Consider the following 57671-nt stretch of genomic DNA (forward strand, 5'->3'; position numbering starts at 1 on the left):
CCGGAACTGGACGGGCTGCAGCCCGGTGAACGGGACGATCCACTCCGGGCGAGCTGCCGAGATCACCTGCACCCCAACATGATCCACCATGGACCGGTAGCCGAGTTACGAGACGTCCCTTAGGCTGAGTCGCACCGATGCCGTGTCAGACGAAGAGTATGATCGACTGGTTTTCCAGGCGGCGGTACTCAGTCCGCTATCAGGCTTCTAGAGTTTTCGGGAACGCGGGTCCGTGGAACGGTGGCCGGGTTTCCAGCCATCGTCGGGCGGACCGGCGCAGCCGTTGACCTCGGCGATGTGGTCCCCGGCTGGGTGGATGTTTCGGACCTGCCGGACGAGCCCTCGGACTGGCCGCCGGTTGACCGTCGCGGTCTCTGTCACCCTTGCGCGCTTGTGGTGTTGAGGCCGGTGAGTGGTGTGGTCGGCAGGGCGATCCAGCCCTCGGTGGCGGCAGTGACCAGGTCAGCGGCGCCGGGGCGGGTGGCGTGTCCGATGGCGGCTGCACGTGCGGTGAGGGCGGCGACGACGGCGTCCGCCGCGTGGTCGCTGCGCCGGCACACCGCCTCGAAGTCGCCGAGTAGCAGCCACGGCGTCGCGGCCGTCAGCCGGTCCATCAGGTCGTTGAGTGCCCCGTTGTTGCGCCGCCCCTTGTATCCCTGGTGCGGCAGGCCCCACTGCTTCAGCGATGCCGCCGGGTAGACCTCGACGAGGGTCCCGCCGCCGCTGCGGTCCACGGGTTGCCCGGCTGCGGTGAGCCGCGCCAAGAGGCTGGCGCACCGCATAGCCGTGTGGGCGATCCGGTCCGCGGCCACGCTCAACGGGGGACGGCCCATCACCTGATGGGTCACCAGGTCGGTGCGACGCCAGGCCAGGCTCCGGCGCCAGTCGCGCCCGATCAGGTCGGTGGGGGTGACCAGGTCGCCACGCTGGTGGGCGACGACGAATTCCACGAACGGCTGCGGCCACCCCAGGGGGCAGTCGATCCCCACCTTGTCGGCCGCCGACGCGGCCCGCAGAAGCTCGTCGTCGCCGGCTCCGATGACCAGTTCCTCCAGGACGGCGGTGGTGCCGGTCCATCGAATCCAGGCCACGGCGGTGTCGGCGTCTCCCGCCGCAAGGTCGATCCCCACCGTCAACATCCGCCCAACCTACCGGGCGGGACGGGTGCCCATCCGTCTTCTCCGTCGGTCGGCGACCGGTCGTCTCGCCGATGGCGGTCGGGGCGAGCGGGTCGGCATTGCACGCGGTTCGCTCACAATCTGTGTCGGTGTGGAGGATGGGCGGTGGATTCTTCGTTGATGATGATTGCGGCCGTGGCGATCTTCCTGACCGATGTGGATCCTCGTGCCCGCGTGAAGGGGTCGCGCGACGGCCTGGGGGCGCAGGCGGCCTGGTCGGCGGCGGGTCGGCCGCTCATCGGCAATCTCACCACCGTCACGGACTCCCTTGCCGGATTCACCACCCTGCTCGTCGGGTTGCGGCTGGCCGAGCTCGCCGGTGCCGACGAGTCGGAGAGCCCGACGGACGCCTTTCTGATCTGGGAGCAGATGGCGGCGTACGTGCGGCACCTGCGCGGTCACCGGGGGTTCTTCGGCCGGCAGCGGATCGCGGCGCGGGCGGCGAAGGCGGGCAGTACCGGCGGCAAGGTGCACCTGTCGGCGCATCCGGAGTACCAGATTCTCAGCAACCAGCGAACTGACGGGCTGCTGGGTAACTACACCGCCCCGGCGCGGGCGTCGGGACTCGTCGCCCCGGGAAGCCCGACGCGACTCACCCCGGAGGCGGCGGCCTTCGTCGACGCCGTCCACCTCCCGCGACTCGAAGCCGGCTGGGGCAGGGATGCCCGCCACCTTCTCCGGGAGCTGCGGCGGGACCGGGTGCTGTTCGATCTGGGTGCGACCGAGAAGCGGGAGTCGGTGGCGGCCGTCTTAGACCCGGTGTTGTCGCAGCGGGAGGTCGACTTCTACCGCCACCACCTGGTCGAGGGCGGACCGGCCGATCCGACCGAGGGGCGGCAGCGCAGGTTCGCGCTGCTCCTCGAAGCCAGACCCGCCGACTCCGTCTGGCCCTCCCGGCCGTACCTGACCGCGATCGCCGAGGACGCCGAGACGCGCGGGTGGGGCGACGTCGCCGACCTGGTACGCCGGGTCATCGCCTGCGAGTCGGTCCTCGCGCCGGCCTCCCTGACCTTCAGCTACCTGCTCAGCCGCAACGGCGCACACCTGCACGGGGTGGCGGCCGACCTGCGGGCGACCTGCGGTGCGCGCCTCGACTCGGTCGACCCCCTCGCGGCCTCCGTGCTGCCCGGCCCGGAGTGGGCCCGCATCACCGAGGCCCTCCTCGGCGGCGACTACCCGCAGCTGGTCAGGGTGTTGGCCGAGCGTAACGGCACGGTGATGCGGGAACGCGGTGGGGCGCTCGCCTGGTTGGAGGTGACCGCTCAGGACCAGCTGCGGGTCCGGTTCCGCGACGAACCCGCCGACCTGCCCGCCGGTGACCGCATCCCGGAGCTGTGGTGGTACCCGTACTTCATCCCGTCACTGGGGTCCGTGCTGGCGGCGATCGGGAAGGGCGAGGCGTGAGCAGGATTCCCCGGGAGGTACTCACCGAGGCGCTCCGGGCGCAGATCAACGGTCGTGAGGTGCTGGCCGCCGTCTTCTGCACCTTCCGCTTCGATCCCGGCTTCTTCGAGCGGGAGATCCTGCCGGCCCTCTTCGACGTCCACCTGCACCAGGACCGGCAGATCCGGCGGGCCCAGCTCGAGGAGGCGCTGCGCCCACTCGCCGGCCGGGTCGCCGTCTACTACGACCCGCGCGCGCTCGTCACCGGTGACGGAACGGCCTGCCTGGACGTGGGGCGGATCCCGGTCCGGCCCCGGACCGGCTACTTCCATCCCAAGAACGCGTTCATCCTGGTGCGGGACACCTCGACGCAGGAACGCGCCCTGGTGGTGCTCACCGCCTCGGCGAACCTGACCCAGGCGGGCTGGTGGGAGAACGTCGAGTGCGCCCACCTGGAGGAGATCGCCGAGTCCGGCCGCTCGCGGACCGCACCGGAGGTGCAGCGGTTCCTCCGGCACCTGCGGAACCTGGGGAAGCACTTCGGCAGCCACCCGGCGGTCGACGACATCCTCGGCCTGCTCCGCACCGTGCGACCGCTCCAGCACCGCACGGCGAACGGCCGGATGTACCCGCACTTCCTCCACAACGGGCAGCAGGGTACAGAGTCGTTGGTCGACCAGCTCGACGCCGTCGCCGGCGAGTGGCTGCGCCACGCCGACCTGGAGGTGCTCTCCCCGTACCTCGACGAGGCGGACGCCTCGGCGCCACTCGAAGCCCTGATCGACCGTTTCCAGCCGAACAGGTGGCGGGTGCTGCTCCCCGAGGAGAACGGCCAGGCCCGGTGCCGCCGGACGCTCTACGACTGGGTGCTGGAGCGCGGCGGCCAGTGGGGGCGGCTGCCCAAGGGAGTCCTGGCCCGGGGCGGCAGACAGGCGGGTCAACCGGCGCAGGCGGCGCAACGGACGGTGCACGCGAAGGTGTACCGCTTCTTCACCGATGACTGGGAGGTCACCCTCGTCGGGTCGTTCAACCTCACCAACCCGGCCCACTCACGCGGCGGCAACGTCGAGAGCGGGGTGCTGTCCGAGGTGACCGGGGATCAGCGGCCGGGGTTCTGGCTGGAGGCGATCGAGGAGCCGCCGTCGTTCACGGAACCGGTCGGCGAGGACGACGGCGTCGACCAGGGCTACCTGCCGGTGCTGGCGCGGTACGACTGGGCGTCCGGGCAGGCGGAACTCCTGTGGGACGGTCCGGGCGACAGCCCGCCCGTCCAGGTGTACGACCGGGGGGTGCACCTCTTCGAGGTGGGCCCGCTGCAGCGGGCCGTCTGGACGGCGCTGACCGGCCACGACGCGGCGACCCTGCGGGAGCGGCTCCGCGAGACCAGCTTCCTCACCGCCGTCGCGAGCGACCGGCGCGGAATCGTCCTCGTCCACGAGAGCGGGATGGCACACCGCCCGTCGATCCCGCTCGACCTGAGCCCGGCCGACATCCTGCGCTACTGGTCGATGCTCACCCCGGAGCAGCGCAACGCCTATGTGGGGCTGCGTGGTGAGGCGCTGCGCGGGCCGGGGGAGGGGCTGGCGCCGGAGTCACCCCCGGAAACCGTCTTCGATCGGTTCGCCGGGATCTTCCACGGCTTCGCGGCACTGGGCCGTACGGTGCGCGACGCCCTCGACCACGACCGGGGCGAACTCGACCCCCGGCGAGTGGAGGCGGCCCGGTTCCGGATGTTCGGCGCCAAGTACGACTCGCTGCCCGTCCTCGTCGAGCGGACGGCCGACGAGACGGCGGGCGACCCGCTGGAGCGGTACCTCATGGTGCTCTGCGCGCGACAGCTCACCGACCGCGTCCGCCGCCACCATCCCGACTTCTGGGCGTCGGACCCGGTCGGGGTCGCCCGTCTGGAGCAGGGGCTCACCGTGCAGTCCGTCCTGCGGGAGCAGCTGATCGCCCGCAACGACGCCGAGATGACCGAGTTCCTGGACTGGTACGAGCCCCGGTTCCTCGACGAGCAGGCGGTGACCACCGCATGATGCTCACCGTCGGCACCGCCGCGCAACTCCTCGACTTCAACCGGATGATCCACAACCCGCAGCTGGCGAAAGACCAACTCCACGGGGCCGTCGCCCTGCACAACATCCTGCACCGCCACCGGATCGCCTACCTCGCCGACGAGGTCGGCATGGGCAAGACCTACGTGGCGCTCGGCGTGGTCGCCCTGCTCCGCCACTTCACCCCGGACCTGCGGGTGCTCGTCATCGCACCACGGGAGAACATCCAACAGAAGTGGCAGCGGGAACAGGGCCTCTTCACCAAGAACAACGTGCGCCTCGACGACCTGCGGGTACGGATGCCGGGTGGGCTGCCGGCCCGATCGCTCGTGCACTGCCGGAGCCTGATCGAACTGCTGGAGGAGACGGCGGTCGGCCCGGACCGTGACTTCTTCGTCCGGCTCCCCAGCTTCAGCCTGCCGATGCGCCGCGACCCCGAGCAGCGCCGCAACCTGCGTGACCGGCTGCGGGTGCAGGTGCCGTGGCTCCCCGAGGACCTGGTCGACCTGCGGGCCGGCGCGGAGCGGGTGAAGGACCGCTTCGCCCAGGCGATCAACGCCGCCCTGCCCCACTTCGACCTCGTGATCGTCGACGAGGCGCACAACCTCAAACACGGCTGGGGCCCCCAGGCCTCCTCCCGGAACCGGGTACTGGCCACCGTGCTCGGCCGCGACCACCCCGACGTGGAACCCGGCCTGCGCCACACGTACGGCCCGCGCGCCGGCAAGGTACTGCTGCTCTCCGCGACACCGGTGGACGACGACTACCGGCAGCTGTGGAACCAGCTCGACGTCTTCGGACTGGCCGAACCCTTCCGGCTCCTGCGGGACCCGGAGGCCGGCGAGCAGCAACGGCGGGAGGTGGCCGGGGAGTTCCTGATCCGCCGGGTGACCTCGCTGGAGGTGGCCGGGCGGCGACTGACCAAGAACCTCTACCGGCGGGAGTGGCGCGGCGGGGGAGTCACCGAGCACGACCAGCCGATCCGGATCACCGACGACCGGCAGCGACTGACCGTGGCACTGGTCCAGAAGAAGGTCAGTGAACTGATCGACGACGAGCGGTTCGGCACCCGGTTCCAGGTCGGCATGCTGGCGTCCTTCGAATCGTTCCTGGAGACCAGCGCCGCGAAGAAACCGACCGCGACCGGCGATCCCGACGACCCCGCCGACGACGCCGTCGATGGCAACTTCGACGACGCCGGGCAGGCCGCCGACGCGGCCGAACGGCAGGGCATCGACGTGCCGATGCTCAACGACCTGGCCCGCGACCACCACCAGCGGTTCGGCCGGGAACTGCCGCACCCCAAGATGGACGCCCTCGTCCGGACCCTCGCCACCTCCTGGCGCGACGGCCGCAAGGGGCTGGTCTTCGTCCGCCGGGTCGCCTCCGTCGCCGAACTCAAGCGCAAACTCGACGACGAGTACAGCGACTGGCTCGTCGACCGGCTCCGCACCCGGCTGCACGAACGGCACCGACCGGCGTTGGATAAGGCCGTCACCGAGTTCCGCCGACTCCGGTCCCTGCGCGACTCGACCGCCCCCACCCTGGGGGAGCAGGTGCGGGAGGACGACGACACCGGCGGCCACGACACCTTCTTCGCCTGGTTCTTCCGGGGCGCCGGACCCACCGGCATCGTCAGCGGCGCCACCGTCCAGAGCCGGTTCCGCAACCAGGGCGGCGCGCTCGGCACCTTCTTCGACGACAACCACGTCATGGCGCTGCTCGACGCCGAACCAGGACAGGTCGCCGACGCCCTGGCCCGCGCCCTCGGCCAGGAACGGGACAAGGTCGACCGGCTCATCCGCGAGCAGTCCCGCCACTACCTCACCGAGGCGAAGCAGGCGACCCGCGCCGCCAGGTTCGAGGCCGTCCAGGCCGCCGCCCTCGACCTGCTCGCCCACCGCGAGGGGCCCCACCAGGTACGCGCCGAGACGATCTGGCGGGAGCTGTACTACCCGGAGAAGCGCCGCGCCGTCTCGGCGGAAGCCGACCCGGACCTGCTGGAGACCAGGACCTTCTTCACCGAACTCCGCCGACGCAAGCGGCTCCGTGAGCTGATCTGGCCGGAGCCCACCGCCGAGGACCCGGGCGAGTCGTTCCGCCAGCAGCACCTGCGCGCGCAGGTCCTCTCCGCCGCCGCCCGCCTCGGGCAGGCCTTCCTCGACCTGTACGCCGTGATCACCGACCACCTGCCGACGCTGGACCCCGCCGCCGCGATCGACCGACCGGGGGTGGCGATCACCGCCTACCTAGACGAACTCGACAGCCAGGCAGCCGCCGCACCCGGCACCCGACCGTGGACGGGCCTGGACGAACTCGCCGCCCTGGCCGAACACCACGACCTCATCCTCGACACCAACCTGCCCGACGCCCGGCGGGTCGACCCGCGCGAGGCACGCGCCCTCGTCAGTCGACTCCTCACCGCCCAGGAACCCGTCGCCGGGATGTCCGGCCGGGTCAACAAGCGCCAGGTGCAGCAGTTCCGACTGCCTGGATACCCCCTCGTGCTGATCTGCACCGACCTCCTGCAGGAGGGGGAGGACCTGCACACCTTCTGCTCCCGCGTCTACCACTACGGCCTGGCCTGGACCCCGTCGGCGATCGAGCAGCGGATCGGACGGATCGACCGGGTCCGCTCCGAGAGCGAACGCCGGCTGACCGCCCTGGACGGCCCGGCGCACGGCGACGACCTGCTCCAGGTGTACTACCCCCACCTCGCCGACACCGTGGAACGCCTCCAGGCCCGCCGCGTACTCCGCAGGATGAACGACTTCCTCCGACTGATGCACGAAGGCCTGATCATGCCGACCACGGGCGACGGCTACCTCGACGTCAACCGGGAGGCGCTGCTCGACCAGGAGGTCCCCCCACCGCCGACCGAACCGCTCTCCACCGCCTTCCCCGTGCGCCCCGCACACCTCGACGGCCAGGACCGGCCCCTGGCGGTGGACGAGACACTCGCCGCCGAGCAGCTCGAACGCTTCAACACGGTGGCCCGCAGGACTCTGCCGCACCTCGCGGTCGACTGGGAGCGGAACCAGCCCGGTGACGGCACCCTCCTCGGCACGGCGGTACTCGACGGCGGTCGGCACCAGCCGTTCAGCCTGCAAATGGAACGGGAGCAGGCGCACCTCCTCGTCCGGTGCGTGAGCCCCATCGGGCGCATCGGCACCGAGGATCAGTGGGAGGAGTTGGCCAGGTCGTCGGCGGAGATCCCGGTGCGGCTCGGCACCATCGAGGCCCGCGGCGGCAGCTACGACGTCACCGTCGAGGAAGACGTCCTGCTCACCACCCCGACCTCCGACCCGCCCCGGATCGCCGCCCTGATCCGGCGGGTCACCACCCTCGCCGACGCCCTCGAACGGGAACACCTCCCCGACCGCGATCGACTGCTCACCGAGTTCAGGACGGAGTTGGAGCGGGATGTTCGGCATACGCGATGACTGGCGGAAGCTCTGCCAGGCCGACGACCTACGTCCCAGGGGGCGGCGGGTGAAGGTCTCCTTCGCCAACGGACGATCGCACGCGGTCCACGTCCACGACGGCCCCGACGGATACCTGTTCACCGCCGTCGTCGCCGACGCCGAGGTCGTGCAGGAGTGGGACCGCCTCTACCGCGAAGCGTGGGAGCGGAACCGCCACACCAGGCTGGTGGGCTTCCGGATCGACGCCGACGGCCGACTGGTCGCCCACGGATGGACCCCGAAGGACGGCCTCACCGCCGACGTCTTCCAAACCGTCGTTCGCGCGGTCGCCCGTGAGGCGGACCGGTACGAGTTCCACCTGACCGGCACAGACCGGCGTTGACATGCTCTCCGTGAGGATCGGAGCTCGCACCGTGTCGTTCTCTGTCACCCTGCGGGCGCGGAGCGCAGCATCAGATGGAGCCGGGTGACTGGAGGACGGTTGATGGAGAATCCGGAGGTGGCGGACTCACCGACCTGTGGAACTTGTGGGAAGGCGTTTGATGATCGGCATGGTGCTGGTAGTCCCGATCGGGGAGAGGCTCTTGGTAAGAGGGTCGAGTACGTCGTAGTCGGTAGGCGTGGTGGGCTCGCGGAAGTTCGAGAGAAGGGCTCCGACTCGGTGGTTTGTAGGACTGACGCCAGCATGTTGGCATTCAATCTGCAGGTCGAGGAGTCCACCTTGCTGGGTCGCCGCTACAGCTGCTGGTTGGTGCCCGCTGAGTATGGCGTTATCAGGAGTGACTTTCGACTGAACGCCGAATAGCTCGGCGCGGCGGTCGAGCCTCTCCGCAGGGATGAGGAAGGTCGGACTCAAGATAGGTGGGTCTACTCAATTGTTTATCGACATCTACTTCATGGGTAACCTCCATTGTGAAGTAGATCGGGATGACGTAGAGGATGCACTCCAGGTGCTTGACGCATTCGAGGCTGTGCGTGCCGGTGTGAGTGACATGGGAAGCATTGTCGATCTTGAAGCCGATCTTTCCGTTTTTCGAGAGGAGGCGCTGGCTGGCGCACCAGTCAGCGGCAACTGGGTTGGCAGCAGGTGATCGCGCGACTCCTTTACTCGGGTAGTTTATGCTTCACGTGACCTGGACGAACGTGCGCGTGCATGTCGCTGGGCCACCGGACTACTGGGGGTCAAGGGGTCGTCGGTTCGAATCCGGCCGTCCCGACCAGGTAAAACGGAGATCAACTCCGGGTCGGAAGCGAAGTTCTGGGAGCACGCGGGGTGTCCCCCGGGAGGTCTGGCTCAGTCCAGTCGGGACGGAAAGATCACCGCCGAGCGTTGTGTTCGGCGTGTTCGCCATTTCTGGCAGATGGCGCGCTCGGGCGTGTTGTCGTGAACTGGGTTACATATTCCGGTTGACCCCGAAGGTGAATGTGGTCGTCAGCGGGGCCGGTGAGGTTCACTGTTGACTGCGCTGTCGAGGGAAGTTGCCGCTCGCGAACGGTACCCCCACGACACCAGCGCTGACCTGCACGAGCCCGTAGGACCACGCCCACCGCCGCGACGACCAGGCCGGCATCGCGTCAGGCGCCCATCGGGTAGCCCGGGAGTCGCCGGGAGGGCCGGTCGATGTCGAGGGGGCCATGCACCATGAAAGAGCGTGGACCGACCTGTGGTGGGATCGGTCCGCGCCCTCGTGGTGAGGCGGAACGGTGTCGATCTCCTGGAGTCGTGGAGGGCTCCCAGCGCATGCGGCACGCCATGCTCCGTCGGTCTGCGGTAGTCGGCCAGTCGGGTGATGCCGAGCTGCTGGCCCTGTAGGTCCTCCGCCCTGGATGGTCACACCGTGATGCCCGCCGATGTCCCACCCGCCCCGCCGTCCGCTGCGCCCGGTGTTCGAGCCTGGACGAGCCAGCGCCGATACCTCGTCAGCGGTGATCGGAAACCACAGTGGGGCGAGTTCGTAACCCGAGAGGCGCTACCCCTTAAGGCAAATTCGGACTATTGGTATCATCCTGCACGTATTGACTGTGACCCTTGCCTCATCATCGACTAGTCTCTATTTTTAGTGGAAAGCGCTTTCCCGTGCCATGTTGCTATGTCTGAGAGGTGACATCGGATGAGACGTAATGTCTCCAGGCGGTGGCTGGCCTGCAGTGCCACTGTGGTCGCAGGTGCCGTCGCCGTGTTGGCGCTGCAGATTCCCAGCGCCTCGGCCGCCACCAACCTGAGCCTCGGTGCCGGTGCCGACGGCTCCAGCAAGGCCAGTGGTACCAGCTACGGCAACGTCATCGACGGCAACGCCAGCACCTACTGGTCGCCGAGCGGCTCAACCGGCACGGTCTCGGTCAAGTGGAGCAGTGCCACCACGGTGTCCTCGGCCGTCATCAAGCAGGCCTCGGGCGGCGGTTCGATCAGCGGCTGGCAGCTCAAAAACCACGACACGGGCTCCGTCCTGGCCAGCGGCAGCAGCGCCCCGAGCACCATCAACTTCTCCTCGGCCTCGCTGAAGAAGATCTCCTTCGTCATCACCAGCGCGTCCGGCACTCCTCGGATCGCCGAACTCGAGACGTACTCCAGCGGCGGATCGAACCCGACCCCGACCACTGGCCCCACCAGCGGCCCGACGCCCGGCCCGACCGGCAACCCGGGCACGCCGACCGGTGCCTGGCCGTCGTCGACCGGCTCGGTGAGCATCTCGGGCACGGTCAACGTCCCCAGCTTCCTCGACGGCGGGATGAAGACCTACTGCTGCATCGGTGACGGTGGGCAGGGCGAGTCGCAGGACCCGATGTTCAAGATCGCCAACGGTGGCACGCTGCAGAACGTCATCCTCGGTTCCCCCGCAGGTGACGGCGTGCACTGCGAAGGCACCTGCACCCTGCGCAACGTGTGGTGGAACGACATCGGTGAGGACGCCGCCACCTTCAAACAGACCAACGGCGGTACCTCCTACGTCATCGGTGGCGGCGCGCGCAACGGCAGCGACAAGACCTTCCAGCACAACGGCAACGGCACGGTCAACATCTCCGGCTTCTACCTCAAGGGGTCCGGCAAGCTGTACCGCGGCTGCGGCAACTGCACCACCTCGCACACCCGCCACGCGCGTATCGACAACGTCCTCGTCGACGACATCGACATGCTCGCAGGCATCAACAGCAACTGGAACGACACCGCGACGATCACCCGTGTGGTCGTGATCGGCTCGGCCACCATCTGTGGCAAGTACAAGGGTGTGCCCAAGGGCAGCGGCGACCCCGACTACCTCGGTGAGGGCTGGAACGACGCCAACTGCAAGGTCAACAGAAGTGATGTGACCTTCCGGTAGTTCCGGTAGGCACTGGACACGCCTGTTCACGAAGGGGCACCCGCCTGGCGGCGGGTGCCCCTTCAGGGTCTGCTGCACCGGTGGTCTCCACATCCACACCCCGGCCACGTGCTGGCCGCTGCTGTCTCGGCGGCGGGGGATCAGGCTGCTGCCGTGGCATTCTCCCAAGCGGCTTGGCGATGGGCGGACGGGGCTGAAGCGCTTCATCCTGTCTGCGCCAGCCCTGCCTTGCCCGTGGCGAGACAGCCGGATCAGCAATGGAACTCGACCACAAGACCACCGATTACGACGATGACGATTTCGTCGGTCGATGTCAGGAACCCCTGGGAGAGCACCCGAAGCGCGGGCCAGAGCATGACGATGGTTCCCCTTCTGGGTCGATGCCGGCTCAAAGATGGATCGGATTGGTCCAGGCGCGCTGTCCGGCGGAGTCCTCGACCGTGACTCGACACCAACCACGCTTGAACATCGTCAGGGGCAGAGAACACTCCTGGAGAGCCTCGCCGTGAATCACCTGGGCACCGGGGTTGCCTCCCGTGACCAGTACCTTGCTGACGGGCGAGCAGGTGACCGTGACGAATCCCGCGTCGACCTGGACGTCGTGCAGCTCGGGGCCGGTGCTTGAGTAGTAGTGGCCGGCCTTGAGCGCGGCGAGCAGCGGTTCGGGGGCGAGGGACTCCGCACGTACCTGAACCCAGGCCGCGCAGCCCGGCGGATCTTGGGGCTGGAAGTGCGCGTCGTCGGCCGCGTACGCGGTGAGCCGGTGCCCCCGATTGAGGAGGACGTCGGTCAGATGCCAGCTGTCACCGCGGTCCTCGCGAGCCGCGAGTGCGTTGTAGACCTCGACGGCGTGCGCGGCATCCAGGCTCTCCGCGTCGACGGCAGTGAGCAGTGAGGCTGCCGGGTGGGCCATGCCGACGAATGCGCCGGCTGCTCGTGCCCGGCGTGCCAGCTGGGCTGCATCCTCGGTGGGTTCGGGCGGTGGGAAGTCCAGTGGCAGCCCGACGGCGAGGATGTGCCACTCCGAGGAGAACTCCGTCCGCGGCGGGTGCAGCTCCGCGCCCAACAGTGTGGTGAAACCGGGGGAGCGCAGCTCACGGGTGTCTGCGAGCGGAAAGCCGTACTTGGCTCGGAAGTGGTCGGTGATGGCGAGGAAGTCGTAGCCGGCCTCCTGGTAGCGACGGCTGACCTCCTCGGGCGGCAGCGCCCCGTCGGAAAGGTTCGAGTGGGTGTGGAGATTCCCTCTCCAGAAGCGGCCGGGCCGGCGGAAGGTCAGGTTGATCACGGGCGGCACCGGTCGGTCACGTGTCCTCGTTCCATCCAACGGGAATGGGGTCATGGCTGGTCGTGTTTGGCCTCGGTCGGACAGTCAAGGGCGTATGTTTCCTGTACGAGTGATAGGGGCGTGATGGTGACGAGGACCGGTTGGATTCTGGCAGGTGTGGGATTTGCGCTCTGGGCTCTGTCGCCTTTGCTCTGGGTTGGGGGAATCCTCGATCTGGATGTGAGTCTCTTCCTCGGTTCTACCGCTTTGCTTCCCTGGGCCACGTACTCAAGCATCAAGCGCTCCAGTGATCGTGAAAGCCCACACCTCGGCGGTGGCCGTCAGCGATCAGAGCCGGAGCGCACCTGACGTGACAGCCACCGGCCGGGTGGTCGCCCGTGAGGTTCCCCCGGTAGCTCGGAGGCTTTCGATCATGCTCTGATGGAGCTGAAGGGAGTCATCCGTGGCAGCACCGAAGAAGTACCCCGATGAGCTGCGTGAACGTGCGGTGCGGTTGTATCGGGAGTCGGACCCCAAGCCCGTGATCCGCCAGCTGGCGCGGCAGCTTGGGGTGCATCACGAAGCGTTGCGCAACTGGATCCGCCAGGACGAAGCCGACCACGGCCGGCATGATGATCGGCCGACCAGTGGGGAGTTGGAGGAGTTGCGGCGGCTGCGGCGGGAGAACGCCGAGCTGAAGCGGGCGAATGAGATCTTGAAGGTCGCCTCGGCTTTTTTCGCCTCGGAACTCGACCCGACCCGGCGACGGTCATGACGCTCGTCGACGAGCTGCGCGACCGCTTCGGGGTCGAGCCCGTCCTCCGGGTCATCGGCGTGGCCGCCTCCACCTACTACGGCTGGCTCACCCAGGCCGCGAACCCGTCCGTCCGGCGGCGCGAGGACGCCGAACTGGCGGTGGAGATCGCGGAGATCCACGACGTCTCCGGTGGCACCTACGGCAGCCCGAGAGTGCACGCCATGTTGCGTCGCCAAGGCCACCGGGTCGGCCGCAAGCGGGTGGAGCGGTTGATGCGCACCGCCGGCCTGCAGGGCGCGTTCCTGCGCAAGAAGTGGCGCATCCCGTCGACCCGGTCGGACCCGAAGGCGACACCGGCACCGGACCTGGTCAACCGGCAGTTCACGGCAGCGGCGCCGAACCGGCTGTGGGTCGCTGACGCCACCCGGATCCCCTGCGGTGAGGGCGTGTTCTGGCTCGCCGCGGTGCGGGACGTGTTCTCCAACCGGATCGTGGGCTGGCGGTGCTCCGACCGCTGCGACACCGACCTGATCCTCGGTGCCCTGGAATACGGCATCTGGTCGCGCGATGTCCGCGACGGCCACCTGATCCACCACTCGGACAGGGGGTCGAACTACACGTCGTTCCGCTTCGCGCAACGCCTGGCCGACAACGGGATCCTGCCGTCGATGGGGTCGGTCGGCGACTCGTACGACAACGCCCTGATGGAGAACTTCTGGTCGACGCTGAAGATCGAACTGGTCTACCGCAACTCGTGGCGCACCCGGAACGAGGCGGAGAACGCGATCTTCGCCTACATCGACGGCTGGTACAACACCCGCCGCATCCAGAAAGACCTCGGCTGGCGATCCCCAGACGAGTACGAAACCGCCTGGCACACCCACCAGGCACAACCAGACGAGACGGCTATCGTTCAGCCTGAGCCCACCGGCGCCAGGTAACCAACCCTCCGGCAAACCGGGGGAACCTCACCCGTGACGGCGGAGGCACCTGGTGGCACGGAACGTACCCCGGACACGGGATGAGGATCACCCGCCCATGACCCTGCAGCTGCGCGATTACCACGGCCACCCGTACGACCTGGTCACCGCCGAGAAAGCCGGGCGAAGGTTCGACGAGCAGATCGAGGCGATCATGCCGCACGGCGGGTGCGGACAGACCTTCACCATGGGTCCCGCCGACCAGCCGACGCTGCGCATCGCCATCGACACCAGCACCACCCGAGACCTGATCATCGAGTACGCCACCACCGGACGACGCCCCAGCGGCGTGTCCTGGACCGGCGAAGATGCTCCTGGCCCGTACGACTGAAGTTCTCAGGAGAAGTTCGTCGGATAGACCCGGCGCTTGGTGCCGGTGCCCTGCGCGGCGGCTGCCTGCCGCTGTACCGCTGGGATCTGGGCGGCCATGGGCGGCGGCGCTACCTTCGTCAACGGCCCGGGGACGGCCAACGGCTCGACCACCTGGATCTGCCCCGGCGCGATCGCGTCCGTGGTCTGGAAGTTGTTGCTGTCACCACTCTTGTCCTGTCGCCACCGGTCGTTGCCGGTGACACTCGCCTCCGGCACGTCGAAGCTGAGCACGAGACCGCCGAAGTCGGTCACGTCGAAGAGGGCGGGTTCGTGCTCCTTCATCCCCATGGCCCACTCGGTGTGCTGGCGGGCGTAGGAGAGCGCCACGTCGAAGCTGAGCGTGACAGTGTGCCAACCCTGGTCCTTGGACTCCGCGGCGACGATGTGTTTCTCCCACCGCTTGCAACCGATGGCACCACCGGCCTTGCTGGGGTCGAGTCCCACGACGCAGATGCTGGTCGGCCCGGAGTAGAAGTTGTCCCGGTTGGTGCCCTGGTAGAACCGGAGCATCCCCGGAGGTACGGGTCCCGGTGCCGGGTTCGCCAGCCGCCACAGGTGTTCCTGTCGCGTGTTGAACGCCTGGAGGGCGACCGGGTCGTTCACGTTCACGGGGAGCTGGTGGAGGCAGACGGCCAGCCGGTAGAGGATCAGCTTGTCGGCGATGACGCCGAGCGCCGCACCGGCGTACTTGGCCGAGAGGACGATCATGTTGGCGGCCGGTAGGTAGTCGCTGCCGACCTGGGTGTCGAAGAGCCCGACGCGCAGCGGCGTGGGCTGGCCGGCGTTGACTGACGCCACGGCGTCGGCGACCACCTGGTAAGTCGTGCACAGTTGGGTGAGGCGCGTGGTCAACGCCGGGTGCGCCGGTGGGGTTGCCTGGTTGTCCTGGGCGGCGCCGGGGGTCGGTTGCATAGCCGCGACCCTAGGCGTACGGATCACGCTCTGTCCTGACTCAGTCGCCAACGAGACGGCCGAGGTGGCGCCGGGCACCACGAGCAAGGGCGTCCGCCGTACGCGCAGGGCTACGCCGACCGGTCCGTACGCGGAGCCGGATGACGTGGCTGCTGCGGTGGCGTTCCTCGCCGGTCCGGGCGGGCGTTACATCACCGGGGCGACGGTCGACGTCGACGGCGGCTTCACCATCTGACCGTGGCCGGGTGGGGCGATCATGAGAAGCGGTCGGCGATGCTGGTCAGCTTGGCGACGTAGGCGGGCCAGTCGCGGTCCGGGTTAGTCGCGATCCGGGGCAGTCTTGCCTCACGTTCGGTGAGCCCGTCGAGCTTCCAGAGCAGGGCCTCGCGGGCCGACCGGAGGTAGTCGTGCAGCACAGCGTTCGTGTCGCCGGGGTCAGCCATGTCCGTCAGTCTTCCTGATGTGCCGCGCGCGTGGTGTGCCACCGGCGGTGGTCGACGTCGACTTCACGTTCGGGGGCGGCGAAGGACGTTCAGGGCTTACCCGTCCAGCTGTCGTGCGACGGTGCCGGGACGCCGGGGCAGGTCGGCGGTACGAGTCGGCGTGTCACTCGTCCGGGCCGCCAGGACGGCGAGCGCGGCCAGACTGACGAGCACTGACAGGACGGCGACCGGCCCACCCGACCCGAGCGCGGGCAGGATCGCCGGGAAGATGCCGTCGAACAGGCTGGTCGGGTCGTCGTACCGGCTGGCGATGGTGACGGCGGAACCGGCCGCGACCAGTCCGGCCACCCCGCAGACCGCGAGAGGAAGGGCACGGCGGGCGGGTGGCCGCAGCAACGCCCACAGCGCCGCGCCGTACAGGACGGTGACGGCGGCGACGTGGAAGGTCCAGCCCGGGAATCGGTGTAGCGGTATGTCGATGGTGCCGTAGCCGGCCCACGGCAGCCAGAGGACTGCCGCCAGGTTGCCGAGAGCACCGACGGCGATGGTGATCCGGACGGCCATTCTCGTCTCCCATCCTGCGGGTGTGCCGGCGTAGCGGGCGCTTCCGCCCCACCGCGCCGGTGACCGGTCACGAGGTCTGGAGCGAGACGCCCAAGGCGGCGGTCACCGCGGGTACCTCGGTGAACAGGGTGTACCCCTCCGGGACGTCCGGCGTCAATGGGGTGTCACCGCCGCCGGCCTGACAGCAGCGGCCATGTCCGCGCTGGTGGTGGTCACTGGGGCGGTGGACGGTCAGGTGATGGGGTGGTTCAGGTGGTAGTGGTCCCACCAGCTTGGTCGGTGCCTGCGGACGACGCCTGCGGTACGGGTCAGCAGCAGATGGCTGCCGTTCTGGACGAGTGCCGCGTCTTCGTGCCGGCCGGTCAGGATGCGGGTCACCGTCGCCACCATGTTGGGGATGCCCTTGTCGACGAGGTCGTCGGTGTGCATGTCGAAGCTGATGTCGACGTACTGCTCGGGCTCCCACTCCCAGTGGGTGTCGTCGTCTTCGGCGTCGTAGTAACCGTGGCGGCCCGAGGTGATGCTGATCAGGTACCCGTCTTCGTCGTAGCGGTCGACGGTGAGGAGACGGGTTCCGGCTGGAGAGGTGGTCTCGACGGCGTGGGAGCCGACGAGCTCTGCCACCTGGTGTAGGGGGATGTCGCCTGCCAGGGTCAGTCGGTAGCCGAAGCTCACGGTGTCGGTTCTACTCGTCTCGGCACAACCTGGTGCTGTTGATCGAGCTTGCCCTACTTCCTCGGCTGCCAAGATGTCCTGTGGCCCGTGCGGTCGGCCGCCTCGCCCGAATCTCAGCTTTGACTTATATAAGTGGCAGCCGGTACGGTTCCTGGTCATGCACAGGGGGTCTGCGTCGGTACGGGCTGAGAGGGCTCGCCGGAGCCACACCGTCGAGCCCACGGCGCTGAGCGAGGTCGACGCCTGGCTGAACCGGCTCCGCCACTTCTGGGGACAGTCTCGACGCCCTGGGAACCGAGCTGGCCCGGGCAGCCGTGCAACTCGGACTCCGGCCGCCGAGGAGCCCGCCTGGCCGGCCGGATCAGGGCTCGACGCCGGCGAGCCCTGATCCGTCAGCCAGGCGAGCGTGACACAGCCCCGGCCCACCCATCCTGGAAAGGAATTCGCGCCGTGAAGTACACCAACTCGATCGAGATCGCCCTGCCGCGGGAGAAAGTGGTCCAGCTGCTCGCCGACCCGACACACCTGCCGAAGTGGCTGCGCGGCATGGTGCTGCACGAGCCCGTGAACGGGACACACGGACAGGTCGGCACCACGTCCCGGGTGGTGATGCAGTCCGGGAAGAGCACCATGGAGCTCACCGAGACGATCACCCGCCGGGACCCGGCGGACCTGCACGGGATCCCCACCGACGTCGTCGTCCACTTCGACCGGGAGACCGTCGGCGCGGGCATGTGGAGCGCCGTACGCGATCGGCTGACCGAAGCCGGTCCGGAGACGACGCTCTGGGTGAGTGACAGCGAGTTCCGGTTCAGCAGCCTGCCGATGAAGCTGGTGGGGCTCCTCATGCCCGGCGCGTTCCGCAAGCAGTCACAACAGCACATGCAGGACTTCAAGGCCTTCGCCGAACAGGGAAGGGACGTCCGCGAAGCCGACGGCTGACCCGTGGGCGGTCAGCCGTCGGCGGCGGCCGGTGGGTCACTCGGCGGTGTGCGCGAGGATGGCGTCGGTCAACTCCTCGTGGACCTCGGGCGGCAGGGTGTGTCCCATGCCCGCCACGACCATCAGCCGCGCACCCGGGATCCGCTCGGCGATGACCGCGCCGTGTCCCGGCTTGACCGGCTCGTGGCTGCCCTCGACGACGAGCGTGGGCACCCTTACCTGATCGAGCACCCCGACCGGCTCGAAGTCCGGGTCAGCCATCGCTGCCAACCGGTGGTTCGCCGACGCCGACAGGTCGCGGGCCCGGTCGTAGATCCGCTCCTGGAGCCGACGCGTCGCGTCCTCGTCGAACGGCAGCCCGGTGCCGTGGAGTACGCGTTGCTCGGCGACCATGCCGTCGACCAGCGCCCGCCGACCCTCCGGCGGCGGGGCGGACATCAGTGTGCGGTAGTGGTCCACGAACTCCGGGGCCGGTTCCGGCAGGCTCCCCTGCGGCTGTGGCTGCCCGGTCAGGGCCCGCACGATCACCTGACCCTCACCGCCGCCGAGGGGGGAGGAGGCGATGACGGTCAGGGACCGTACCCGCTCCGGCCGCTCGACCGCGACGAGCTGGCCGAGGAGCCCGCCCGCCGAATGGCCGACCAGGTGGGCGCTCTGCACCCCGTGGATGTCCAGGACGCGGTACACGTCGTCCTTGACGTCGTTCCACGAGTACGGTTGCGCGGCGAAGTCGACGGTGTCCGACCGGCCGGTGTCGCGGTGGTCGTACCGGATGACCCGACGGCCCCCGGCGGCCAGGCGACCCACGAACTCGTCAGGCCACAGGACGCCCTGCGACATCGACCCCATGATCAACAGGATCGGCGGGTCCGTCTCGGCACCGAACTCCTCGCTCCAAAGGTTCACGTTCTGCATGCTCACAGCATGTCGCCCTCCCCGCCGGGTGCCTTCTGTAGAACTACCAGTCGCGCCAGGTCAGTACGGGAGCCGATGCCCAACTTCGGATACATCTTGTACAGGTGATATTCGACAGTACGCGGGCTGAGGAAGAGCCGGGCCGCGATCTGTCTACTCGACAACCCGTCGGCTACCAGCCCCGCGATCCGCAACTCCTGCGGCGTCAGCGCGTCCAACACCGCCGGGGGAGGGGCCTGCCCACTCTCACCCGCCGCCCGCAACTCCTCCCGCGCTCGCCGCCCCCACGGCACCGCACCAGCCCGCTCGAACGTCTCCGCCGCCCGCCGCAGGTGGGCCCGCGCCTCACCCGGCCGCTGCCCACGACGCAGCCGTTCCCCCAACAACAATGCCGTCCTGGCCGCCTCGAACGGATTGGTGTGCAACAGCAGCGCCTCACCGAGGGCGTCCTCGCACGAGTCGACCAGACCCCGGCAGCGGGCCAGCAGAGCCCGGGACTCGGGCGTCCGGGCGTGCGCCGACCACCGCCGGTACCCGTCGAGCGCTGCCCGCGCGCCCGCCCCGTCGCCAGCGCCCACCGCCGCCTCCACACGATCCGGCGTCGTCCGCCACACCACGCTCGGATGCCCCGCCCCCGGACCCGCCGCGGCGAGGGCCGTGAACCGGTCGTGCGCCGCCGCGTGACGGCCCAGGCACAGGTCGAGCAACCCCAGCGCGTACGCGGCCACCCCCGCCCGCAGCCCCACCCGGTGGGGGATGGCGATCGCCGACGCCTCCCGGGCCTGCCGCCGACACGACTCCTCGTCGCCACGGAGCGCCGCCACCACCGCCAGGTTCGCCAGGTGCGCTGCCACCGTGTTCTCGTACCCGGCCTCCCGGGCCAGCGCCAGCCCCTCCTCGGAGATGGCCTGACTACGGGCCAACTGCCCGCTGATGCGCTCGGCCGTTGCCACGAACTCCAACACCACGGGCAGCTGCCCGGTCATCCCCGACATCCGGGCCACCCGACCGGCCCGGGTCGCCATTTCCGTCGCCAGGTCCGACTCGCCCAGCTGGCTGGCCGCCGCCGCAGCCCACAGGTACCCCGCCGCGTCCCTGCCCTCGTCGACCCCCGCCAACGCCCGCCGCAGCAGGCCCGGCCCGGCGACGTCACCGTCCACCGTCAGACCGATCCCGGCCACCGTGTCCCGCAGGAAACCTTCCGGGTAAGCCGCGACCCTCCGGCCGACCGCCACGATCGTCGCCGTGTCACCGACGTAGGAGGCCGCCTCCGCAGCGTCGGCAAGCATGTCCAGGCTGTCGCCGGCCGCGAGGATCCGGACCGCCTCGGCGGCGTCACCCGAGTTCAACTCGAACCGACCCCGCAGGTGCGCGATCTCCACGGCCAGGGCGGGGTCCCCACCGGCCTCTTCCCGCGCCTCGGCCAGCAACGACTCCGCCTGCCCCGACCGGCCGCCGAGCCACGCCGCGACGGCCGCGTCCTTCAACCGGGCGGCCCGCACGTACGGGTCGGGGGTCAACCCGGCGGCCCTGGCGAGGGCGGAGGCAGCGGTGCCGTACCCACCTCGGTCACGCGCCCGCTCCGCAACGGCCACCAACGCGGCGGCGACCTCCTCGTCCTCGCCCAGGGAGGCACCGGCCAGATGCCAGGCACGCCGGTCACCCTCGGTCACCTCCGCCAGGACGGCATGCACCCGGCGGACGTCGGCGGGGGCGGCCGACTCGTACACCGCAGACCGGGCGAGCGGATGCCGGAACTGCACGGTCGGACCGGACACCCCGGCCAGCCCGCTGCCCTCCAACTCGGCCAACGCCACCCGACCGGCCTGCTCGTCGGGCCGTACCCTCTCCTCGGCGAACAACCGGTCGGCCGCGCGTAGGACCGGACCGACGTCACCCTCCACCGCCGCGACCAGGGCGACCAACCGGCCTTCGGCGGACAACGCGGCCACCCGGTCACCGAAGAGTCGACCACCACCGGGCAGCGGGTCGGGCAGCGGTTCCCGGCCGCCCAGCTGCGCGGGCGTCAACCGGTCACCGATCTCACGCAGAGCCAGCGGGTTCGCCCGGGTCAGCGCCACCAACTCCCGGACCACCGGGTCGGGCACCGCACCGTGGCGGGACCTGAACAGCTCGACCCCCACCGACTCGGGTAGGCCACCCACCTCCACCGTCAGCGGGACCCCCCTGACCGGTAGGTCCCCGCGCACGGCGAACACCATCGCGATCCGCTCCGTACCCAACCGCCTGGCCGCGAAGAGCAGCGCGTCGGCCGACGCCATGTCGACCCACTGCAGGTCGTCGACCACCACGACCAGCCCGTCCGGCACGGCGGCCTCGACCAACAGCGACAGCACACCGGCACCCAGCAGGAACCGGTCCCCGACCCCACCGGCGGTGAACCCCAGAGCGGCACGCACCGCGTCGGACTGCGGCTCGGGCAACGCGTCGACAAGATCGGCCACCGGCCGCAGCACCTGGTGCAGCGCCGCGAACGCGAGGTCGGACTCCGACTCGACGCCGGTGGCCCGGAGCACGCGCATCGCGCCGCCCCGCGAGGCCACCGCGTCGAGCAGCGCCGTCTTGCCCGCGCCCGCCTCACCCCGCACCACCACAGCGCCGCCGGAACCGTCCCGAGCCCGGGCGACCACCCCGTCGAGTACGCCCACTTCCGTTGATCTGCCGTAGAGCACGGACACCCACTGTACGCAGGGGACTTCTCCGCAGACGGGAGTGACCACGTCGTCGGGGCCTGGCCGACCCTCGACCGTCAGCGCAGGTGCGTGCGTTCGTCGACCGGTGTGGGTCGGCTCGGTGAGGAAGACGCGACGACGATGTCCATCACAGGATCGTCTGGGACCACGCGACTCCTGGCAGTCCCCACCGCCCCTCAGCCCCGGGTCGGGAGCTCGACGGTACGGCTGAGTTCTCTCAGATCGAGCCCCCGGTGTTCTGGACCATCTCGCGGGTCAGCCGTCCCCGATCGAGGAGGGTCCTGGCTTCGGCGTCCAGGTCGTCTTCGGCCCTGAGGTACGAGCTCATCGTCTGCTGGAGTTCGGCGCTGCACGGTGGCCACGGGTGGCGGAGGTCGACACCACGCCGAGGCCGGGCCGGCCGGGCTGGTCGAGGTCGGCGTGGTCGGCGGTGTGCGGCCGAGACGGCGTCGCCCCGGCCGCACACCCCGTCAGATGTTGTTGATACGCATCACGGTGGCGGCGGTGTCACCACGCGCGGCGCGGTCTCCGGCTGCTGCTGCCTCTCCCGGGGTGGCGCCACGGGACATCGCCCTGGCCACGGCCTCGTTGCGTTGCTGTTCGATCTTTCTGCTGCGCCTCTTCATGAACCGGCTCCATATAGACATGTGTCGGACTTTCCCACCCGCTGGCTGTGGCAAACGGGTAGTTGTCGCCCGCACCGATAGTGCCGTGGTTCTCCTGGTTGCAATGTCCGCGTCCGGTCGCCTGCTCCCGCTTGTCACGTGGCCGGGTGGTCTCCCTCAGGCGGCCTCGGCGACGCCCGCCGGCAGCGCCGGGCCGAGCAGCAGGCCACCGTCGAGCACCAGCTCGGTGCCGGTCACGAACGATGCCTCCGGTGAGGTGAGGTAGAGCAGTGCCGCGCTCACGTCCGCCGGGACGCCGAGGCGGGGGATCGCGAACGGCGCAGGGTCGTAGAAGTCCGAGATGGGCGGCTCGCCGGGGGCGGCCGGTTCGTGGATCAGCTTGGTCGAGATGACACCGGGGTGGATGGCGTTCACCCGGATGTTGTCGCGTCCCAACTCGAGGGCGGCGCTCGACGTCAGGCCCCTGACCGCCCACTTGCTGGCGACGTACGAGGCGTAGAGGGCGGTTCCCCCGTACCCCATTGTGGATCCGATGTTGACGATGGAGCCGCCGCCGGCCCGCCGCATCGCCGGGGTGACGGTCTTGATGCCGAGGAACTGGCCGGTCACGTTGATCGCGAAGGTGCGGTCCCAGCGGGCCTGGTCGGTGGCTTCGATCGTGGTGGCGCAGTTCTGGACGCCCGCGTTGTTGACCAGGATCGTCAGCGTGCCGAAGGCCTGCTCGGTGGCGGTGACGGCGGCGGTCCAGTCGTCCTCGCTGGTGACGTCGAGGTGGACCGCGAGGGCGCGTTCGCCCAGCTCCGCGGCGAGCCGGGTGGCCTTGCTCAGGCCACCCGCCGTGCTGCCGACGACGACGTTCGCGCCTTCGGCGTGGTAGGCCCGTACGTGGCTCTCGCCGAGTCCGCCGGTACCCCCGGTGATCAGGGCGGTCTGGTGGGTGAAGCGTGTCATTTCTACCCCTTCGGCTGGCTGGCTGGCTGGCAGGTGAGCTGACCGACTCACCTCGCCACCGGAAGCTACCGGCCCGGGCAGAGGTGAGTCAAGTGACTCACCTCGCCAGCGGGCATACTGGGACCCATGAGCACCGAACCCTCGGCGTACCACCGACGCGTGGCAGCGGAGAAGCGCGCGGCCATCCTCACGGCCGCGACCGGTCTGTTCCTGACCTCCGGCTACGACAGCACCTCGCTGGCCAGGATCGCGGAGGCATCGGGGGTGTCGAAGGCGACCCTCTTCAAACAGTTCCCCACGAAGGCGGCACTCTTCGACGCCATCGTGACCGAATCCTGGAGGGTCGAGGACCCCGGCGGCCCGGACCCGTCCGTCGAGGACCTGCGGGCCGGCCTGACCGCGATCGGTCACCGGTACGTCGAACTGCTCACCCGCCCCGGAATGACAGCACTGTTCCGCATCGTCATCGCCGAGCTGCCACGCTTCCCCGAACTCGGGGAAGCCCAGTTCAGCCAGGGGAAGATGCCCTACTTCGAGTCGGTAAGCCGATACCTGACGGCCGCACACGCCGCCGGCTCGGCGAAGGTCGAGGACCCCACCCTCGCGGCGACCCAGTTCCTCGGCATGATCTCCAACTTCGCCTTCTGGCCTACCCTCCTGCTCACCGACTGGGCGCCCGAGCCCCCCGCGATCGAGCGGGCCGTGGCGGAGGCGGTGGAAACCATGATCGCCCGATACCGGCCCTGAACGCGGCAGAAGGCGAGGACCCTGGCGCAGGGGCCGCTGCCTCGACGGGTTCGGCCCCGGCGCAACGGATGGTTGCGCCGGGGCCACAGGTTCCGGGTCGGTCGGAACTCCGGTGGACCGTGGGGTTACCTGTCGATGCCGAGGTAGCGGGCGACGTGCACGACGATCTCCTGGGTGTACGGGGTGAGCCGGTACAGCTTCTTGGTGAGCGTCTCGGTGGTGGCGGTGGTCAGGTTGGCGATGTTGGCCAGGTTGGCGGGGCTGGTCTTGATGTCGGGTTCGAGGGTCTGGATCAGGTCGTAGATGCTGCTGAAACCCTCGCGTTGGAGCGCCTTGGCCAGGGACGCCGGGGCGTTGGGGGCGGCGGCCACCGGGTCGAGGAGACGGCTGACGAAGGTGACCCGGTGGAAGACCCGCCAGCAGGGTGGCTTCTGGTCGGCCTGGTGGGCCTGGCGCAGGGCGGCGGCCTGGGGCGAGGTGGCCAACCAGATCGGGTCGACGACCTTGCCGTAGAAGTCCTCGAAGTTGTCCTTGGTGACGTCGAGGTAGAAGGTCATGAACCGGTAGGCGTCGACCCGGCCGGGGGTGGTGACGGGCTGGTTGGTGGCGGGGTCGTAGACGGGTTTCCCGTCGGCGGTGTAGCGCTGCAGGTCCCGTCCGCCGGTGCAGGCGACCTCCAGCCCGAAGGTCTTCGTGGCGGACTTGGCCCTGGTGCGGGTGACGCTGGAACCGCCGCCGATGCTGGCCTCGAAGCCCAGCTTCATGCCACCGGCTGCGCCCTTGACCTCGAACATGCCGCCGCCGCTGATGGTGCCCTTGATCGAGTAGGAGCCACCGGTGGTCTCGGTGACAGTGTCGGTGGTCTCGGTGGATTCGGCGAAGAAGCCGCCGCCGGCGGTCCAGACGTAGGTGTTTGCCAGGTTACGGCGGGCCGAGGACCTGTTCGCGACCTGCCGGGCCTTCTCGACCGTCCGGTCGGGGGCATGGGTCTCGGTGGACACCGAGTCGTAGTAGCTCTGCAACTGCTGGGCCTGGCGCTCGACGCGGCGTTTGAGGGCGTACGCCTCGCGGGGTTTGAAGTAGCTGTACTCGGCACCGTCACCGGCGGTCGGGTAGTGGGTGGGGTCGGCGAAGGGGCCGGCCAGGCCGTAGCCGACGAGCCCGTCGAGGGTGCCCTGCTTGGTGTACAGGGGGTTGATCTGGAACTCGATGATGTTCCAGTCCCGGGGGATGTCGGGGTTGGGCATCATCCGGTACGCCACCAGGGCGCCGGTGTGTTCGAGGCGCAGGGCGAAGACGTCGGCGGTCTCGGACTGGACCAGCGCGTAACCGGTGTTGGCCGGTATCCACCGCTGACCGGCGGCGGGGTTGAGTGGACGGTTGGGGTCCTCCCACGCGCCGCTGAGGGCGACGGTGCTGGTGCGGGTGGTGTTGTGGCCCTCGGACACCTCGGTCTCGCTGGTCCAGCCGTTGGAGTAGTCGAGGCCGAACTCCAGGTTCCCCTCCTTGGCGAGTTTGATCATCGGCTGGGCGGTGCCGATCCCCAGGGGGGCGGTGATGTTCAGGACGTCGGCGGAGACCTCCCAGGAGAACTTCATCTTCGCCGAGACGTCCATGCTGATCTCCTTGCTGGAGGACAGCGTGTTGGTGACCTCGTCGGCCTGGACGAAGGCGACGGTGGCGGCGTCGACGTAGTCGTCGGTGCCCGGGCGTCGGACGAGGTTCTCGGAGGGGACCGGGGGTGCCCCCTCGATGTAGCCGACGAGTTGCGGGTCGAACTGGGCCTGACCGACCCACTTGCTGACCAGGCTGCCGACCTTGTAGCCGGTGACGAGGTGCCAGCGCCCGCTCTGCTGGTAGGTGTAGCAGCGCTTCATCACCCCCCGCACGCCCCGGTGCGGGATGCGTTGGACGTCGGCGTACTCGCCGACCGCGGGTGACGCGCCGATCAGGTCGTGGAAGGCGGTCCGGATGCCGGTCAGCGCCGAGCGGACCTCGGCGGTGTCGGTGGAGACGGGAGCCGTGGAGAGCACGACGGCCGGTTCGGTGCCGGTGGCGGTGGTGAGGTCGTTCCCGCGCGGTCCGGCGTCGAGGACCGGGGCACCGGCGACGGTGGAGGCGGCGTCGAACGGGAAGTAGCAGACCAGGTCCTCGGACTCGCCGCGCAGCCGGGTGAAGACGTTGTCGAGGATCTGTTCGCCGGTCCGGGCGGTCTGCCACACCCGGATCTCGTCGAGGGTGCCGGCGAAGCCGTCGCGTACGGTGTCGCCGGTGGTCGTGCAACCGCCTACGGTGAACTGTTCGGGTCCGTAGCCGGTGGTCACGACGGTGTCCGTGGCGGGGATCGGGTCGGCGGGGGTCGCGTCGCCGTTGCAGTAGAGCCGGAACCGGTTTCCGGCCGGGTCTGGTGTCCTGACCCAGCTCACTCCGTGCAGCCTGCCGGTGTGGGTGCCGGCGACGTCGGCTGTGGTGTTCCCGGCACGCTCGGGGAACGTCCACTGGGCGACCAGGCCGGGGGTGTTCTCGGTGACCGTCGCGTCGATCTTCGTCGCCTCCCGGGCGACGTTCCAGAGTCGGACCTCGGTGAGGACGCCGCGCAGTCCGTAGCCGGTCTGGCCGATGCGGTGGCGGCCGAGGTCGAGGAGCCCGTCGTTGCCGGTCGGGGTGGGGCCGGTGAGGGTGGCGCTGCCGGCGTGTGCGCCGTTGACGTAGAACACGATGTCCTGCGCGTTGGGGTTGACCTGGTTGGTTCTGCGGGTGACGGCGACCCGGGTGAAGGTGGTCGCCTGGAGTCTCGTCGTGGAGACGGCGGTGCCGGGTTGGGTGCTCGCGGTGTTCTCGTAGCTGAACGCCAGCGCCCCGTCGGGCTGCACCCAGAGGGCGTACGGCACGGTGCCGCCGGCACCGTCGGCCAGCCCACCCTTTCCGACGAGTCCGTGGGTGTGGCCCAGCGTGTCGAGGCGGAGTGCGACCTCGATCGTCAGGTCGCCGGTGACGTCGAGGGCGTCGGCCCGGCCGGTGTCCAGCCACGCGGCGCCGTCGAAGCGTAGTGCCCAGTCCTGCTCGAAGGCCGCCGCGAGGTGACCCCACTGGCCCGTCGGGTAGACGTCCCGGCTGCGTACGAACTGGTCGCCCATCCCGGCGAGGATCCGGTAGCCGGGGAAGGGGGAGGCGACGACTCGGGGGTTCCCGCCGATCGTGGCGTCGTTGCGCCGCCCGCTCAGGTCGGTGGTCCGGCGGCCGGGGAAGCTCCAGTAGCCGAGCAGGTCGGACTCCCGGCCGGTGAGCCGGCGGTCCTTGTCCGCCTTCAGTTCCTGTCCGGTACGGGCCCGACGCCAGACCCGCACCTCGTCCAGTTGGACGTAGGCCTTCTCGGCCCCGACGGGGCCTTGGCCGAGGACGAGTCGACCGGTGCCGGTGAAGTGCCCGTTCGCCGTACGTCGGGCGACCTCCTCGCCGTCGCGGTAGATGATCTGGTCGCGGTTGGTGCCCTCCCGGTCGTACACACACGCCCAGTGGTGCCAGTTCTGGTCGCTGTAGGAGGTCGGAGCGTCCAGGTCGTCGGCGAAGAAGGCCATGGTGAAGGCGTTGCCGGGGCGGAATCCGATGTGCAGGCTCTGGTCCGTCGCGCCGGTGGCGCCGAGGCCGGCGATGAGGTCCCAGCGGCCGTTGGCCAGGCGTTTGGCCCAGAACTCGACGGTGAAGGAGGTGCCGGTCAGGTCGATGCCGGTGCCGCAGTCGAGGTGGTCGCCGCTTCCGTTGAACTCCAGCGCCGACAGGTAGGGCGCGCCGGACACGCCGAGGGCGTACCGGGTGGTGGGGGTGCCGGGCAGGTGGGCGTGCAGGATGCGGCTCTGCGTCCCGGCGAAGCCCGGGTTGGCCCAGGCTTCCAGGGTGAGGTCGCCGGTCGTCGTCGCTCGGGCACGTCGGGCTGCCGGGAGGGTGAGCCGTTTGGTGCCGTCGAAGGCGAACGCCCGGCCGGGGGCGTGGCCCTGCCATCGGTTGCCCCGGCCCGCCTCGACGTCGGCGGCGGTGCCGTCTGGTACGGCGGTGGTGACCGTACCGGCGTCGGCAGCGACGATCAGGGATCCACGGGTCAGTCGGGTGCCGGGGCGGCTGGACGTGGCCGAGGCGTAGTCGTAGACGACGGTGCGGACCTCGGTGCCGGGCGGTGCGGCGGCCGGGGCCGTGGTCAGGGTGAAGCTGGAGACGGCGGGTACGGAGTCGCGGACCTGGTGGACGGAGCCGGCAACACTGACCTTGGTGCCGGCGGCGAGTGCTGCGGGCAGCGACGCGGTGAGTGTCACGGTGCTGCCCTGGACCGAGGCCACCTTGCCGAGGAGGTCACCGACCGGGGTGCCGTTGAGGACGGCAGCGAGGTGGTCCGCGCGTCGTGGTACCGCGTTGAACGTCTCGGTGCGGACGGTGTTGTCGGCGGTGCGGGTGACCACCACCGTGCAGCGGTCGGCGTCCGGGCCGGCCGAGACCGTGACACCCAGTTCGGACAGGGCGACCCCGGTGTCCCGGCTGGTCAGTTTGAGCCGGCCGGAGCCGAGCGTGAACTGCTTGGTGGCGCGGGAGGCCGTGACGTCGTAGTAGACGGAGAAGAACTGCCCGTCGACACCACGGAAGTACAGCACCACCTCACCGGTCGCACTGTCGAGCAGGACCGGTGTGGTCCGGCTCCAGGCGAAGGCCAGCACGGCGCCGAAGATGCTCAGTCCGGTGTCGTCGACGGCGACCGTCGGCATCGCCACCGTGACGTCGTTGCTGCCCTGCATGCCTCCGCTGAGTGCGGCCAGCGCGGCCTGCCGGTCCGCCAGCAGGGTCTGGTCCCGGGCCAGTTGCGCCTTCGCGTCGTCCTGGGAGCTGACGGCCGCGTTGTAGACCGAGGCGGCCGAGCCCAGCGACCCCAGCAGACTGCTCGCCCGACCCGATCGGTCGTGCGGCCAGACGAACCAACCCTCGTCGTAGCAGTAGCCGGAGTTCACGAAGGCCCAGTACCTGTTGTTCCAGTACTGGTATCCCGGGTTCGTGTCCCGTACGGCCTGGTCTGCCTGGTCAAGGGCATGCTGGTCCGCGACGAGTTTCGCCTGTGCGGCCGTGACCGCGTTCTGGGCCGTGCTGAGCACGTCCATGTCCTTGGTGGGGTCGGGGCGACCGATTGTGGACAGCGCGACCGACCGGGGTACCTGCGCGAGCCGGCCGTCGGCGGCGAGTGCGAGGTCGAGGGTCGTGAGCAGCGGGTTGCCGGCCGGGGTGGAGGCGTCGACAGTGGGAAACGCCAGGAGGACCCGGGCTTGCCGTTTCGCCGGGCTCGGCTGGTCGGTGTAGCCGGCGGTGATCTCCTCCTGCTGGAAGTACAGCGTCGCGGCCACTCCGCAGATGAGGGACCGGCCCGTGATCGCGAAGGTCTCCCGGGACAGTCCGGGGCTGTCGCCGACCGGCGCGCCCGAGGTCACCCAGGCCGCACCGCCCCGGACGGTACCGGTGAATCCGTTGTCGGTGTGGTCGGCGATGCTGGTTCCCGCGCCCTCGTCGAAGCGGTAGTAGGCCACGAGGCCCGGTTCGACCCCGCAGAGGCGGCGGCGGTGGTCGCGGGCCAGGTCGGTGGCGGGCCGGGCCCGGTTCCAGATGCGTACCTCGTCGACGTCGCCGTGGAGGAACTCGGCCGCGTCGGTCCCCGACCGGCGGGCGCCCACGTACGTCGTCACCCCGGTGGGGGAGGGCGTGAACGACAGCGCGGCGTCGGCGACCTCGACGCCGTCGACGTACAACCTGCCTCTGGCGCCGGTGCCGCCGGTGAAGACCGCCGCGACGTGGGCGAATCGGCCGGTCGGCAGCACCGTGTCCGGTGAGGTGACGGTGTTGCCGGTGCCGGGATGGGTCAACACCAGGGCCCTGGCGGGGGTGATCCGCAGGGTGAAGGATCCTGCCTGTGTCCCGTCTCCGGCGGCCACGATCACCCCACCGGCGGTGGTCGGGTTGACCCACGCCTCCACCGTGTACGCGCTCTGCAGCCGCGCGTTCGGCGCGTCGCCGAGGTCGAGGTGGTCGTCCTTGCCGTCGAGGCGCAGGGCGGTCCCCGCCCGGTCGGTCGGCAACGGGACGGGTACCAGTGGCTTCTTGGTGAACGGGTCCACACCGGGTTCGCGTTCGAGGACCGAGGCGGCGTACCTCGGGTCGGGGCTGGTGTAGAACTGGGTGCCCGTCAGGTTGAACAGCCCGTCGTCGGCCCGTTCGACGTTGTACCCGTCGAGGCGGCCGGTCGTCGAGTTGACGCTGAACAGCTGCCACCGGGACACGTCGTTGACCTGGGTGGGTAGCTGGAGCACAGTGAATTCCCCGTCGGTGACGTTGCGGACGAACGACAACTGGCGGGTGGGCTCGTGGAAGGGGTTGCCGTCGAGGTCCCTGGTGCCGAGGGTGTCGCCGGTGGAGGCGGGGGAGGTCTTGCTCCGGCTGCGCCGGTAGCGGACCTCCAGCACCGGTTTGACCGTGGCACCGGTCTGCACGAACCTGTCGCACAGGAGGGTACGGGTCACCAGCGGCACCTTGACGCCGCCCACCTGGGAGTAGTCGGTGCGGTTCGGGTCCCCGGAGGCGTTGCCGCTGGTCAACCGGAACAGCGCGTCGGGGTGCGTCTCGTCGGTCGACTGGCGGAACAACAGCAGGTATCTGCCGTCGGAGACGACCTGGAACGGTGCCCGGGCGCCCAGCCGGGCGGTCGTGGACAGGAACGGGTCCAGGTCTTCGGGCTGTAGTTGGGTGTCGGCGTCCGCCTCGGCCCGGCCGCCGAGCCGTACCGCCGGCACCCGGACGGTCTCGCCGCCACCGAACCCGACCTCGGTGATTTCACCCGGGAACGTCAACGCGGGCGGGTTGTCGCTCCAGTACGAACTGTCGATCTCGCCCCGAGTTCGGCTACCCAGGTCGAGGTTCAGCACGTTGTAGTAGATGCGCCGGTTCTCGTCCATCGCGAACGCCACAGTGGTTCCCTGGTGACGCACCATCGTGGTGTGCACGTAGTTCCTGTCGGTGTACACCCTGACCAGATTGCTGTTTGGCACTCTCGACCTCCCGATCCGAGGGGTGATGAACGAGGCTCAGGGGAAAGCGGCGCAGTGTTTCCTTTCGACCCTGTCCTTTCGGGAACCGCGGCAACCCGAGCCGCCCCGCCTGCGGTTTCGCGCAGAACGTGGGTCAGGTGAGGGTGTGTGACCGTTTCCCGGGTCAGGTGGAAGTCGTCCTGGAGTCTGCTGGGCGGTTCCACGGGGTCGACTCACGGTATACACCGACGGAGATCGATATACCCGGTCGGCGTGTCAGGTTTGCGGCACCGGTCGACTGCATGGAGTTAACCAGAATGCGCAGAAGTCTTTCTATCGACTGGAGTCGAAATGTTTCCCGGGTCTGTCGAGGTTCATGTCACCTGGGAGAGGTGCACGCGCACGACGAGAAGCTGGACAGGGACGGTGTACGGATCGGCCGAGCAGTTCAGCCCGTGCAGGTGCGAAATCCTGGAGGGCGAGGCGTCCGGCGCGATGAGGGTGCCTACCTGCGCTCGGACCTACCGGTGGCGGGCTTCATGGTGATCGAGGCGGACAGCATCGATGATGCCATCGCGTTGGTAGCGGACACCCCGTGCGCGGTCGCCGACGGCGTCGTGGAGGTCTGGCCGATCGAGCGCTCGCCGGGCAGATGAGGCGAGAAGACCGTGTCGCTCAGCGACGAGCTGGCCCAGCTGCCGACGCGCACGGGGCATTGCCGTGGGACCCGCACTCGTCGCGTCGGTCAGCTCGGCGACGCTCTTCACTGGCATGATCATGTTTGCGGTTGTCCGGCAGCAGCGGTTTCCAGCGCATCGCCATTTCCGGGCTGATCCCGAGCCAGCCGCCGGTGCTGTCGGGCGGATGCCGTACGCGCAGCATGAGTGCCAGGTCGCCCCCCGGATCTCCGAGACGATGGCGGCGGACGCGGCGGTCGCGGCCGAGGACTCAAAGGTTTTCCGCTGGGTGCTGGAGGGTGTACGCGACCGCCGTCGAGGCCACCGACGGGCGGGTCCTGGACGAGGAGTGGGCCGACCCGCCTCCCGGGTAGGTGACTCTTCGGCAGGATCGCGCACTACGATGCCCCGCATGTGGTGGGAGACCGGAGCGATCGAGGTAGTGGCGTTGCCAGCCGTCGCGTACCCCGTTCCGGCCGGCGGGCACCCTCGCGGTCGAGGCCGCCCGACCTCATGAGCCCCGGTGGTACCGACGCGAGCCTGCTGGAACTGATTGTGGGTTTCGTCGTCGCGGTCTCGCTCATCGCAGTGATCACGGTGATCCTGCGTCGGCGCAGCGGCCGCCAGGATCTGTTGGGCGCCCAGGTACGGGAGCTGGAGGCGCGGGCGGCCGCCGCTGCGTCTCCGGAGGCGGACACCCGCCTGCGGGACGCCGCCACCCAGGTCGCCAACGGCCGAATTCACGAGGCAGCCTCCCGTGCTCCCGCCGAAACCACTACCGCCCCTGCTGAAGCCACTTCTGACGCGCCCGCCTCTGACGCGCCCGCCTCTGACGCGCCTGCTGTGGACGCGGCGTCACCCGGCACGGCATCTCCGGACGTCGCGGCGGGAGACCGGCCTGCCCAGGACGGCACTGCTCCGCCGGACGGGTGGCAGTCGGTGCCCGGGGGGAAGAACGACGCGATGGCCGACGCTTTCGCCTGGCTCCGGATCGCGGCACTCGTGGAAGCCGGACAGCGGGAGCAAGCGGTCGAACTGCTCAGTACCACGTTGGCCGTCTCGTCGGACGAGGCGGAGTTGCTCGTCGACGGCCTGAACGACGCGGGCGGCGAGCGTCACCCCGACTGACGTGCGGGTGGAACGAGTCCTACGACCCGGACTCGGCCCACCCGCGCGGAGTTCATGAAGGCGCTGGGCTGGACACCGCAGCCTGACCTCGCGTCGGTACGGGTATCGCCCGCCTACGCCCAGGCCCGCGTTCACGGCACGCCGCCGGAATCCGGGGCCACCGACAGGCGTGACTGGGATCGGATGGCGGCGACCGTCGAGGCGGCAGTGCGTCGCGCGTACCCCGGACTCGTCGACGACGCGGTGCGGACGGTGAGCTTCCTGATGTGCTCGGAGGCTGCGGACCGCTCCCGGAGCACCCCGGTGGAGGACGACGAGGAGGCGGCCGACGACCACGGCCGCCTCGGTGAGGGTGCGAGGAAGACGGCCCTGTCGTTCACCGACGACAAGGGCGGCGAGAAGAAGTGGGTACGGGAGGGTTCTCGCACCGCATCCGCCGAGTTCTGGGAGTTCGTCGCCGACCGCTCCGCCGGGGACAACGAGGTGTTCACCATCGAGGACGGGGAGATGGGCGAGGGGATCCAGCTGCACTTCTACGCGGACTCCGTGGCCCGGATCACGACGGTGCGACCCGGGGAGGCCGGGTCGGATCCGCAGTACCTGGTCGAGTACAGCCTGGTCGACGGGATCGGCGGGCACCGGAACGTGGTGACCGCCTGCGTCCGGGGTGGCTGCGCCGCACTCGAACCGTACGGTCCCTGGATGTCGGATGTCGCCGAGTTCGAGCGGGCCCGTCGTCGGATAGTCCCGGAACGAATGCGTTCCGCTCTTCTTTCTGCGCATCGGTGCGACCGACGCCGTGACGCCCTTTGCAAGGCGCAGACGGCGTTAATCGGGTGACGGGTCGTCGGTGAAGGCGACCTACGAACCGATGTTCTCAGCGGCCGGCCTTGGCGTGGTACTCGTCGACGACCTCCTGCGGAATGCGACCCCGGTCGGAGATGTCCTTGCCGGCCTTCTTGGCCCAGTCCCGGATGGCCTTGTTCTGTTCCCGGTCGGTGGCGACACGGCCCCGGTCACCTCCAGCGGACCCTGCGCCGCGAGTCGGCCGTCCGTTGACGATGCCGCCTCGCCCGACCTTGGTGCCGTGGGCGGTGTAGGTGGCGAAGGCGTCCCGGAGTTTCCGGGCGTTGGCCGCCGACAGGTCGATCTCGTACTGGACGCCGTCGAGGGCGAACCTGACGGTCTCCTCGGCTTCTCCGCCGTCCAGGTCGTCGATGAGTCGCTGAATGATCTGCTTGGCCATGTCGTTGTTCCTCTCGGCGCGATCGGTTCACCAGCACAATAGCCGTCACCCGAACCGCGACACATATCGAGGTCGAAAAAATTGCTCGCGAACAATGGCCGTCCGCGCTTCCACCACCGACCGGGACACTGTGACGAAAATCGTCGGTCGACGGGTGCGGACCAATTTCCGTCGGGTGGGCGGCAGATGTGACCGGTGAAGGGCGGCTACGCCTGTTCCCCAGGGTGTCGGGAGGGGCCGTCGTCGGCCGCCAGGCGGTGCAGTTCACGGTCGAGGGTGGCCTCGTCGGTCACCCGGCCCGCGAAGGGGAGGCGGACGTCGTGGTGTCGGTGGCCGGTCTCCGCCCGGATGGTGAGACCCTCGGCGTCGAGGGCCACGGGTACGACACGGGTGCCGCTCACGATCAGGTCGGAGTCGACCGTCGCGGCGATCCGGCGGTGCAGGCGGGGATGGTTCCGGATCAGGCGTGCCAGGTGGGCGGCCTCGACGGCGGCGACCGGGTCGGGGCGGGCGGCGTGGTAGGCCGCGATCGGGACCTGGACGGTGGCCTCGTGTCGTCGAATGCGGACGGTGTCGGGCCGGATCGCCCAGAGGGCCACGGGCGGCAGGCCGAGCAACGCGACGACGGCGTCGTGGTCGCACGTGTCGAGGGTCTCGGGGTCGAAGCGGTCGACTCTTCCGGTCAGGGTCATCCACGCCCGCACCCGGGCGCGTACCGGGACCGGCACCAGATCGGTGACGTCGAGCTGGACCGCGCCGTCTGCGCCCCGAGCGGCGACCAGCAGCCCGCCGAGGGGGGTCATCGCGTCGGCGGCGACGACGACGGTGCCGTCGGGCAGCGTGGCGTGGGCGTCCATCAGGTCGGTGTCGGTGTCGGCGACCCGTAGTCGCAGCGAGGTGGCGACGGTGAGGACGGATCGGACCCTGACCGCGTCGGCTGCCTGCCCGACGTCGGCCAGGAGGGACGACTGCTCGGCATCCAATGCCACACCGGCCTCCTTCCACCGCAGCTGACCAAGGCGCGAGCTCACCTTAGTAGGTAAGCCTTACCTCATTCAAGAGTGCGGTGGAAGAAGGCCGGTGACAGGTCCGCCCTGGTCAGGCCGGTTGGTAGGTCAGGCAGTCGCTGACTGTGGCGCCCGACCCGACCTGGACGGACGGGGCCTTGCAGGCGAGGTTGGTGTTGTACGAGCAGTCGGTGCGGGCGCAGGCACCGACGGTGCCGGTGATGTCCGCGATGCCTCCACGGACCGACGACTCGACGAACGTCGCGCAGGACGCGGCCTCACCGGCCGCCGCGACGGTCACGGCCGGTGCATGACAGCCACCGTCGTTGAAGCTGCACGAGACAGCGGCACACTCGCGTACCGCAGGCATCTGCAAAAGCGTCTTCATCATTCCTCCGTCCATTGCCGTAGTGCTGATCCAGACTCACATAACCAAGACGAGGCTAGCAAGTCGACGGGCTCTCGAAGCATATTTGCGCGAGTTGGCAGCCGGTCGTCACCGTGGGCATCGTTGCTGCTCACGGGCGGTCTGCAGCACTTGCGGAATGGTTCCTCGACAATCGATCCACGGAGTCCGAAGAAAGCTGAGGCTACGCTAATTCAAGGCTTTTAGGTAAGGCTAGCCTGCCCTGGCCATTCACCTCGCCGCGGAATTGGAACAACCCCTGCACGAACCGCCGGTGGCCGATAGTATGCCCTCCGGCCGAGGCGCCGCCCCGCCTCGGCCTGCCACCAGCGGAGACACGGCGGTCTTCGAGCGGCTGTCCTCGCGGTACTACGACGTCCGGCGGAAGGTGGCGTCGGAGCGGCCGGTGTCGGTGCTGATCGGGTCGATCCGCAACACGTAGTTGTCGTGCCTGACGTACCGGTCGGGGAAGTTGTAGGACTGGAACGACGACCACGACGGGTCGGCCAGTCTGGCCACCTGACGGAAGGTGGCGTCCGCCCGGAACCTGTTGTCCGGGTGGCGGTTCTCGCCGAACCAGTAGTAGTAGGAGCCGACCTTGAGGACGCCCCCGCCTTGGGCGTGCAGGGCGTTGCCGTCGGTGTCGGTGAACTGGGTGCCGTTGGTGACGGTGACCGGTGCCGCCACGGCGGGTCGGACGTCACCGGTGACCGCTGCCAGGACCGCCGTGGCCGTCATGGCGAGCGCCGTCGCGAGGGACAGGAGCCGTCTGCGGGATCGCACTGTGCACCTCCGGTACGGCGACGGTTCACACGTCGGTAATTTCTTGGTAACCGATGTGGGGTTGGTACGCCACAGATCGCACCCGTTCATCCACGAACGTGCACAGCCGAACGCGGCCGGCGGTCACCGGCGTTTCTCGGCCCCTCGACCTGGTGGTCCTTCCGCCGGGAGATGTCGAGCGGCCTCGACCACGGGTTCGCGGTGGTCGTCGAAGGCGGCCAGGAGCCGGCGCAGCAGCCGCAGGTCGCCCTCGGCGCTCGCGACGTCGTTCCGGCAGGCGTCGTCAAGATCCAGCCGGTCGAACACGAGGTCCTGCACGGTGCGCGTGGCGCAGGTCAGGACGGCGTCGGCGGGTGCGTCGCCGCGGACCGCCTCCAGTCCGCCGTCGCCGACGGTGAGCAGGAAGGCGTCGCCGGGCAGCCGGAGGGCGACGGTGCCGCGTCCGGACCCCATCGCGGCGGGGTCGAAGGTGGTGCGCAGCGCCACGATCAGCGCGTCCGGGCTGAGTTCCCCGGCCGAGTCCGGGCGGGGTGACAGTGGGCTGCCCCAGCGACCCAGCGCCAGCAGGACCGGTTCGAGTGCCCGACCGTGGTCGGTGAGCTCGTAGACCAGCCCGGACGTCGGGGGCAGGGCGCGACGCCGCACCAGCACACCGGAGTCCTCGAGGTCGCGTAGGCGCTGGGTCAGCACGTTCTGGCTCATGCCGGGCAGCCCTCGGTGCAGGTCCGCGAACCGCTTGGGGCCGAACAGCAGCTCGCGTACGACCAGCAACGCCCAGCGTTCGCCGACCACGTCGAGCGCCCTGGCGATGCCGCACAGGTCCCGGTAGCTCCGCATGACCAGATGATACCTTGCATTCGACACCAGTTACTCCTACTTTAGGAGCAGCATCCAACCGAGGGGGTACGGGATGCCACACGTCTACTCGGCCGACGGCACGTCGATCGGCTACGACCGGCTCAGCGACGCGGGGCCTGTGCTGGTGCTCGTCGGGGGCGGCCTGGACGACGGCACGGAGAACCGACCGCTGGGGGAGCACCTGGCGAGCAGCTTCGGCGTCGTGAACTACCGGCGCCGCGGCCGGGGCGACAGCGACGACGGTCAGCCCTACGCCGTCGAACGAGAGATCGAAGACCTTGCAGCGGTCGTCGACGCCGCCGGAGGGCGAGCACACCTGTTCGGCGCGTCGACCGGAGGGGCACTCGCGCTGGAGGCGGCCGCCGCAGGACTTCCCGTCGACCGGATCGCCGTCCACGAGGTGCCGTACCAGGTGGACGAGGCGATGGTCGCCGCCTGGCAGACGTACCGGCGCGAACTGGACGAGGTGCTCGACGCCGGCGACCGCGACCAGGCGCTCAGGCTGTTCATGCTGCTCGCCGGGTCGTCCGAGCAGGACGTCGCGGGCGCGCAGGCCGCCCCGGTGTGGCCCGCGCTGCGTGCGCTGGCACCGACGCTGCGCTACGACGCGGCCTGCCTCGGCGACGGCCCACCGCCCGCACACCGGCTTGCGAGAGTGCGGCAGCCGGTGCTCCTGACCACCGGCATCGCTGTCGACCCGCAGATGGCCGGGCTGCCCGTCGACTTCTTCGGCGCGGCGGCGGACGCTGCCGCCGCCGCACTGCCCGACGCCCGACGGGACACCGTCGAGGTCGCAGGCCACGTCGCCGATCCGGCTGTGCTCGGTCCCATCCTCGGCACGTTCTTCGCGGGCTGAACCGTCAGCGCATCGACGACCACGGCCGCGACGAGTCCCGGACGACCAGCTCGGGGGCGAGGAGCACCCGGTACGCCGGGCGGCGCTCCCCGTCGAGCAGGCGCGAGACCATCAACTCCACAGCGAGCCGGCCGACGTGGCTCTTCGGTGGCCGGATCGCCGTGAGCGCCGGATCAGCGAGGTGGGCGACCTCGTCGTCGTAGGAGACGATCGCCAGGTCGTCGGGGACCGTGAGGCCGTGTTCGGCGCAGACCTGTGCGATCGCCATCGCGTGCGAGTCACTGTGGACGACCAGCGCGGTGATCCCGGCGTGCCGGCACCGCCGGACGAGCCTGCCGACGGCATCCCGGTCGCCGGTCGGGCCGAGCGTCACCCGGTCCCGCAGCACGAGGACGTCGGACACCGCCGGATCGGCGGTCGCCGCCTGCCCGGCCCGGAGCAGGTGGGCGGAGGTCGGGCTGCCGGGGGCCACGACGAGACCCACCCGGCGGTGCCCCTGCTGCCGGAGGTGGTGCACGGCGATCTCCAGGCCGAGGGCGTGGTCGCTGCGCACCCATTCGATCTGCCGGGTGGCGGGCGTCCACCGCCGTGGCTGGCGCTCGACGAGGACCGTGGGCACCTGGAGCCGTCCGATCCAGTCGAGCATCTCCTGCGCGCTGTCGCCCTCCAGGCTGGGGGCCAACAGCAGCCCCTGGACCTGTCGGCCGGCGACCAGCAGGCTGATCTGACGCCGGTCCTCCTCGGGGTCGTAGCTGAAGCCGCGCAACCTGATGTCGACGCCGAGGGCCGCGGCCGCTGCCCTCGCCCCGCCGACGATCGAGGGCCAGTAGAAGTCCAGCGACGGTACGACCATGCCGACGGTGAACCGCATCGGGGCGCGTCGCGGCTGCCGGTCCGGGCCGCCCCGCACGGGCAGGACCGCACCGCCGTGCACCTTGGTCACCAGGCCCCGTTGGGCCAGGGCGGCGATGTCACGCCGGACGGTCAGCTCACTGACCCCGAACTCGCCGGCCAGGTCACGTACCCGCACGGCGCCGGTGAGCCGGAGCGCGGCGAGCAGTCGCTCCTGCCGCTGGGTCCCGAAGAGCCGCCCTGTCGTCATGCCCGCCTCACCTGCGGTGTCAGGAGGTTCGGGGTTCGGCGGGCGGGTCGAGTGCCACCAGTGTGGACTGGTCCGGGCCGCCCTCGGTCATGACGAGGATGAGGTCGAAGACATGCACCTGCTGGTCAACTTTCCTCCCACCGTGGTGGTGGCCGCCCGGCTGGTCGACTCCCTCAAAGGAGTGACGTCTCGGCGGCTGCGCCAAGAGTTTCCCGACCTGGCCGCCCACTACTGGCGGGCGCAACGCCTGTGGTCGGGTTCGTACTTCGCCGGGTCCGTCGGCGGCACCCCACTGTCTGTGACCCGGCAGTACATCGGGAGTCAACAACGGTCCGCCTCACGGCGGGATCAGGAGCACGACTTCATCTCCGCCGTGAACAACGGAGCACTGCCGTGTGTTCCGGTAGCGCCGGATCGGCGTCAACGGCTTCCGCTCGTTGCTTCTCGACATCGCCACGGGCAGCGGTCCGGGGCCTAGCCGTGCGGGACGAAGCGGGCGCGCAGGCCCGCCGGGGCGAGCCGGCCGAGGAACCTCGGGGCCGCCGTCGTGGCGTTCGGAGAGTCGAGGGTGAACCGTTGCGCCAGGCGGGAGGTGGCGAGGGTGAGCTGCCGCAGCGCCAGCATCGAGCCCAGGCAGACCCGGGGACCGGCACCGAACGGCAGGTACGCCCGACCCGGCACCGGGCAGCCGGGCGCCCACCGGCCGGGGTCGAACTCGTCGGGCCGCGACCACCACCGGGGGTCCCGCTGGATCAGGTACGGGTTCAGCAGCGCCTCGTCCCCGGGGCGCAGCGACCACCCGTCGACGGTGGCGTCGGCGTGGGCGGTCCGGGTCATCAGCCAGACCGGCGGGTAGAGCCGGAGCACCTCCCGGACCACGGCCTCGGCCAGCGGGAGCCGCGCCCTCGGCGGAGCCTCGCCGTCGACCGGGCAACCGCCGTCGGCCGGAGCACGGCCGTCGGCCGGAGCACCGCCGTCGGCTTGGCCGCCCGCCTCGGCGCGCAGGTCGGCCAGGAGCCGGGGGCGCAGGGCGAGTTCCCGGACGACGGAGACCAGGGCGGCGGCGGGGATGCCGTGGCCGCCCATCAGGATGCCGCGCAGCGTCGCTGTCACGGTGTGGTCCGACAGCGGCGGATCGACCGCCAGCAGCAGGGCGAGAAGGTCACGCGCCGGTGGCCCGGAGGCGGCGCGACGGCGGCGGACGATCCCGGTCAACGTCTCGACGGTACGCCGGTGGACCCGGAAGAACCGGCGGTGTCGGGGGAGGGGGAACCAGGCGGGGAACTGGAACGACGTCGCGGTGAAGGGGGCGGTGGCGTCGAGGTTCTCGGCGAGCAGGGCGGGGATCCCGGTGGCGTCCGCGCCGAAGCAGTAGTCCGCGACGGCGTGGGCGGTGAAGTCGCGCATCACGGTCAGGACGTCGACCTCGCGGCCCGCGGTGGCGTCCGTGACGATGTCGAAGAACTCGACGGCACGCAGGTCCGCCGCGCCGGCGGCGGCCCGGTTCAACCCCGGCCAGACGGTCCGGCGGGCCGACATCCAGGCCTCGGCCTCCTCGGCGGCCCGGTCGACGTCGGGTCGGTCGCCGAACGGGGCGAGTTCGGTGACGAAGCTGTCGTTGGTGCGGGCGAGCACCTCGTGGGCCACGTCCGGGTCGGTGACGAAGACGGTCCGCTCGTCGAAGGAGAAGACGTCGCCGTACTCGCTGTGGCAGCGGCGCAGGAATCCGATCCGGTCGGCGTCGTACTCGGTGGTGTTGCCGGTCAGCCAGTGCCCGGGTGGGCCCGGTGGTCGGCCGGGTCGTTCGCCGTCTGCCATCCGCTCTCCCAGAAGAGGAACACAGGACCCCGGGGCCGGGATCCTGTGCGCGTGTCGCCTACGGTCGCTGACGGACGTGGTGACGGGTAAGGATCACTGGTAGTTGTAGAACCAGTACGGGTAGCGCCCGCTGACCCGCGTGCGGCCGGTCAGACGGGCCGCCGCGTAACGCAGCTTCCGTGCCATGGTCTACCTCCTCGATCGATCGATGACGATCCCGTGGGCGAGATCGTGTCACGACGGGAAAGCGTGGCGCAACGGCCGTCGGTCGGACGCCGGGGCGGTACCGGAACCGGTGCGGCACGGACCTCGCCGTGACCGACCTCGACCAGCGACGACGGTGTCGCCCGTCGACGCGGGCGGGGCGCTATCCGGCGATTCGGGTGATGTTCCGGATCGAGCCCGCCCCTCCCGGGCGTCCACGTGTCAGGTGGTGTTGCGGTAGTCGCGGGGTGGGGCGCCGGTGTGACGGTGGAAGGCGCGGCTGAACTCTGCGGGACGGGTGAAGCCCCAACGGCGTGCGATGGTGGCGATGGTGAGGTGGCTGAGGCGAGGGTCGGCCAGGTCGCGACGGGCCCGGTCGAGGCGGCGGGTACGGATGTGCGTGGCGACGCTGTCGGCGTGGTGCAGCTGGAAGATGCGGTGCAGGTAACGCAGGGAGATCCGGTGCGCGGCGGCGATCGTGGGGGGACGCAGCTGCGGGTGGTGCAGGTTGTCCTCGATGAAGGCGATGATGCGGAGATAGAGGGTGTGCGTGGCGGAGCGCAGCGGCGGGTTCCTGCGTTCCAGGTGGTGGGCGAGCACGGCGGTGGTCAGGTCCACCACGATGGTCTCCAGGCGCAGCGCATCGCTTTCGGTGCACCGGGTCCGGCCGTCGGTCAGCGAGGCGAGGAAGGTGGCCAGGAGACGGCCGATGCCCTCCGATTCGGGGAGCAGCGACGTGGCGCAGAGGCCGGCCACCTGATCCACGGGCAGCGGAAGTGTCCTCTTGGGAAACTGCAGGATCACGGTCTCCGCCGGTGAGGCTGCGCTGACGACCGCCTCGAAGGGCCTGGAGCTGTCATAGATGACGAGGTCCCCGCTCTGGAGGATGGTGCTCGTGTCGTTCTGCTCGATTCCCTGGCTGCCGGCCCGGATGAGAGCGACGTGGTAGTGCTCCGGGTCCGACTTGCGGATCTCCTTCGGCGACCGCCGCGATGACAACGAGGTGTAGGCCAAGGAGGCCACCTGCGCGTCGCCGAGCGGCATGACCCGCAGGTGGGCGGTGAACGCCTCGGGGACGGGGCTGTCGAGCGCCGTCGGTATCAGCGAAGTGGCGGTGACGTGCCGCCAGGCATCCAGACGTTCCCGTGCGGCGATAGTTGCACCGTCGAACACATTGATCATGGCCCCCGCCCCTTCATCGATGCGCTCCCAGCGTAACGAGCGATCCTTCGATGTGCGCTGAGTGGTTACGACTGTGCGCCGGGCGCTAACGACAGGCCGACAGCGACGTCCGAGGATTGGTGCACGCAACAGGTCGCGGAAGTTGTTTCTCCGACAGGTAGGAGGTTGCTGGTTCCGCGTACGTGCACTTCGTTCGCTGGGGCCCGATTGGTGTGTGGCGAATCTACGAGGTGATTTGCTAGCCACCGCTCGAATCGTGACCACTGTAGGCCCTCGCGAGGGGTCACCGATCGTGTATCGACCAGAATAGAGAGAGGTATCGTGAGAACGAGTGCATCTGCTCGACTTCTACTCGCCGTCGGAATCACCGGCGGAATGATTCTGCTGCCTGGGACGCCTGCCTCGGCGGCTGAGCTCAGTTGCAGTATCCCCAAGGCGCCCTCGGTGAGTTGCTCCACGGGATATGCCCCCAACACCACCACGAAGATCGGGCTGAACGTCTCATCGGCCAGTGGCGGAACGGTGGTCTGTCGCGCCTACGACGCGGGCGGAAACGAGCGCGCGAAGCTCTCCAACTCGGTGCCTGGCACCTACACGGTCCGGAACTTCACGGTGCCCCGTGCCAAGTACTTCATGACGTGCGTCCGTACCTCCTCCTCCAGCGGGGGTGGCGGAAAGATCTCTGACATCGGATGGCTAGCCGGCTGAACCGCCGTCGACCATGCCCGGTGGGATGGGGCCGATGGCACACCGTCACGTGCGTGATGACCGCAGTCGGATCGTGTCGGGGGCGGACGAGTCGGTGACAGAGGGGCAGACCCGAACCAGGTCGCGAGTAGGTACTGCAACTCGCAGCGGCCGCGCAGAGGCTCGGGTCTGCTCCGCTGATCCGACCGGTGAGGCCTGCATGGTCGTACACTCCCCGGATCGCGCCGTCGAGCGGTGCGTGGTGGCGGGAGGCGGTCCGTGGTGGGTGCAGCGGGTGAGGTCCCGTCTGCGTCCGGGGGGCGGGGCACCGCCGGAGGGCGGGCGCAGGAACAGGGTCCTGATCCTGGGGGCCGTGGCGAGCGTGGTGGCGATGGTGGCGGGCCTGACCGTGTGGTTCACCAGGCAGGCGCCGCCGGGTCCCGGGTGATGCGGTAGCGCTGGTGCGCGGTCGCCCGGCCTTCCAGAACGAGGGTCGGGTGCTGCCCTGGGAGCTCGGCAGGCATTGACAAGCTTCATTTCAATCTCAAGAATTTGAAGCCATGAATTCTCGTTGGGTGCAACGTGTGACTGGTCGGGTCGTGTCGGTGGTCGCGGCGACCATCATGGCGATGGGTGTCGCGGCACCGGCGGCGGCCATGGAAGACGTACGGGATGTGTCGCGTCCGGACACGGCCGCAGGTATCGGTTCGGGCAGCGACTCGTCGCCCCGTCTACTGCTCGCCGAGACCGCGCCGCTCACTCGGTACTGGGGGTCGAAGAAGGACCACATGTCCGCCGTGTTCCACCCGGGCGCGGGTTACGCACCCGAGTTCGTCCTCGGGCAGATCCACACCACCTGGGCGACCGGCACCCATCCACTGTTCCAGTGCGTGACGGGCAACGACCGGTTCACCTCCCCCCAGTTCAACTGCGAGGGGAAGTCCAACATCGGGGAGATCGGGTACGCCTACAGCGCCCCGCCGGCCGCCCCGAACCGGGCGTTCTACCGGTGCCTCGTCCGCAGCAACGGGGAACACTTCGACTCCGTCGATCCGAACTGCGAGGGCCAGCGGCGCGAAGGTCTGCTCGGCTACCTGCTCCTGTGACGAGTCAGGTTCCCGGCCTGCCAGACCGGTTCCCAGTCTTTCGGTGAGGCTCGCGTGCTGAGCAAATGAGCAAGGGGGGAAGTAACCCACCTCCTGGCTCTGGTGTTCTCTCGACTGTCGAGGGGGCGGTTGTCGGTCGACGCTGTGGGGATCGACAACCGCCCAACAACCGGAACAGGCGCTCCGAAGTGGAAGCGGAGGATCACCATGCAGTACCGCACCCTCGGTCGCACCGGAGTGGAGGTCAGCACCCTCGTGCTCGGCGCTATGAACTTCGGCGGCATCGGCCGGTCCGGCCAGGACGACGCCACCGCGATCATCGACGCCGCCCTCGAAGGAGGGATCAACCTCATCGACACCGCCGACCGGTACAGCCAGGGCGAATCCGAGACGATCGTCGGCCGGGCCATCGCCGGCCGCCGCGACGACATCGTCCTGACCACCAAGGCGACCCTGCCGATGGGCGACGAGCGCAACCACCGGGGCAGCTCACGCCGCTGGCTGTACACCGCCCTGGACGACAGCCTCCGCCGGCTCGGCGTCGACCACGTCGACCTGTACCAGATCCACAGGTGGGACCCGACCACAGGCGACGAGGAGACGCTGTCCGCGCTGACCGACCTCCAGCGCGCCGGCAAGATCCGCTACTTCGGCTCCTCGACGTTCCCCGCGTACCGGATCGTGCAGGCCGAATGGGCCGCCAGGGAACACCGCCTCAGCCGGTACGTCACCGAGCAGCCCAGCTACTCGATCCTGCAACGCGGCATCGAGACGCACGTCCTGCCCGTCACCGAGCAGTACGGGCTCGGCGTGCTCGCCTGGAGCCCGCTCGCCTCGGGATGGTTGTCGGGCGCGGTCCGAGCGGGGCGGGAGATCACCACCCACCGCGCCGACGTCCTGCCGGAACGCTTCGACCTCGGCATCCCCGCCAACCGGGCGCGCCTCGACGCCGTCGAGCAGTTGGCCAAGGTCGCTGACGAGGCCGGGCTGACCCTGATCCAACTCGCGCTCGCTTTCGTCACCGCCCACCCGGGCGTCACCAGCGCCATCGTCGGCCCTCGCACGATCGACCATCTGCGCAGCCATCTCGCCGCCGCCGACACCGTGCTCTCCACCGACGTACTCGACGCGATCGACGCGATCGTCGCACCGGGCGTCGACCTCGCCCCCGGCGAGAAGCACGACACCCCGCCGGCCCTGCTCGACCCGGCGCTGCGTCGACGCTGAGCGGCGGGGAGGGACCGGAGCTCGTCCGCTTCGTCCGACCCGGCGGTCCTCCGGAGTGCTCTCACTCCGGAGGACCGCCGGACTGTCCCTCACCCTGCTGTATGGCGGCCTCGTCGCTCTGGGTGTCGCAGGCCATGGCGCGCAGCCGCGCCGACTGGTCGGGGTGCAGAGCCGGCACGGCCGGAACCTGTTTCACGGCCGACGTCGCGCTGACCTCGAACGCCAGCGTCGCCGCCGTGTCGGGTGGAGCGGGAGCCAGGGGATCGAGGCAGGGTACGGCGAGCGCCACCACCGTGGTGCGAGGGCGGTCGGGCCTGAGATCGACAGTCAGATCACCCGTGTCCCAGGTCTTTCCGGCGGTCCCACCGGGCTTGGTGGCGCTGCCGAGTACCTGGCGGGTCGCGGTGCCGGACCGGAGGGCATCCGGGTCGAGGACCATGACGGCGATGCCGATGTTGAACGCGTGGGCTGCCTCGACCTCGAAGTCCACCTTCGTGGCCGACGAGATCTCGGCGGTCAGGCTCGCCCGGCCTGGCAGCGGGAGTCCGTCCGGGCAGCGGTCACCGAGGTGGCGCAGCTTCTCGTCGGGGCTCTGCGGGACGAGGTAGGCATTGGAGAGGAACCTCGGGGCCGCCGGTTCACCGGACAACCATCTGGCCAACGTGCGGGAGGGTTCGTTCTCGTGTCGGGCGGCGAGCAGCCAACGGGTGTTCACCCACCCGGGCACGATCGGATCCTGCACGGGATCCCCGATGCAGTAACCGGTGAAGCCGACGACACAGTCCCGGGTGAACCGATCGGTCTGGGGAAAAGCCAGACCAGGTCCGGATCGCGCGAAGTTGCCGGTCGGGCCGTTGGTGACTCCGCGAAAGGCGGTGTCGTACGTCTGCACGGCCGGGCAGGCCGGCAGTGGGAGTTCCGCAGGGGTCGGCGGCGCCACGAAGTTCAGCAGCGATCCGACGAGGGCGGGCAGCCCCAGCAGCGCGGCCACGATCCCGAGTAGGCCGGCCGGAGTCGATCCCTCGGGGGACGCCGGGCTGCGACCGGGGATGCGGGCTCGGTAGGCGACCGTGGCGACCAGCAGAACCACTGCACAGAGTGCGACGTCCACCAGCACGATCCGGGTCGATCCGAAGAGCAACCCGCTGACCACGAGGCAATAGCGCACGGCCATGAGGAGAAGGGCGGCCACCACGATGAACAGCACCAATGGCCAGTTACGTGGATGGGTGTCTGTGTCGGGGGTCGGGGTCGTTTCGGGAGAGGTGACCAAGCGGCTTATACGTGCATTCCGGTACCGTCGGAACCAGTGAGAGTTCTTCGCCACCCGGTATGAGTATCAGCTGAGACCAGAACTCCTGTTTGTCCTGTCGCCTACGCGACCGACGCCTGTGAATTGCGCCGGCCGTACGGGAGCCGGCCGACCGATCGGGATCCCGGACCGCCGCTAGCATGGCCGACATGGCTACCCGGCTCGTACAGATCAACATGAAGGCTCGGGACGACTCCGCGTTGGGGGGTTTCTGGGCGGCGGCGCTCGGATGGGGGATCTCCAGCGAGGCGCCCGGGGTCACGAACCTGGAACCTGAGGGCTTCGCCTACCCCGATCCGGCGGCAGTCTGCATCGACGTCGTCGTCTCCACCGAACCGAAGGCCGGGAAGAACCGGGTGCACGTCGACCTCGCCACCACCTCGGCCGCCCATCGGACGGAGCTGGAGACGCGTCTGCGGGATCTCGGCGCGACGCCCGCCGACGTCGGACAGGGCGACGTCGGGTGGACTGTCATGGCCGACCCGGAGGGCAACGAGTTCTGCGTGCTGGATCCCCGACCCCTCTACCAGGACACCGGGCCGATCGCCGCGGTGGTGGTCGACTGCGTGGACCCCCGCGCGATGGCCCGGTTCTGGGGCGCGGCGACGGACTGGACGGTGCACGAGGTGACCGACCACGACGCGGTGCTGCGTTCCGCCAAGGGCGTCGGCCCGTACCTGCGGTTCGTCCGGTCGCCCGAGGCCAAGACCGGGTGGAACCGGGTCCACCTCGACGTCCGCCCGTACCCCGGTGACGACCCGGAGACGGAGACGGCGCGACTTGTCACCCTCGGTGCCACCGTCGTCGACCTCGGTGCGGCAGTGGTCCCGTGGACGGTGCTCGCCGACCCGGAGGGCAACGAGTTCTGTCTGCTCACCCCGGGCTGACCCGGGCCGGTCTGCGCCGGTCACGACCCCGGGTTCCGCAGCTCGAACGGGGTATCCGTGCCGCCGCCGTGACGGCGGCGGCACGGGCCGACGGTACCGGTCAGGCCGGGAGGGTCACCTGCGCCGGGGTCGACCGGCCGGTGGTGGTGCCGTCGCCGAGCTGCCCGAGGAAGTTGTCGCCCCAGCACCACAGGCTGCCGTCGGTGCGGGGAGCGCACGCGTGGTAGGAGACGGCCACGCCGTCGGTCCAGGTCGTGGCGGTGCCGATCTGGGTCGGAGTCGGTCGGTGGGTGGTGGTGCCGTCGCCGACCTGCCCGTAGGTGTTGCGGCCCCAGCACCACAGGCTGCCGTTGGTACGCGTCGCGCACGACGTGTCGATGCTGGTGTCGACCTTCGCCCAGGTGGTGGCGGTGCCGACCTGGAGTGGGGTGGTCTGGAAGCCGCCGCTCCCACCCACCTGGCCGTATCCGTTCTCGCCCCAGCACCACAGGGTCCCGTTGGTGCGGACCGCGCAGGTGTGCACGTATCCGGCGGTCACCCCGCTCCACGTGGTCGCGGTGCCCACCTGCGTCGGTGTGGCCCGGAAGTCGAGGATGCCGAGACCGAGCTGCCCGTCGGAGCTGCTACCCCAGCACCACAGGGTTCCGTCGGTGCGGGTGGCGCAGCTGTGCGCGTACCCGGTCGCGACGTTCGCCCAGGTGGTGGCGGTGCCGACCTGTAGCGGGGTGGTGGACAGCAGGGGGGTCGGACCGGTGCCGAGCTGCGCGTGACCGTTCAGGCCCCAGCACCACAGGGTGCCGTTGGTCCGGATCGCGCAGGTGTGGTTGGTGCTGGTGCTGACGCTGGCCCAGGTGGTGGCGGTGCCGACCTGCACGGGGCTGGTCCGGCCCGTGGTCGTCCCGTCGCCGAGTTGCCCGTTGTTGTTGCCGCCCCAGCACCACAGGGTGCCGTCGGTGCGTACCCCACAGGTGTTGCTCTTGCCGGCGTCGATCCGCGCCCAGGTGGTGGCGGTGCCGATCCGGACCGGGCCGGACCGGGCCGTGGTGGTTCCGTCGCCGAGTTGTCCGTTGAAGTTGTTGCCCCAACACCAGAGTGTCCCGTCGGTACGGATCACGCAGGTGTGCAGGTCACCGACGGCGACCCGGGACACCGGTGTGGCGGCGACCGAGACGTTCGAGGTGCCCGGGTCGGCCGGGCTGGTTCCCGCCACGGCCGCCCCTGCCGTCAGGCCGAGGGCGAGGACGACCGCCCCGATGGAGGCCACCGTCGCGGTGGCGGTTCGGGCTGCCCGCCGCCACCGGGTCCGCAGCCGACCCTCCTGCTTCTCGTTCATGTCCTTCTCCCCAGACATCGTTGGTTCTGCAGAGTGGAGGCGGCGTTGCCCCGGCAGGTCGCCAGCGACCTGTCACTTCGTGTGATCAGACTCTACATCGATATCCATCTACGTGGATCAGCGTGGAAGTATCGGGACGGTCAGGCGACGGCGGCGGCAGGTCAGACGACGGCGGCGGCCAGGGACACGCCGACGTACACGGCTCCCAGGCCGGCCCCGATCGAGACGACGATGTGGACGGCAGCCTGGAACCAGGCACCGTTCTGCGCCAGGCGCAGGGTCTCGTAGCCGAAGGTGGAGTAGGTGGTCAGCGTGCCGCAGAAACCCGTTCCGACCAGCGCCGCCACCGCAGGGTCGGCCGGTAACCCGATGAGGAAGCCGAGCAGCAGAGACCCGGTGACGTTGACTGTCAGCGTGCCCCAGGGGAAGACCGACCCGAGACGGGCCTGGATCATCCGGTCGGTGAGATAGCGCAGCGGCGCGCCGACGGCGGAACCCAGCAACACCAGCAGCATCGTCACCGGGTCTCCTGCCCGTCGGGACGCCGTGCCGGTCGTCGGCGGATCAGCCGCCCGGTCACGCCGACTCCAGCCCAGACCGCCGTCAACGCCGCCAGCAGGGTGGCCGCCAGGTAGAGCAGACCCAACCCGGCCCGACCGGCGGCTACGGCCTGCTGGATGTCGACGAGTGCCCCGACCCGTTCCCGGCGTCGCGCCGGTCGGTGGCGGCCAGCATCCCGAGCAGCCGCAACGCGTGGGCGTCGCGGCTGTGCGGCTCCGCCCGGTACACGACCAACTGCTGCCCGGCGTTCCCGCGCACGTCGAAGGTGCTGTACGCGAGGGTCAGCTCACCCACGGCGCGGTGCCGGAACGTCTTGGCCTCGTGGGTCTTGCCCCGGACCTCGTGGCACCGCCACAGCCGACGGAACGTCTCACTCGCCGACTCCAGTTCGGCGACGAGGCCCCCGGTCCGCCGGTCGGTCGGGTCGTGACCGTGGGCGAGCCGCAGGTTCGCCACGCACGTCTCGGCGGTGCGCTCCCAGTCGGGGAAGAAGGTCCGCCCGGCCGGGTCGAGGAAGGTCATCCGGGCGAGATTGTCCCGGGCGGCGAAGTCGGCGAACAGGGCGGCGGCGATGGCGTTGTGGGCCAGCAGGTCGAGCCGCCTGTTGAACACGAACGCGGGCAGGTCGGGCCAGGCGTCGAGTAGTTGCCGCAGCCCCGGGTCGACGTGCTCCACTGCGGGTGTGGGTGGGCCGTCGAGCGGGACCCCGGCGAGTCGGAACAGGTGCTCGCGGGCGTCGGCGTCGAGCCCGAGGGCGCGGGCGATCCCACCCAGCACCGACGCCGACGGATGCCGTTCCCGGCCCTGTTCGAGCCGGGTGTAGTAGTCGGCGCTCACCCCGGCGAGCACCGCCACCTCCTCCCGGCGCAGGCCCGCCACCCGGCGGACCCGGTGCGAGACCAGGCCGACGTCCTCCGGCTGGATCCTGTCCCGCCGGGCGGCGAGGAATCTTCCCAGTTCGTTGGCGGTCATGCCCACCACGCTAGGCGGGGTCCGACGCCGTCAGCCAGGGTGCGGCACACCCCTGACGAACCCACCCTGGTCGGTTCCGGCGACGACGCCGACGGTGGGGGCATGACCCGATCCATCCTGAACCAGGACGTCCTGGCGGAGATCGACGCCGACAGTCGGCGTCCGCTGATGTTCGTCAACGCCACCATCCACACCCTCGACCCGCTGATCGGTGACCTCACCGGCGCGGACCTCCTGCTCGGCGGTGACGTCGTCGTCGGAGTGGGCCCCGGCCTGCACACCGCGGCCGGCGACGACAACGCCGTCGTCGTGGACTGCACCGGCCTGACCATCGTGCCCGGCGTCACCGACCACGTCGCCCGCGCCGGCCTGCGGAGCCGGGCCGCCGACCGGGTCGGCACCCTCACGCCCGGAAACCCGGCCACCTTCGCGGTGCTCGCGGTCGACCCGGGGGAGACCTCGTCGCTGGACCGGCTGATCTGGCGGTACGAGCAGGCAGCCGCAGTGGTCGTGGACGGCCGCGTCCATGCCGTCGACGGACGGCGGCTGGTCACCGAACCTCCGGTGACCCGGGACCCGGGACAGCCGCGTCAGGTCGAGAGCCGACACCTCGGGATGTGGATCGACCAGACCGGGTTCGTGCACCAGGAGTTGACCGCCGACGGCCGGTACGACGAGACGCGCGGCGGCCGACCGCACGCGTACCAGGGGTCGTTCTGGATCGAGGGCGACCGGATCGTCTACCTCGACGACCTGGGGTTCTGGGCGTACGGCCAGTTCACCGACGGGGTGCTGCACCACGCCGGTTACGTCTTCCACCGCCGATGACCACCACAGGAGACCCTCACATGATCCTCTTCACCGGCGGCACCGTCGTCACGATGGACCCCGCCGTCGGCGACCTGGCCCCCGGCGACGTCCTGGTCGAGGGCGACCGGATCCTCGCCGTCGGCGCGGACCTCGGTTCCCACCCGGGTGCCGCCGACGCCCGGATCGTCGACACCACCGACCGGATCGTCGCCCCCGGCTTCGTCGACACCCACCGGCACGCCTGGCAGGCCCAGCTGCGGCGCAGCATCCCCGACGTGACGGACCTGGGCGCGTACGTCGTGTCCACCCTCGGTCGGCTCGCCCCGGCGTACACCCCGCACGACATGTACGTCGGCACCCGCCTGGCGGCGTTGACCGCCCTCGACGCGGGCATCACCACGATGCTGGACTTCTCGCACAACTCCCGCAGCGCCGCCCATTCCGACGCGGCCGTCCAGGCCCTGTCGGACACCGGTCTCCGGGGTGTGCACGCCTCCATGGGGCCGCACTTCGGCGACTGGGACCGGCAGTGGCCCGCCGACCTGGGGCGGCTGCACACCGCGTACCACGGTGGCGGGGACGGGCTGGTCACGCTCCGGTTGGCAGCGTTGGCCACCCACGAGATCGCCGGACCCCAGCTCGCGTACGGCCCCGAACTGGCCGCCGTCGCCCGGGACCTGGGCATCGGTGTCAGCATCGACGCTGTCTTCGGCGCGGCCTCGTCGGCGGCGATCCTCCGCTGGGCCGACGCCGGACTGCTCGGCCCGGAGGTGACGCTCATCCACGCCACCGGGCTCACCGCCGGAGCGTGGCGGGCGATCGCCGACACCGGTACGACGGTGTCGCTCGCGCCCACCTCGGACGCCCAGATCGGACTGGAGACCGCGGTGCCGGCGATCGACGAGGCGCTCGCCGTCGGCGTCCGCCCCGGCCTCAGCATCGACGTGGAGGTGGCCCTGGCCAGTGACATGTTCACCCAGATGCGGGCCCTGCACACGGTCCAGCGGATGCGGGCGGTCAACGCGGCCTACGGCACGGACACCGTGCCGGAGCGGATCACCACCCGGGACGTACTGGACTTCGCCACCCGGCAGGGGGCCCGGACCGTCGGCCTGGGGCAGGTGACCGGTTCGCTGGCCCCGGGCAGGCAGGCCGACCTGGTGGTGGTGGACGCCGCCGCCGTTAACAACATGCCGCTCAACGACGCGGTCGGCACCCTGGTCCTCGGTGCCGACGCCCGCAACGTGGAGATCGTGTTGGTGGCGGGGCGGTTCCGGAAGTTCGCCGGTGAACTGGTGGGGGTCGACCTGGACGAGCTCAGGGTGGAGGTGACCGCCTCGCGGGACGCGGTCCTCGCCGCCGCCGACAGGTGAACCGGGCTACCCGACCGTCGCGGCGGTCACCCGGTCCGGCTGCTCGGCGGGGACGAGGAACCGGGAGACGCTGAGCAGCTTCTCGCGGGTCTCCTCAAGTTCCCGGGCGGGGTCGGACTGGGCGACCACTCCGGCCCCGGCCCGCAGCCAGGTCCTCCCGTCGTGCCGGAAGACGCTGCGCAGGACCAGCGCGGCGTCCAGGGTGCCGTCGGCGTCGGCGGTCAGGACCGTACCGCTGTACAGACCGCGCTGTGGCTCCACCCGGCGGATCAGGTCGCAGGCCGCCCGCTTGGGGATCCCGGAGGCGGTGATGGCGGGGAACAGCACCGACAACGCGTCCCAGGCGGTGGTGTCGTCGGCGAGGCGTCCGTCGACCTCGGAGGCGAGGTGTTGGACGCTGCCGCGTTCCTTCACGGTCATGAAGTCGTGGACGCCGACGGTGCCGGCGGCGCAGACGGTGGACATCTCGGCGGCGGCGAGGTGGACCGAGAGGGCGTGTTCGAACACCTCCTTGGCGTCCCGGTAGAGCTCGCTGCGGCGGGCGGCGTCGAGCGGGGCGCTGCCGTCGAGGGCGCGGGTGCCGGCGAGGGGCTGTGTGACGACGGTGCCGTCGGGGGTGACCCGGGCGACGATCTCCGGGCTGAAACCGGCCGCCTCCCAGCCGCCGAGACGCAGCAGGAAGGAACGGGCCGGGGAGTTCCCGCGACGGCCGGTCAGGTAGGTCGCCGCGAGGTCGACCTCGTCGGGCACGGCGACGGTCCGGGAGAGGATCACCTTGTCCAGGTCGCCGTCCCGGATCGTTGCGATGGCGTCCGCCACCGCCCTGCGGTAGGGGACCGTCTCCTCGCCGGTGAGGTTCACGGCGATCCGCGTCTGCGCCGACACCACAGGCGCCCGGTCGACCGCGTCGGTGAGACGCGCGTGCAGCACGTCGAGGTCGGCCTCGCTGGGGGCGACCAGCAGGGCGCTGCCCGCGCCGAACCGGATCTCCCGCTCCGGGACGACGAGGTGGACGCTCCGGTGCGGGGTAGGTGGGTCGCAGATCAGCTCGAAGGTGGCCCAGCCGTAGACCCGCCAGCCCGTGAAGGGCAGTGCCGCCAGGGCTCGCCGTACCCCGTCGAAGATCGAGGGGCCGGCGGCGAAGTCCACCTGACGGTCCGGGAGGGTCAGTGTCGTCGTCGCGTCCGCCACGACGACGCTTGCCAGTTCGCCTTCGGCCCAGCACAGCGCCTCGGGTTGCTCGTAGACGACGTACGGCTGGTCCGAACCCGCCGCGAGGGTGGCGGCGGTGGCCACCGGGTCGGCGTCGAACGGAACCCGTCGGTGGGTGAGCTGTCGGGGCGTGGTCACGTGCGGTGCTCCTCAGGGGTGTACGGGGTCGGTACTTCCACCACGTGGTGGGCGCAACGGGCGACGACCTCCGGGTCGTGGCTGATCATGAGTACGCCGAGGTGCCGTTCCGCGCACACTTCGGCGAGCAGGTCCAGGACCGCGTGGCCGGTGCGCCGGTCGAGTGCCGAGGTGACCTCGTCGCAGACCAGCACCCGGGGGTCGGCGGCGAGGGCGCGGGCGAGGTTGAGGCGTTGACGTTCCCCGCCGGAGAGGGCCACGGGTAGCCGGTGTGCCGCCGCCGCGGGGAGCCGGACCCGGTCCAGCAGTGCGTGGGCCCGGTCCTTCGGGTCCGGCACCCCGAGGGTGGTCAGTGGGCGGAGCAACGCCTTCAGGGCGGTTTCACGGGGGTTGAGCGCCCCGACGGAGTCCTGTCCGACGAACTGCACGGCTCGACGTTGGGCGGTGGTGCGGTGCCGCGCGGCCGGTGCCAGGTCGACGCCGGCCAGCCTGACCTGCCCTCCGGTACGGGCGGAGAGCCCGGCGACGCAGCGGGCGACGGTGCTCTTGCCGGCGCCGGAGGGGCCGGTGATCGCGGTGCATCCTCCGGCGGGGACGTCGAAGGAGACCCCGTCGACGACGGTCAGCCGACCGTACCCGGCCCGCAGCCCGTGGACCTGCAACAGCGCCCCGGTGGGGGTGACCGCGATGGGCGGCGGGTCGGGTGGGGCGGGCGGGGGCACCAGACGTCCGGCGTCGAGGTGGACGACCCGGTCGGCGATGGTCTCGGCAAGGGTGGGGTGGTGGGTGATGACCAGGGCGGCGCAGCCCCGGTCCCGGAGGTAGGCGGTGAGCCTCCGCCGCAGGTCGCGGGCGAGGGGTTCGTCGAGACCACTGGTGGGTTCGTCGAGGATCAGCAGGCGGGGGGTTCCGGCGAGGGCGACGGCCAGCGCCACCCGTTGGGCCTGCCCGCCGGAGATCTGGTGGGGTCGGCGTCGGGCGAAGGCGCTGTCGGTGGGGAGGTCCATCGTGGCCAGTAGTTCCGTGACCCGGTCCGGCCCGGCGACCTCCGCCAGTTGGGTGCCGATGCGGCGGGCGGGGTTCAACGCGGCGGCGGGGTCCTGTCCGAGGAGTGAGACGACACGGCCGCGGAGCGCCCGGCCCTGCGGACCGAAGGGATCGACCCCGGTGACCCGGACCTGGCCCGCCCGGAGCCGCAGGCCGGGTCGGAGGTGGCCGAGCAGGCTGAGCGCCAGGGTGGTCTTCCCCGAACCGGAGACGCCGAGGAGGCCGACGATCTCGCCGGGGGCGATGGTGAGGTCGACGTCGTCGACGACGGGTTCGCCGCCGTCGACGGGCCCGACGACCAGCCCGGAGATCTCGGCGATCATCAGGTGGCTCCGGCGGTGCGGGCGGCGAGGTCGTCGGCGACCAGGTTCACCGACACGGCGAGGACCGCGATGAGCAGCGCGGGGACGAGCACCGGCAGCGGGGTGAGGCTCAACCCGGGAAGGTTCTCCTGGACCATCCGTCCCCAGTTGGGTGCGGGTGCGCCTCGACCGAGGCCGAGGAAGCCCGCCGTCGCGGTGAGGTGGACGGCGGCGACGAAGCGGATGCCGGCGTCGGTGAGGACCGTACCGGCGATGTTGGGCAGGATGTCGTGGCGCAGGACCTGGGCCGGGGTGTCGCCGCGCCCCCGGGCGACCTCGACGAACCCGGATCCGGCGACGGCGCGGGTCGCCGCGCTGACGACCCGGGTGGAGAAGGGTGTGGTGGTCAGGGTGACTGCGGCGAGGACGGCGAGGTCGCTGCCGGGGAATCCGGCGGCGAGGACCAGCATGACCAGGACCGCCGGCACGATCGCGACCAGGTCGGTGACCCGGACGAGCAGGTCGGCGGTGTGGCGTGGGGCCAGCCCCGCGCTGACCCCGACCAGGACGCCGAGTGCGGTGGCGAGCAGTGTGGCTCCGGCGGCGAGGGTGACCACGACCCGTCCGCCGGTGAGGACCCGGGCGAGCAGGTCCCGTCCGAGGGCGTCGGTGCCGAGGGGATGGCCGGGTCCGGGGGGCGCGTAGGGGACACCGACCTGTTCGGTGGGGGAACCGGTGACGAGGAGCGGTCCGAGGACGGCCACGGCGAGGACGAGGAGCACCCCGGCCCGGGCGGCGAGGCGGGTCACGGGTGTCGTCCCTGTCGTGGGTCGACGAGTCGGGCGACGACGTCGGCGAGGAGCAGGACCACCAGTGCGATGCCGGCCAGGACGACAGTCAGCCCCTGCACGACCGGGACGTCGCGGTTGGCGACGGCCTGTTGGAGTTCGTACCCGATCCCGGGGTAGCTGAAGATGGTCTCGACGACCACGGTTCCGCCGACGAGTGCGGCGGTCACCAGGGCGAGGGACTGGACGGCGGGTCCGATCGCGTTGGGCAGCACGTGTCGTAGGGCCAGCCGGGGGCCGGTGACGCCGCGTAGCCGCGCGGCCTCCACGAAGGGGGCGGTGGCGACCTGGGCGGCGGCGGTGCGGATGAGGCGGGTGGCTGCGGCGAGCCCGACGGCGACGGTGCTCAGGACGGGCAGGACGAGGATCTCCGGCGTGTCGAGGGGGGTGCCGCCGAGGGGGACCAGGGAGACCCTCGGCAGTACGCCGAGCCAGGTGGCCAGGACGGTGACGAGCAGGCTCGCGACCACGAACTCCGGTAGCGCGACGCCGCAGAGGGTCGCCGTGGAGATCGCCCGGTCGGCTGCGGCCCGGGGGTGCATCCCGGCGACAAGTCCGCACACCACCGACAGCGGTGCCACGAGGAGCAGGGAGAGCACGGCGATCAGGACGCTGTTCGGCAGGCGGTCCGCGAGCAGGTCGCTGACGGGCCGCCCGCCGACCAGGGCGGTGCCGAGGTCACCGCGCAGCAGTGACCCGGCCCAGTCCAGGTACCGCTCGTGGGCGGGTCGGTCCAGCCCCAGGTCGGCCCGGAGGGTGGCGCGTTGGGCCGCGGTGGTGTCGGCGCCGCTGAGGACCCCGACCGCGTCGCCGGGCAGGACGGCGGTGGCGGCGAAGACGAGGACCGAGACCACGGCGAGCGCGGCGACGGCGGCGGCGAGACGCAGGAGCAGGAACCGACCCCAGGTCACCGCAGGGAGGCCCGACTGAATCCGGGGAACTGCTCGAACAGGTCCTCGCGGACACCCCGCAGGGTGGGCACCGTGGCGGTGACGAAGGGCTTGAAGACCGGGGCGATGGTGTTGCCGTCGGTCCACATCGCCTGCTGGGCGGCGACCGCCGCCCGGTTCGCCTCGGCGGGGTCGGCGGTGCTGCGGGCCTTCGTCACCAGGGCGTCGACGTCCGGTCGGTTCCAGCCCAGCGCGGAGGGGTTCTGCCCGCCGTAGGACACCTGGTAGAGGGGCATGGGGGGCACCGGCACGGAGAAGCTCGCCGCGAAGGGGAGCTTGACGTAGGCGGGGAAGTCGGCGAACAGCTGCCCGGCGGGCAGTTCCCGCAGGGTCGCCCGGACCCCGATCTGCTTGAGGTTCTCCACGTA

At 70.3% G+C, this 57671-nt stretch carries 52 protein-coding genes (1 of these 52 running past the window's edge); 23 read left to right on the forward strand and 29 right to left on the reverse strand.

Features of this window, described 5'->3' with window-relative positions; genetic code table 11:
- Positions 1-377: 377 nt before the first annotated feature.
- Positions 378-1139 carry a DUF429 domain-containing protein gene (locus ABT336_RS06765; protein ID WP_350895546.1) on the reverse strand — a complete coding sequence of 254 codons (762 nt, stop codon included), beginning with the start codon at positions 1137-1139 and terminating at the stop codon, positions 378-380.
- Between the two features lie 144 nt (positions 1140-1283).
- Here ABT336_RS06765 and ABT336_RS06770 point away from each other — a divergent pair, with 144 nt between their 5' ends.
- From ABT336_RS06770 to ABT336_RS06795, 6 genes are all read left to right on the forward strand, one after another.
- Entirely contained in the window at positions 1284-2582 is a 1299-nt protein-coding gene (locus tag ABT336_RS06770) for a hypothetical protein (protein ID WP_350895547.1), read from the forward strand.
- Entirely contained in the window at positions 2579-4597 is a 2019-nt protein-coding gene (locus ABT336_RS06775; protein WP_350895548.1) for a phospholipase D-like domain-containing protein, read from the forward strand. Before ABT336_RS06770 ends, ABT336_RS06775 begins: the two co-directional genes overlap by 4 nt.
- Positions 4594-8058 carry a helicase-related protein gene (locus ABT336_RS06780; RefSeq protein ID WP_350895549.1) on the forward strand — a complete coding sequence of 1155 codons (3465 nt, stop codon included), beginning with the start codon at positions 4594-4596 and terminating at the stop codon, positions 8056-8058. The genes ABT336_RS06775 and ABT336_RS06780 overlap by 4 nt, the downstream gene beginning before the upstream one ends.
- Positions 8039-8422 (forward strand): YbjN domain-containing protein, encoded by a 384-nt coding sequence (locus ABT336_RS06785; RefSeq protein WP_350895550.1) that lies wholly within the window; start codon positions 8039-8041, stop codon positions 8420-8422. The genes ABT336_RS06780 and ABT336_RS06785 overlap by 20 nt, the downstream gene beginning before the upstream one ends.
- Before the next feature lie 493 nt (positions 8423-8915).
- The gene (locus tag ABT336_RS06790) at positions 8916-9131 is read left to right on the forward strand and encodes a hypothetical protein (RefSeq protein WP_350895551.1); all 216 of its coding nucleotides are present in this window, start codon (positions 8916-8918) and stop codon (positions 9129-9131) included.
- A 1020-nt stretch (positions 9132-10151) separates the two neighbouring features.
- Entirely contained in the window at positions 10152-11360 is a 1209-nt protein-coding gene (locus ABT336_RS06795; RefSeq protein ID WP_350895552.1) for a pectate lyase, read from the forward strand.
- A 388-nt stretch (positions 11361-11748) separates the two neighbouring features.
- Here ABT336_RS06795 and ABT336_RS06800 read toward each other — a convergent pair whose 3' ends face one another.
- Positions 11749-12645: a CehA/McbA family metallohydrolase gene (locus tag ABT336_RS06800; RefSeq protein WP_350895553.1), complete on the reverse strand. Its 897-nt coding sequence runs from the start codon at positions 12643-12645 to the stop codon at positions 11749-11751.
- Positions 12646-13087: 442 nt separating this feature from the next.
- On the opposite strand from ABT336_RS06800, the gene ABT336_RS06805 reads away from it, so the two are divergent.
- The 3 genes from ABT336_RS06805 to ABT336_RS06815 all read left to right on the forward strand — a co-directional run bounded on the left by ABT336_RS06805 (position 13088) and on the right by ABT336_RS06815 (position 14692).
- On the forward strand, positions 13088-13399 hold the full coding sequence (locus ABT336_RS06805) for a transposase (protein WP_350895555.1): 312 nt from the start codon (positions 13088-13090) through the stop codon (positions 13397-13399).
- Complete coding sequence (locus ABT336_RS06810) at positions 13396-14322, forward strand: IS3 family transposase (RefSeq protein ID WP_350895556.1); 927 nt, start codon at positions 13396-13398, stop codon at positions 14320-14322. The genes ABT336_RS06805 and ABT336_RS06810 overlap by 4 nt, the downstream gene beginning before the upstream one ends.
- 97 nt (positions 14323-14419) lie before the next feature.
- Entirely contained in the window at positions 14420-14692 is a 273-nt protein-coding gene (locus ABT336_RS06815; RefSeq protein ID WP_350895557.1) for a hypothetical protein, read from the forward strand.
- A gap of 5 nt (positions 14693-14697) precedes the next feature.
- Here the strand turns inward: ABT336_RS06815 and ABT336_RS06820 are convergent, their stop codons facing one another.
- Positions 14698-15645, reverse strand: a complete 948-nt coding sequence (locus tag ABT336_RS06820; protein WP_350895601.1) for a hypothetical protein — start codon at positions 15643-15645, stop codon at positions 14698-14700.
- Here ABT336_RS06820 and ABT336_RS06825 point away from each other — a divergent pair.
- Positions 15578-15880: an SDR family oxidoreductase gene (locus tag ABT336_RS06825; protein ID WP_350895600.1), complete on the forward strand. Its 303-nt coding sequence runs from the start codon at positions 15578-15580 to the stop codon at positions 15878-15880. The genes ABT336_RS06820 and ABT336_RS06825 overlap by 68 nt on opposite strands.
- A gap of 19 nt (positions 15881-15899) precedes the next feature.
- Here ABT336_RS06825 and ABT336_RS06830 read toward each other — a convergent pair whose 3' ends face one another.
- The 3 genes from ABT336_RS06830 to ABT336_RS06840 form a co-directional block, all read right to left on the reverse strand.
- Entirely contained in the window at positions 15900-16088 is a 189-nt protein-coding gene (locus tag ABT336_RS06830) for a DinB family protein (RefSeq protein WP_350895602.1), read from the reverse strand.
- A 96-nt stretch (positions 16089-16184) separates the two neighbouring features.
- Positions 16185-16652, reverse strand: a complete 468-nt coding sequence (locus ABT336_RS06835) for a hypothetical protein (RefSeq protein ID WP_350895558.1) — start codon at positions 16650-16652, stop codon at positions 16185-16187.
- A gap of 231 nt (positions 16653-16883) precedes the next feature.
- On the reverse strand, positions 16884-17327 hold the full coding sequence (locus ABT336_RS06840) for a SitI3 family protein (RefSeq protein WP_350895559.1): 444 nt from the start codon (positions 17325-17327) through the stop codon (positions 16884-16886).
- 450 nt (positions 17328-17777) lie between these two features.
- On the opposite strand from ABT336_RS06840, the gene ABT336_RS06845 reads away from it, so the two are divergent.
- The gene (locus tag ABT336_RS06845; protein WP_350895560.1) at positions 17778-18269 is read left to right on the forward strand and encodes an SRPBCC family protein; all 492 of its coding nucleotides are present in this window, start codon (positions 17778-17780) and stop codon (positions 18267-18269) included.
- Positions 18270-18305: 36 nt separating this feature from the next.
- On the opposite strand, the gene ABT336_RS06850 is transcribed toward ABT336_RS06845, so the two are convergent.
- From ABT336_RS06850 to ABT336_RS06865, 4 genes are all read right to left on the reverse strand, one after another.
- Positions 18306-19184, reverse strand: a complete 879-nt coding sequence (locus ABT336_RS06850) for an alpha/beta fold hydrolase (protein WP_350895561.1) — start codon at positions 19182-19184, stop codon at positions 18306-18308.
- Positions 19185-19186: 2 nt separating this feature from the next.
- Positions 19187-21877: a helix-turn-helix transcriptional regulator gene (locus ABT336_RS06855; protein ID WP_350895562.1), complete on the reverse strand. Its 2691-nt coding sequence runs from the start codon at positions 21875-21877 to the stop codon at positions 19187-19189.
- 491 nt (positions 21878-22368) lie between these two features.
- Positions 22369-22524, reverse strand: coding sequence for a hypothetical protein (locus tag ABT336_RS06860; protein WP_350895563.1), 156 nt, complete (start codon positions 22522-22524; stop codon positions 22369-22371).
- A 156-nt stretch (positions 22525-22680) separates the two neighbouring features.
- Complete coding sequence (locus tag ABT336_RS06865) at positions 22681-23475, reverse strand: glucose 1-dehydrogenase (RefSeq protein WP_350895564.1); 795 nt, start codon at positions 23473-23475, stop codon at positions 22681-22683.
- A gap of 126 nt (positions 23476-23601) precedes the next feature.
- On the opposite strand from ABT336_RS06865, the gene ABT336_RS06870 reads away from it, so the two are divergent.
- Positions 23602-24222: a TetR/AcrR family transcriptional regulator gene (locus ABT336_RS06870; protein ID WP_350895565.1), complete on the forward strand. Its 621-nt coding sequence runs from the start codon at positions 23602-23604 to the stop codon at positions 24220-24222.
- A 125-nt stretch (positions 24223-24347) separates the two neighbouring features.
- On the opposite strand, the gene ABT336_RS06875 is transcribed toward ABT336_RS06870, so the two are convergent.
- On the reverse strand, positions 24348-31292 hold the full coding sequence (locus ABT336_RS06875) for a LamG-like jellyroll fold domain-containing protein (protein WP_350895566.1): 6945 nt from the start codon (positions 31290-31292) through the stop codon (positions 24348-24350).
- A gap of 371 nt (positions 31293-31663) precedes the next feature.
- Here ABT336_RS06875 and ABT336_RS06880 point away from each other — a divergent pair, with 371 nt between their 5' ends.
- The 3 genes from ABT336_RS06880 (at position 31664) to ABT336_RS06890 (ending at position 33916) form a co-directional block, all read left to right on the forward strand.
- Positions 31664-31927, forward strand: a complete 264-nt coding sequence (locus ABT336_RS06880; protein WP_350895567.1) for a YciI family protein — start codon at positions 31664-31666, stop codon at positions 31925-31927.
- 534 nt (positions 31928-32461) lie between these two features.
- Positions 32462-33076, forward strand: coding sequence for a hypothetical protein (locus tag ABT336_RS06885; protein ID WP_350895568.1), 615 nt, complete (start codon positions 32462-32464; stop codon positions 33074-33076).
- A 54-nt stretch (positions 33077-33130) separates the two neighbouring features.
- The gene (locus ABT336_RS06890) at positions 33131-33916 is read left to right on the forward strand and encodes a DUF6357 family protein (RefSeq protein ID WP_350895569.1); all 786 of its coding nucleotides are present in this window, start codon (positions 33131-33133) and stop codon (positions 33914-33916) included.
- Positions 33917-33953: 37 nt separating this feature from the next.
- Here ABT336_RS06890 and ABT336_RS06895 read toward each other — a convergent pair whose 3' ends face one another.
- The 5 genes from ABT336_RS06895 to ABT336_RS06915 all read right to left on the reverse strand — a co-directional run bounded on the left by ABT336_RS06895 (position 33954) and on the right by ABT336_RS06915 (position 37355).
- On the reverse strand, positions 33954-34322 hold the full coding sequence (locus ABT336_RS06895) for a histone-like nucleoid-structuring protein Lsr2 (protein WP_350895570.1): 369 nt from the start codon (positions 34320-34322) through the stop codon (positions 33954-33956).
- A 206-nt stretch (positions 34323-34528) separates the two neighbouring features.
- Positions 34529-35311: a DUF2470 domain-containing protein gene (locus ABT336_RS06900; protein ID WP_350895571.1), complete on the reverse strand. Its 783-nt coding sequence runs from the start codon at positions 35309-35311 to the stop codon at positions 34529-34531.
- 109 nt (positions 35312-35420) lie between these two features.
- Positions 35421-35717 (reverse strand): DUF1540 domain-containing protein, encoded by a 297-nt coding sequence (locus ABT336_RS06905; protein WP_350895572.1) that lies wholly within the window; start codon positions 35715-35717, stop codon positions 35421-35423.
- Positions 35718-36104: 387 nt separating this feature from the next.
- Complete coding sequence (locus ABT336_RS27485) at positions 36105-36518, reverse strand: AbfB domain-containing protein (RefSeq protein ID WP_502891124.1); 414 nt, start codon at positions 36516-36518, stop codon at positions 36105-36107.
- Between the two features lie 123 nt (positions 36519-36641).
- On the reverse strand, positions 36642-37355 hold the full coding sequence (locus tag ABT336_RS06915) for a winged helix-turn-helix transcriptional regulator (protein WP_350895573.1): 714 nt from the start codon (positions 37353-37355) through the stop codon (positions 36642-36644).
- 73 nt (positions 37356-37428) lie between these two features.
- Between ABT336_RS06915 and ABT336_RS06920 the strand changes: the two genes are divergently transcribed.
- Positions 37429-38232, forward strand: a complete 804-nt coding sequence (locus tag ABT336_RS06920; protein ID WP_350895574.1) for an alpha/beta fold hydrolase — start codon at positions 37429-37431, stop codon at positions 38230-38232.
- A 4-nt stretch (positions 38233-38236) separates the two neighbouring features.
- On the opposite strand, the gene ABT336_RS06925 is transcribed toward ABT336_RS06920, so the two are convergent.
- On the reverse strand, positions 38237-39334 hold the full coding sequence (locus ABT336_RS06925; protein WP_350895575.1) for a substrate-binding domain-containing protein: 1098 nt from the start codon (positions 39332-39334) through the stop codon (positions 38237-38239).
- Between the two features lie 112 nt (positions 39335-39446).
- Between ABT336_RS06925 and tnpA the strand changes: the two genes are divergently transcribed.
- Positions 39447-39812, forward strand: coding sequence for an IS200/IS605 family transposase (tnpA, locus tag ABT336_RS06930; protein WP_350895576.1), 366 nt, complete (start codon positions 39447-39449; stop codon positions 39810-39812).
- Here the strand turns inward: tnpA and ABT336_RS06935 are convergent.
- Both ABT336_RS06935 and ABT336_RS06940 read right to left on the reverse strand, forming a co-directional pair.
- Positions 39809-41152 (reverse strand): cytochrome P450, encoded by a 1344-nt coding sequence (locus ABT336_RS06935; protein ID WP_350895578.1) that lies wholly within the window; start codon positions 41150-41152, stop codon positions 39809-39811. The genes tnpA and ABT336_RS06935 overlap by 4 nt on opposite strands.
- 426 nt (positions 41153-41578) lie before the next feature.
- Positions 41579-42538, reverse strand: a complete 960-nt coding sequence (locus ABT336_RS06940) for an AraC-like ligand-binding domain-containing protein (protein WP_350895579.1) — start codon at positions 42536-42538, stop codon at positions 41579-41581.
- A gap of 444 nt (positions 42539-42982) precedes the next feature.
- Between ABT336_RS06940 and ABT336_RS06945 the strand changes: the two genes are divergently transcribed.
- From ABT336_RS06945 to ABT336_RS06955, 3 genes are all read left to right on the forward strand, one after another.
- Positions 42983-43246: a hypothetical protein gene (locus tag ABT336_RS06945; RefSeq protein ID WP_350895580.1), complete on the forward strand. Its 264-nt coding sequence runs from the start codon at positions 42983-42985 to the stop codon at positions 43244-43246.
- A 563-nt stretch (positions 43247-43809) separates the two neighbouring features.
- Positions 43810-44331, forward strand: a complete 522-nt coding sequence (locus ABT336_RS06950) for a hypothetical protein (RefSeq protein ID WP_350895581.1) — start codon at positions 43810-43812, stop codon at positions 44329-44331.
- A 207-nt stretch (positions 44332-44538) separates the two neighbouring features.
- On the forward strand, positions 44539-45558 hold the full coding sequence (locus tag ABT336_RS06955) for an aldo/keto reductase (RefSeq protein WP_350895582.1): 1020 nt from the start codon (positions 44539-44541) through the stop codon (positions 45556-45558).
- Positions 45559-45619: 61 nt separating this feature from the next.
- Here ABT336_RS06955 and ABT336_RS06960 read toward each other — a convergent pair whose 3' ends face one another.
- Positions 45620-46765, reverse strand: coding sequence for a hypothetical protein (locus tag ABT336_RS06960; RefSeq protein WP_350895583.1), 1146 nt, complete (start codon positions 46763-46765; stop codon positions 45620-45622).
- Positions 46766-47019: 254 nt separating this feature from the next.
- Here ABT336_RS06960 and ABT336_RS06965 point away from each other — a divergent pair, with 254 nt between their 5' ends.
- Positions 47020-47757, forward strand: coding sequence for a VOC family protein (locus ABT336_RS06965; RefSeq protein ID WP_350895584.1), 738 nt, complete (start codon positions 47020-47022; stop codon positions 47755-47757).
- Positions 47758-47857: 100 nt separating this feature from the next.
- Here ABT336_RS06965 and ABT336_RS06970 read toward each other — a convergent pair whose 3' ends face one another.
- The 4 genes from ABT336_RS06970 to ABT336_RS06985 form a co-directional block, all read right to left on the reverse strand.
- The gene (locus tag ABT336_RS06970) at positions 47858-49090 is read right to left on the reverse strand and encodes an RCC1 domain-containing protein (protein ID WP_350895585.1); all 1233 of its coding nucleotides are present in this window, start codon (positions 49088-49090) and stop codon (positions 47858-47860) included.
- A 161-nt stretch (positions 49091-49251) separates the two neighbouring features.
- Positions 49252-49611 (reverse strand): fluoride efflux transporter CrcB, encoded by a 360-nt coding sequence (gene crcB, locus ABT336_RS06975; RefSeq protein WP_350895586.1) that lies wholly within the window; start codon positions 49609-49611, stop codon positions 49252-49254.
- A complete protein-coding gene (locus ABT336_RS06980) occupies positions 49608-49736 on the reverse strand; it encodes a hypothetical protein (RefSeq protein ID WP_350895587.1) in 129 nt (42 codons plus the stop codon). The genes crcB and ABT336_RS06980 overlap by 4 nt, the downstream gene beginning before the upstream one ends.
- A 17-nt stretch (positions 49737-49753) precedes the next feature.
- The gene (locus ABT336_RS06985; RefSeq protein WP_350895588.1) at positions 49754-50623 is read right to left on the reverse strand and encodes a helix-turn-helix transcriptional regulator; all 870 of its coding nucleotides are present in this window, start codon (positions 50621-50623) and stop codon (positions 49754-49756) included.
- A 102-nt stretch (positions 50624-50725) separates the two neighbouring features.
- Here ABT336_RS06985 and ABT336_RS06990 point away from each other — a divergent pair, with 102 nt between their 5' ends.
- Together ABT336_RS06990 and ABT336_RS06995 are read left to right on the forward strand one after the other, a co-directional pair.
- Positions 50726-51451: an Atu4866 domain-containing protein gene (locus ABT336_RS06990; RefSeq protein ID WP_350895589.1), complete on the forward strand. Its 726-nt coding sequence runs from the start codon at positions 50726-50728 to the stop codon at positions 51449-51451.
- 20 nt (positions 51452-51471) lie between these two features.
- Positions 51472-52806, forward strand: coding sequence for an amidohydrolase family protein (locus tag ABT336_RS06995; protein ID WP_350895590.1), 1335 nt, complete (start codon positions 51472-51474; stop codon positions 52804-52806).
- Between the two features lie 6 nt (positions 52807-52812).
- On the opposite strand, the gene ABT336_RS07000 is transcribed toward ABT336_RS06995, so the two are convergent.
- The 5 genes in view from ABT336_RS07000 to ABT336_RS07020 are tightly spaced (each overlapping or abutting the next) and all read right to left on the reverse strand, a layout consistent with a single transcriptional unit that may run on beyond the window.
- Complete coding sequence (locus tag ABT336_RS07000; RefSeq protein WP_350895591.1) at positions 52813-54156, reverse strand: salicylate synthase; 1344 nt, start codon at positions 54154-54156, stop codon at positions 52813-52815.
- Positions 54153-55526 (reverse strand): ABC transporter ATP-binding protein, encoded by a 1374-nt coding sequence (locus ABT336_RS07005; protein WP_350895592.1) that lies wholly within the window; start codon positions 55524-55526, stop codon positions 54153-54155. The genes ABT336_RS07000 and ABT336_RS07005 overlap by 4 nt, the downstream gene beginning before the upstream one ends.
- On the reverse strand, positions 55526-56314 hold the full coding sequence (locus tag ABT336_RS07010; protein WP_350895593.1) for an ABC transporter permease: 789 nt from the start codon (positions 56312-56314) through the stop codon (positions 55526-55528). Before ABT336_RS07010 ends, ABT336_RS07005 begins: the two co-directional genes overlap by 1 nt.
- Positions 56311-57264, reverse strand: coding sequence for an ABC transporter permease (locus ABT336_RS07015; protein WP_350895594.1), 954 nt, complete (start codon positions 57262-57264; stop codon positions 56311-56313). The genes ABT336_RS07010 and ABT336_RS07015 overlap by 4 nt, the downstream gene beginning before the upstream one ends.
- Positions 57261-57671: the 3' end of an ABC transporter substrate-binding protein gene (locus ABT336_RS07020; protein ID WP_350895595.1), read on the reverse strand. Its footprint extends 1179 nt past the window's final position; the window shows 411 of its 1590 coding nt (coding positions 1180-1590); its start codon lies off the right edge, out of view — the gene reads right to left on this strand; it ends in the stop codon at positions 57261-57263. Before ABT336_RS07020 ends, ABT336_RS07015 begins: the two co-directional genes overlap by 4 nt.

This window comes from Micromonospora sp. NPDC000207, assembly GCF_040300925.1.
Taxonomy (GTDB): domain Bacteria; phylum Actinomycetota; class Actinomycetes; order Mycobacteriales; family Micromonosporaceae; genus Micromonospora.

Excerpts from the sequence above, each read along its gene's own strand:
- ABT336_RS06990 (WP_350895589.1), top strand. The coding sequence starts at position 50,726 with ATGACCCGATCCATCCTGAACCAGGACGTCCTGGCGGAGATCGACGCC.
- ABT336_RS06780 (WP_350895549.1), top strand. The coding sequence starts at position 4,594 with ATGATGCTCACCGTCGGCACCGCCGCGCAACTCCTCGACTTCAACCGG.
- ABT336_RS06865 (WP_350895564.1), bottom strand. The coding sequence starts at position 23,475 with ATGACACGCTTCACCCACCAGACCGCCCTGATCACCGGGGGTACCGGC.
- ABT336_RS06925 (WP_350895575.1), bottom strand. The coding sequence starts at position 39,334 with ATGACGACAGGGCGGCTCTTCGGGACCCAGCGGCAGGAGCGACTGCTC.
- ABT336_RS06995 (WP_350895590.1), top strand. The coding sequence starts at position 51,472 with ATGATCCTCTTCACCGGCGGCACCGTCGTCACGATGGACCCCGCCGTC.
- ABT336_RS06785 (WP_350895550.1), top strand. The coding sequence starts at position 8,039 with ATGTTCGGCATACGCGATGACTGGCGGAAGCTCTGCCAGGCCGACGAC.
- ABT336_RS06850 (WP_350895561.1), bottom strand. The coding sequence starts at position 19,184 with ATGCAGAACGTGAACCTTTGGAGCGAGGAGTTCGGTGCCGAGACGGAC.
- ABT336_RS06935 (WP_350895578.1), bottom strand. The coding sequence starts at position 41,152 with ATGGCAGACGGCGAACGACCCGGCCGACCACCGGGCCCACCCGGGCAC.
- ABT336_RS06810 (WP_350895556.1), top strand. The coding sequence starts at position 13,396 with ATGACGCTCGTCGACGAGCTGCGCGACCGCTTCGGGGTCGAGCCCGTC.
- ABT336_RS06815 (WP_350895557.1), top strand. The coding sequence starts at position 14,420 with ATGACCCTGCAGCTGCGCGATTACCACGGCCACCCGTACGACCTGGTC.
- ABT336_RS06890 (WP_350895569.1), top strand. The coding sequence starts at position 33,131 with ATGAAGGCGCTGGGCTGGACACCGCAGCCTGACCTCGCGTCGGTACGG.
- ABT336_RS06985 (WP_350895588.1), bottom strand. The coding sequence starts at position 50,623 with ATGACCGCCAACGAACTGGGAAGATTCCTCGCCGCCCGGCGGGACAGG.
- ABT336_RS06920 (WP_350895574.1), top strand. The coding sequence starts at position 37,429 with ATGCCACACGTCTACTCGGCCGACGGCACGTCGATCGGCTACGACCGG.
- ABT336_RS06915 (WP_350895573.1), bottom strand. The coding sequence starts at position 37,355 with ATGCGGAGCTACCGGGACCTGTGCGGCATCGCCAGGGCGCTCGACGTG.
- ABT336_RS06765 (WP_350895546.1), bottom strand. The coding sequence starts at position 1,139 with ATGTTGACGGTGGGGATCGACCTTGCGGCGGGAGACGCCGACACCGCC.
- ABT336_RS06820 (WP_350895601.1), bottom strand. The coding sequence starts at position 15,645 with ATGCAACCGACCCCCGGCGCCGCCCAGGACAACCAGGCAACCCCACCG.
- ABT336_RS06860 (WP_350895563.1), bottom strand. The coding sequence starts at position 22,524 with ATGAAGAGGCGCAGCAGAAAGATCGAACAGCAACGCAACGAGGCCGTG.
- ABT336_RS06895 (WP_350895570.1), bottom strand. The coding sequence starts at position 34,322 with ATGGCCAAGCAGATCATTCAGCGACTCATCGACGACCTGGACGGCGGA.
- ABT336_RS06885 (WP_350895568.1), top strand. The coding sequence starts at position 32,462 with ATGAGCCCCGGTGGTACCGACGCGAGCCTGCTGGAACTGATTGTGGGT.
- ABT336_RS06795 (WP_350895552.1), top strand. The coding sequence starts at position 10,152 with ATGAGACGTAATGTCTCCAGGCGGTGGCTGGCCTGCAGTGCCACTGTG.
- ABT336_RS06830 (WP_350895602.1), bottom strand. The coding sequence starts at position 16,088 with ATGGCTGACCCCGGCGACACGAACGCTGTGCTGCACGACTACCTCCGG.
- ABT336_RS06870 (WP_350895565.1), top strand. The coding sequence starts at position 23,602 with ATGAGCACCGAACCCTCGGCGTACCACCGACGCGTGGCAGCGGAGAAG.
- ABT336_RS06835 (WP_350895558.1), bottom strand. The coding sequence starts at position 16,652 with ATGGCCGTCCGGATCACCATCGCCGTCGGTGCTCTCGGCAACCTGGCG.
- ABT336_RS06965 (WP_350895584.1), top strand. The coding sequence starts at position 47,020 with ATGGCTACCCGGCTCGTACAGATCAACATGAAGGCTCGGGACGACTCC.
- tnpA (WP_350895576.1), top strand. The coding sequence starts at position 39,447 with ATGCACCTGCTGGTCAACTTTCCTCCCACCGTGGTGGTGGCCGCCCGG.
- ABT336_RS06970 (WP_350895585.1), bottom strand. The coding sequence starts at position 49,090 with ATGAACGAGAAGCAGGAGGGTCGGCTGCGGACCCGGTGGCGGCGGGCA.
- ABT336_RS06940 (WP_350895579.1), bottom strand. The coding sequence starts at position 42,538 with ATGATCAATGTGTTCGACGGTGCAACTATCGCCGCACGGGAACGTCTG.
- ABT336_RS06905 (WP_350895572.1), bottom strand. The coding sequence starts at position 35,717 with ATGAAGACGCTTTTGCAGATGCCTGCGGTACGCGAGTGTGCCGCTGTC.
- ABT336_RS06955 (WP_350895582.1), top strand. The coding sequence starts at position 44,539 with ATGCAGTACCGCACCCTCGGTCGCACCGGAGTGGAGGTCAGCACCCTC.
- ABT336_RS07005 (WP_350895592.1), bottom strand. The coding sequence starts at position 55,526 with ATGATCGCCGAGATCTCCGGGCTGGTCGTCGGGCCCGTCGACGGCGGC.